This is a genomic window from Mycobacterium sp. AT1 (assembly GCF_002043095.1).
GTDB lineage: Bacteria > Actinomycetota > Actinomycetes > Mycobacteriales > Mycobacteriaceae > Mycobacterium.
Genome location: NZ_MVOC01000072.1, coordinates 1 through 43,321, shown reverse-complemented (window position 1 = coordinate 43,321; position 43,321 = coordinate 1). Strand labels below are relative to the sequence as shown.

The 43,321-nt window shown below is 68.7% G+C and carries 45 protein-coding genes; 11 read left to right on the top strand and 34 right to left on the bottom strand.

The window, feature by feature from the left end:
* Nucleotides 1-16 precede the first annotated feature (16 nt).
* The 4 genes from tpiA to B1790_RS29350 form a co-directional block, all read right to left on the bottom strand.
* Nucleotides 17-802 (bottom strand): triose-phosphate isomerase, encoded by a 786-nt coding sequence (gene tpiA / locus B1790_RS29365; RefSeq protein ID WP_079926806.1) that lies wholly within the window; start codon nucleotides 800-802, stop codon nucleotides 17-19.
* Between the two features lie 10 nt (nucleotides 803-812).
* Nucleotides 813-2,048 (bottom strand): phosphoglycerate kinase, encoded by a 1,236-nt coding sequence (pgk, locus tag B1790_RS29360; RefSeq protein WP_079926805.1) that lies wholly within the window; start codon nucleotides 2,046-2,048, stop codon nucleotides 813-815.
* A 10-nt stretch (nucleotides 2,049-2,058) separates the two neighbouring features.
* Nucleotides 2,059-3,081, bottom strand: coding sequence for a type I glyceraldehyde-3-phosphate dehydrogenase (gene gap, locus B1790_RS29355; protein ID WP_079926804.1), 1,023 nt, complete (start codon nucleotides 3,079-3,081; stop codon nucleotides 2,059-2,061).
* Nucleotides 3,082-3,179: 98 nt separating this feature from the next.
* Entirely contained in the window at nucleotides 3,180-3,890 is a 711-nt protein-coding gene (locus tag B1790_RS29350) for an ABC transporter substrate-binding protein (RefSeq protein WP_079926803.1), read from the bottom strand.
* A 94-nt stretch (nucleotides 3,891-3,984) separates the two neighbouring features.
* Here B1790_RS29350 and B1790_RS29345 point away from each other — a divergent pair, with 94 nt between their 5' ends.
* Complete coding sequence (locus B1790_RS29345; RefSeq protein ID WP_079926802.1) at nucleotides 3,985-5,622, top strand: triacylglycerol lipase; 1,638 nt, start codon at nucleotides 3,985-3,987, stop codon at nucleotides 5,620-5,622.
* On the opposite strand, the gene whiA is transcribed toward B1790_RS29345, so the two are convergent.
* From whiA to B1790_RS29310, 7 genes are all read right to left on the bottom strand, one after another.
* On the bottom strand, nucleotides 5,619-6,596 hold the full coding sequence (whiA, locus tag B1790_RS29340; RefSeq protein WP_079926815.1) for a DNA-binding protein WhiA: 978 nt from the start codon (nucleotides 6,594-6,596) through the stop codon (nucleotides 5,619-5,621). The two genes, B1790_RS29345 and whiA, sit on opposite strands and share 4 nt — an antisense overlap.
* A gap of 13 nt (nucleotides 6,597-6,609) precedes the next feature.
* Nucleotides 6,610-7,611, bottom strand: coding sequence for a uridine diphosphate-N-acetylglucosamine-binding protein YvcK (yvcK, locus tag B1790_RS29335; protein WP_079926801.1), 1,002 nt, complete (start codon nucleotides 7,609-7,611; stop codon nucleotides 6,610-6,612).
* Complete coding sequence (rapZ, locus tag B1790_RS29330; protein WP_079926800.1) at nucleotides 7,608-8,513, bottom strand: RNase adapter RapZ; 906 nt, start codon at nucleotides 8,511-8,513, stop codon at nucleotides 7,608-7,610. The genes yvcK and rapZ overlap by 4 nt, the downstream gene beginning before the upstream one ends.
* Nucleotides 8,510-10,501: an excinuclease ABC subunit UvrC gene (gene uvrC / locus B1790_RS29325; protein ID WP_079926799.1), complete on the bottom strand. Its 1,992-nt coding sequence runs from the start codon at nucleotides 10,499-10,501 to the stop codon at nucleotides 8,510-8,512. The genes rapZ and uvrC overlap by 4 nt, the downstream gene beginning before the upstream one ends.
* A 63-nt stretch (nucleotides 10,502-10,564) precedes the next feature.
* On the bottom strand, nucleotides 10,565-11,872 hold the full coding sequence (gene murD, locus B1790_RS29320) for a UDP-N-acetylmuramoyl-L-alanine--D-glutamate ligase (protein WP_233165373.1): 1,308 nt from the start codon (nucleotides 11,870-11,872) through the stop codon (nucleotides 10,565-10,567).
* Entirely contained in the window at nucleotides 11,869-13,200 is a 1,332-nt protein-coding gene (locus B1790_RS29315) for a hypothetical protein (RefSeq protein WP_079926813.1), read from the bottom strand. Before B1790_RS29315 ends, murD begins: the two co-directional genes overlap by 4 nt.
* Entirely contained in the window at nucleotides 13,197-13,955 is a 759-nt protein-coding gene (locus tag B1790_RS29310) for a hypothetical protein (protein ID WP_142271564.1), read from the bottom strand. Before B1790_RS29310 ends, B1790_RS29315 begins: the two co-directional genes overlap by 4 nt.
* Before the next feature lie 47 nt (nucleotides 13,956-14,002).
* On the opposite strand from B1790_RS29310, the gene B1790_RS29305 reads away from it, so the two are divergent.
* Nucleotides 14,003-14,482, top strand: a complete 480-nt coding sequence (locus tag B1790_RS29305; protein ID WP_079926797.1) for a GNAT family N-acetyltransferase — start codon at nucleotides 14,003-14,005, stop codon at nucleotides 14,480-14,482.
* On the opposite strand, the gene B1790_RS29300 is transcribed toward B1790_RS29305, so the two are convergent.
* From B1790_RS29300 to B1790_RS29275, 6 genes are all read right to left on the bottom strand, one after another.
* Nucleotides 14,457-14,927: a PH domain-containing protein gene (locus B1790_RS29300; protein ID WP_079926796.1), complete on the bottom strand. Its 471-nt coding sequence runs from the start codon at nucleotides 14,925-14,927 to the stop codon at nucleotides 14,457-14,459. The genes B1790_RS29305 and B1790_RS29300 overlap by 26 nt on opposite strands.
* Nucleotides 14,924-15,406 (bottom strand): 6,7-dimethyl-8-ribityllumazine synthase, encoded by a 483-nt coding sequence (gene ribH, locus B1790_RS29295; RefSeq protein WP_079926795.1) that lies wholly within the window; start codon nucleotides 15,404-15,406, stop codon nucleotides 14,924-14,926. Before ribH ends, B1790_RS29300 begins: the two co-directional genes overlap by 4 nt.
* On the bottom strand, nucleotides 15,403-16,695 hold the full coding sequence (locus tag B1790_RS29290) for a bifunctional 3,4-dihydroxy-2-butanone-4-phosphate synthase/GTP cyclohydrolase II (RefSeq protein ID WP_079926794.1): 1,293 nt from the start codon (nucleotides 16,693-16,695) through the stop codon (nucleotides 15,403-15,405). The genes ribH and B1790_RS29290 overlap by 4 nt, the downstream gene beginning before the upstream one ends.
* A 181-nt stretch (nucleotides 16,696-16,876) precedes the next feature.
* Entirely contained in the window at nucleotides 16,877-17,260 is a 384-nt protein-coding gene (locus B1790_RS35945; protein ID WP_079926793.1) for an ANTAR domain-containing protein, read from the bottom strand.
* Between the two features lie 167 nt (nucleotides 17,261-17,427).
* Complete coding sequence (locus B1790_RS29280; protein WP_079926812.1) at nucleotides 17,428-18,036, bottom strand: riboflavin synthase; 609 nt, start codon at nucleotides 18,034-18,036, stop codon at nucleotides 17,428-17,430.
* A 26-nt stretch (nucleotides 18,037-18,062) separates the two neighbouring features.
* The gene (locus B1790_RS29275; protein WP_142271563.1) at nucleotides 18,063-18,551 is read right to left on the bottom strand and encodes a GNAT family N-acetyltransferase; all 489 of its coding nucleotides are present in this window, start codon (nucleotides 18,549-18,551) and stop codon (nucleotides 18,063-18,065) included.
* A gap of 64 nt (nucleotides 18,552-18,615) precedes the next feature.
* On the opposite strand from B1790_RS29275, the gene B1790_RS29270 reads away from it, so the two are divergent.
* Both B1790_RS29270 and B1790_RS29265 read left to right on the top strand, forming a co-directional pair.
* Nucleotides 18,616-19,314, top strand: coding sequence for an LppX_LprAFG lipoprotein (locus tag B1790_RS29270; RefSeq protein WP_079926791.1), 699 nt, complete (start codon nucleotides 18,616-18,618; stop codon nucleotides 19,312-19,314).
* Nucleotides 19,314-20,882, top strand: coding sequence for an MFS transporter (locus B1790_RS29265; RefSeq protein WP_079926790.1), 1,569 nt, complete (start codon nucleotides 19,314-19,316; stop codon nucleotides 20,880-20,882). The genes B1790_RS29270 and B1790_RS29265 overlap by 1 nt, the downstream gene beginning before the upstream one ends.
* A 4-nt stretch (nucleotides 20,883-20,886) precedes the next feature.
* Here the strand turns inward: B1790_RS29265 and B1790_RS34825 are convergent, their stop codons facing one another.
* From B1790_RS34825 to B1790_RS29225, 9 genes are all read right to left on the bottom strand, one after another.
* The gene (locus tag B1790_RS34825; RefSeq protein ID WP_158083892.1) at nucleotides 20,887-21,042 is read right to left on the bottom strand and encodes a hypothetical protein; all 156 of its coding nucleotides are present in this window, start codon (nucleotides 21,040-21,042) and stop codon (nucleotides 20,887-20,889) included.
* A 174-nt stretch (nucleotides 21,043-21,216) separates the two neighbouring features.
* Nucleotides 21,217-22,227, bottom strand: a complete 1,011-nt coding sequence (ribD, locus tag B1790_RS29260) for a bifunctional diaminohydroxyphosphoribosylaminopyrimidine deaminase/5-amino-6-(5-phosphoribosylamino)uracil reductase RibD (RefSeq protein WP_079926789.1) — start codon at nucleotides 22,225-22,227, stop codon at nucleotides 21,217-21,219.
* A gap of 8 nt (nucleotides 22,228-22,235) precedes the next feature.
* On the bottom strand, nucleotides 22,236-22,913 hold the full coding sequence (gene rpe / locus B1790_RS29255) for a ribulose-phosphate 3-epimerase (protein ID WP_079926788.1): 678 nt from the start codon (nucleotides 22,911-22,913) through the stop codon (nucleotides 22,236-22,238).
* Between the two features lie 31 nt (nucleotides 22,914-22,944).
* Nucleotides 22,945-24,333: an RsmB/NOP family class I SAM-dependent RNA methyltransferase gene (locus tag B1790_RS29250; protein WP_198952153.1), complete on the bottom strand. Its 1,389-nt coding sequence runs from the start codon at nucleotides 24,331-24,333 to the stop codon at nucleotides 22,945-22,947.
* Nucleotides 24,330-25,262, bottom strand: a complete 933-nt coding sequence (fmt, locus tag B1790_RS29245) for a methionyl-tRNA formyltransferase (protein ID WP_079926786.1) — start codon at nucleotides 25,260-25,262, stop codon at nucleotides 24,330-24,332. The genes B1790_RS29250 and fmt overlap by 4 nt, the downstream gene beginning before the upstream one ends.
* A 3-nt stretch (nucleotides 25,263-25,265) precedes the next feature.
* The gene (locus B1790_RS29240; protein ID WP_079926785.1) at nucleotides 25,266-25,802 is read right to left on the bottom strand and encodes a LemA family protein; all 537 of its coding nucleotides are present in this window, start codon (nucleotides 25,800-25,802) and stop codon (nucleotides 25,266-25,268) included.
* Nucleotides 25,796-27,607: a DUF2207 domain-containing protein gene (locus B1790_RS29235; RefSeq protein ID WP_079926784.1), complete on the bottom strand. Its 1,812-nt coding sequence runs from the start codon at nucleotides 27,605-27,607 to the stop codon at nucleotides 25,796-25,798. Before B1790_RS29235 ends, B1790_RS29240 begins: the two co-directional genes overlap by 7 nt.
* A gap of 37 nt (nucleotides 27,608-27,644) precedes the next feature.
* Nucleotides 27,645-29,588 (bottom strand): primosomal protein N', encoded by a 1,944-nt coding sequence (locus tag B1790_RS29230; protein WP_079926810.1) that lies wholly within the window; start codon nucleotides 29,586-29,588, stop codon nucleotides 27,645-27,647.
* Nucleotides 29,589-29,638: 50 nt separating this feature from the next.
* Nucleotides 29,639-30,406: a lysoplasmalogenase gene (locus tag B1790_RS29225; protein WP_079926811.1), complete on the bottom strand. Its 768-nt coding sequence runs from the start codon at nucleotides 30,404-30,406 to the stop codon at nucleotides 29,639-29,641.
* Here B1790_RS29225 and B1790_RS29220 point away from each other — a divergent pair.
* The 4 genes from B1790_RS29220 to B1790_RS29205 are packed head-to-tail and all read left to right on the top strand — an operon-like array spanning nucleotide 30,369 to nucleotide 34,159.
* Nucleotides 30,369-31,313 (top strand): alpha/beta hydrolase, encoded by a 945-nt coding sequence (locus B1790_RS29220; RefSeq protein WP_079926783.1) that lies wholly within the window; start codon nucleotides 30,369-30,371, stop codon nucleotides 31,311-31,313. The genes B1790_RS29225 and B1790_RS29220 overlap by 38 nt on opposite strands.
* Nucleotides 31,314-31,318: 5 nt before the next feature.
* Nucleotides 31,319-32,290 carry an alpha/beta hydrolase gene (locus B1790_RS29215; RefSeq protein ID WP_079926782.1) on the top strand — a complete coding sequence of 324 codons (972 nt, stop codon included), beginning with the start codon at nucleotides 31,319-31,321 and terminating at the stop codon, nucleotides 32,288-32,290.
* Nucleotides 32,291-32,297: 7 nt separating this feature from the next.
* Complete coding sequence (locus B1790_RS29210; RefSeq protein WP_142271562.1) at nucleotides 32,298-32,681, top strand: YdeI family protein; 384 nt, start codon at nucleotides 32,298-32,300, stop codon at nucleotides 32,679-32,681.
* The gene (locus B1790_RS29205) at nucleotides 32,678-34,159 is read left to right on the top strand and encodes an NAD(P)/FAD-dependent oxidoreductase (RefSeq protein WP_198952151.1); all 1,482 of its coding nucleotides are present in this window, start codon (nucleotides 32,678-32,680) and stop codon (nucleotides 34,157-34,159) included. Before B1790_RS29210 ends, B1790_RS29205 begins: the two co-directional genes overlap by 4 nt.
* A gap of 15 nt (nucleotides 34,160-34,174) precedes the next feature.
* Here the strand turns inward: B1790_RS29205 and B1790_RS29200 are convergent, their stop codons facing one another.
* Complete coding sequence (locus B1790_RS29200; protein WP_079926780.1) at nucleotides 34,175-34,537, bottom strand: helix-turn-helix domain-containing protein; 363 nt, start codon at nucleotides 34,535-34,537, stop codon at nucleotides 34,175-34,177.
* 94 nt (nucleotides 34,538-34,631) lie between these two features.
* Between B1790_RS29200 and B1790_RS29195 the strand changes: the two genes are divergently transcribed.
* A complete protein-coding gene (locus tag B1790_RS29195; RefSeq protein ID WP_079926779.1) occupies nucleotides 34,632-35,870 on the top strand; it encodes an amidohydrolase family protein in 1,239 nt (412 codons plus the stop codon).
* Entirely contained in the window at nucleotides 35,867-36,709 is an 843-nt protein-coding gene (locus B1790_RS29190; protein ID WP_233165371.1) for an SDR family oxidoreductase, read from the top strand. The genes B1790_RS29195 and B1790_RS29190 overlap by 4 nt, the downstream gene beginning before the upstream one ends.
* On the opposite strand, the gene B1790_RS29185 is transcribed toward B1790_RS29190, so the two are convergent.
* The 7 genes from B1790_RS29185 to mihF all read right to left on the bottom strand — a co-directional run bounded on the left by B1790_RS29185 (nucleotide 36,706) and on the right by mihF (nucleotide 42,470).
* Nucleotides 36,706-37,443, bottom strand: coding sequence for an SDR family NAD(P)-dependent oxidoreductase (locus tag B1790_RS29185; RefSeq protein WP_079926778.1), 738 nt, complete (start codon nucleotides 37,441-37,443; stop codon nucleotides 36,706-36,708). The two genes, B1790_RS29190 and B1790_RS29185, sit on opposite strands and share 4 nt — an antisense overlap.
* Nucleotides 37,444-37,453: 10 nt before the next feature.
* Nucleotides 37,454-38,467 (bottom strand): acetamidase/formamidase family protein, encoded by a 1,014-nt coding sequence (locus B1790_RS29180; protein WP_079926777.1) that lies wholly within the window; start codon nucleotides 38,465-38,467, stop codon nucleotides 37,454-37,456.
* 109 nt (nucleotides 38,468-38,576) lie between these two features.
* Nucleotides 38,577-39,788 carry a methionine adenosyltransferase gene (gene metK / locus B1790_RS29175; RefSeq protein WP_198952152.1) on the bottom strand — a complete coding sequence of 404 codons (1,212 nt, stop codon included), beginning with the start codon at nucleotides 39,786-39,788 and terminating at the stop codon, nucleotides 38,577-38,579.
* Between the two features lie 141 nt (nucleotides 39,789-39,929).
* Entirely contained in the window at nucleotides 39,930-41,186 is a 1,257-nt protein-coding gene (gene coaBC, locus B1790_RS29170; protein ID WP_079926775.1) for a bifunctional phosphopantothenoylcysteine decarboxylase/phosphopantothenate--cysteine ligase CoaBC, read from the bottom strand.
* Nucleotides 41,187-41,200: 14 nt separating this feature from the next.
* On the bottom strand, nucleotides 41,201-41,497 hold the full coding sequence (gene rpoZ / locus B1790_RS29165) for a DNA-directed RNA polymerase subunit omega (RefSeq protein WP_056548269.1): 297 nt from the start codon (nucleotides 41,495-41,497) through the stop codon (nucleotides 41,201-41,203).
* A 50-nt stretch (nucleotides 41,498-41,547) separates the two neighbouring features.
* Nucleotides 41,548-42,117 (bottom strand): guanylate kinase, encoded by a 570-nt coding sequence (gmk, locus tag B1790_RS29160; protein WP_079926807.1) that lies wholly within the window; start codon nucleotides 42,115-42,117, stop codon nucleotides 41,548-41,550.
* Between the two features lie 29 nt (nucleotides 42,118-42,146).
* The gene (mihF, locus tag B1790_RS29155; RefSeq protein ID WP_057165041.1) at nucleotides 42,147-42,470 is read right to left on the bottom strand and encodes an integration host factor, actinobacterial type; all 324 of its coding nucleotides are present in this window, start codon (nucleotides 42,468-42,470) and stop codon (nucleotides 42,147-42,149) included.
* Between the two features lie 555 nt (nucleotides 42,471-43,025).
* On the opposite strand from mihF, the gene B1790_RS29150 reads away from it, so the two are divergent.
* A partial coding sequence (locus B1790_RS29150; RefSeq protein WP_079926774.1) for a hypothetical protein occupies nucleotides 43,026-43,321 on the top strand: 296 nt, incomplete at its 3' end.

The following is a 43,321-nucleotide window of genomic DNA, read 5'->3' as shown; positions in this document are numbered from 1 at the left end:
CACGACCTACCGCCAGTTAGGGCAGGGGTCCGCCGGCGGCGATCGCCGACAGGATCGCGAACTGCTCGCCGTCCAGGGACGCTCCGCCGACGAGGGCGCCGTCGACGTCGGCCTGTCCGACGATCTCACCGACGTTCTTGGCGCTCACCGAACCGCCGTAGAGCACCCGAACGGTGGCCGCAACGTCGACAGACGCCAGTTCGGCCAGTTCGATGCGGATCGCGGCGCAGACTTCCTGCGCGTCGGCGGCACTCGCCACCCGGCCGGTGCCGATCGCCCAGACCGGCTCGTAGGCGATGACGACGTTCGCGATCTGGTCGGCCGAAAGCCCGGCGAGCGATCCGCGCAGCGAGGTGACGCAGTAGGAGACGTGATCTCCCGCCTCACGGATCTCCAGTGCTTCGCCGATGCAGATGATCGGCGTCAACCCGTGCTTGAGCGCCGCGGCGGCCTTGGCGGCGACCAGGGCGTCGTCCTCGGCGTGATAGGTGCGGCGCTCCGAGTGGCCGACCACCGCGAACGTGCACCCGAGCTTCGCAAGGAACGCGCCGCTGATCTCGCCGGTGTAGGCACCCGAGTCGTGCTTGGAGACGTCCTGCGCCCCGTAGGTGAGTCGGAGCTTGTCACCGTCGACGAGGGTCTGCACGCTGCGCAGATCCGTGAACGGCGGAATCACCGTCACGTCGACCTTGTCGAAGTACTTGTCCGGAAGCGAGAAGGCGATCTTCTGCACTAAGGCGATGGCCTCGAAGTGGTTGAGGTTCATCTTCCAGTTGCCTGCGATGAGCGGCTTGCGTGCCATCGGGTGTCTCCTAGTTTTCGAGGATCGAGATGCCGGGCAGCGTCTTGCCCTCGAGGTACTCCAGCGACGCACCGCCACCGGTTGAGATGTGCGAGAAGCCATCCTCGGGCAGGCCGAGCTGGCGCACGGCGGCGGCGGAGTCTCCCCCACCGACGACGCTGAACGCGCCCTTGGCGGTCGCGGCGATGACTGCCTCGGCGACGCCCTTGGTGCCCGCGGCGAACTCCGGGAACTCGAAGACGCCCATCGGTCCGTTCCAGAACACGGTCTTGGCGTTGGACAGCAGTGCGGTGAATCGCTTCACCGACTCGGGCCCGATGTCGAGGCCCATCCGGTCGTCGGCGATGGCGGTCACGGCCACCGTCTCGGCCGGAGAGTCGGCGGAGAACTTCTCCGCGACGACGACGTCCACCGGGAGGTGGATGACGTCGCCGTAGTCCTCGAGCAGCTTCTTGCAGGTGTCGACCATCTCCGGCTGCAGCAGCGAGGTGCCGACCGAAACCCCTTGTGCGGCAAGGAAGGTGAAGCACATGCCGCCGCCGATGACGATGCTGTCGGCCTTGGAGGCCAGGTTCTCGATGACGGCCAGCTTGTCGGAGACCTTCGAGCCGCCGAGCACCACCGCATAGGGGCGCTCGGTCGAGCTGGTGAGCTGCTCGAGCACCTTGACCTCGGTGTCGACCAACAAGCCCGCGTAGTGCGGGAGGATCGTCGCCACGTCGTACACCGACGCCTGCTTGCGATGCACCACGCCGAATCCGTCGGAGACGAACGCACCGGGCGAACCGTCGGCCGCGCTGACCAGTTCGGCCAGCTCCTTGGCCAGTGCCAGCCGCTCGGCGTCGTCCTTGCTGGTCTCACGGGGGTCGAAGCGGATGTTCTCGACCATCAACACGTCACCGTCGGTCAGGCCTTCGGCGCGTGCGAGCGCGTCGGAGCCCACGACGTCGCCGGCCAGCTGAACGTGCCTGCCCAGTTCCGCGCCGAGGGCCGCCGCGACGGGCGCCAGCGAGAACTTGGGGTCGGGTCCGTCCTTCGGCCGTCCGAGGTGAGCGGTGACGACGACCTTGGCTCCGGCATCCGACAACGCCTTCAGCGTCGGGACGGACGCGAGGATGCGACCGGGATCGGTGATCGTCCCCTCGTCGTCGAGCGGAACGTTCAGGTCGGAGCGCACCAACACGCCCCGACCCTCGACCCCCTCGGCCAGCAGATCCGACAGTGACTTGATGGAGGATTCGGCCACGGATTCGGCTCTACAGCGACTTGCCGACCAGCGCGACCAGGTCAACCAGCCGGTTGGAGTAACCCCACTCGTTGTCGTACCACGACACGACCTTGGCCTGGTTGTCGATGACCTTCGTCAGACCCGAATCGAAGATCGAGCTGTGCGGGTCGGTGACGATGTCACTCGAGACGATCGGCGCGTCGTAGTACTTCAGAATGCCCTTCAAGCGGCCCTCGGCCGCGGCCTTCATCGCCGCGTTGATCTCGTCGGCGGTGGCCGACTTGGCCAGCTCGGCGGTGAGGTCGGTGACCGAACCCGTGGGGATCGGCACGCGCAGGGCGTATCCGTCGAGCTTGCCCTTCAGCTCGGGCATGACCAGGCCGATGGCCTTCGCCGCACCGGTGGAGGTCGGGACGATGTTCAGGGCGGCGGCGCGGGCGCGACGCAGGTCGCTGTGCGGTCCGTCCTGAAGGTTCTGGTCCTGGGTGTAGGCGTGAATCGTGGTCATCAGGCCCTTGACGATGCCGAACTCGTCGTGCAGGACCTTGGCCAGCGGGCCGAGGCAGTTCGTCGTGCACGAGGCGTTGGAGATGATGTTTTGGCTGCCGTCGTACTTGTCGTCGTTGACGCCCATCACGATGGTGATGTCGGGGTCGGTCGCCGGCGCGGAGATGATGACCTTCTTGGCTCCGGCGTCGAGGTGACCCTTCGCCTTGGCGGCGTTGGTGAAGATGCCGGTGGACTCGACGACGACGTCGACGCCCAGATCGCCCCACGGAAGTTCGGCCGGACCGGCCTTGACCTCGAGGGCCTTGATCTTGGTGTCGCCGACGACGATGGTGTCGTCACCTTCGAGGCTGACGTCGTAGGGCAGCCGGCCCAGGATCGAGTCGAACTTGAGCAGGTGCGCCAGCGTGGCGTTGTCGGTCAGATCGTTGACGGCGATGATCTCGACGTCGACGTTGTTGCCGAGGGCCTTCTGCGCGTCCAGGGCCCTGAAGAAGTTGCGTCCGATTCGGCCGAAGCCGTTAACGCCTACCCGAACGGTCACTGTCGTGCTCCTTAGATCTCGAAGATGCTTCGGGACGTTGCCCCGTCTCGTGCTCGGGGATCAGCCTAGTGGTGCGCCGCTGGCGACGCGAAGGCTGGTCAGTGGGCGGCCAGACTCTGGTCCCGGTACGGGTTACCGAGCCATTTGCGTCGCAATTCCTGTAACGACCCGGCCGCCTCCAGCCGTTCCTGTGCCGTGGCGATCTGCGCCGCCAGTGCGGTGTCACCCGGGGCGACCGCAATGGCGATCTCCTCGCGGGACAGGCCGCGTTGCACCACGTCGACGTCGGGCAGGGACCTGACGAGTTCCGCCAGCGTGGGCGCAAGGGCCATCATCGCGTCGCAGTCGCCCGCCTCGAGTTCGCTTGCCGCCGAGCGGATGTCGCCGTGAGCGAAGCAACGAACCGCCCCGACTCTGCCTTCGGCGTGCAGCCGTTGCGCAATCGAGTGCCCGGCCGAGCCGCGCAGGACCGCGACGGTGAGCCCGCCAAGGTCGTCGACCGATCTGACCGCGGGATGGCGCGCGGCGTTGACGGCGAGCGCGTGACCGGAGGCCAGATAGGGCGGGGCGAAGGCGACGGTGTTCTGACGGTCGGCCGTGACGGTCACGGCGGCGACGACGCAGTCGTACGCGCCTGCTGCGAGGGATGACAGGAGGTCGTCCACGTCGGGGGCGTCGGTGGCGATCCTCTCGACGGACGACCCGAGGGCGGCGCCCACCGCCGCGGCGAGGTCGACGTCGAAGCCGCCGCCGACCATCCCGGCGAACGGCGGATCGGTGAGGAACGCGCCCACCCGAAGGGTGTCCATCGGCTCACGGTAACTGCGGCGGCCGATTCCACCGAACCGCGGCGGTCGCGGGCGCGGAGCGGCTACGGTCCGTTAGCTCGAGTCGGAGGTTGTGATGTACGAGAGTTCCCGCCGCCCCAGGTCGCGCCGCCCGTCGGGGCGGTTCCCGCGGCTGCGGCTCGCGCTTGCCGCGGTCGTCGTGGCGGGGTTCTCCGTCGGAGCGCTGGGCTGCAGTGGTGTCGCCAAGGCCGACGAGGGGCCGTCCGATTCCGCCGGCCCGGCTTCGTCCCAGCAGAAGGACGAGCCCGACACCGGGTCGCACCCGGAGTCGAAGCCGGGGTCCTCCACGAAACCGCCGTCGAGTCCGGCGAAGCTTCCCGGCACCACACACCCAACCGGCAGTTCCTCCGGCAGCCCGTCCACAGCGGCATCACGTGACGACGAACCCACGACATCGGAGCCGCAGCAGTCCGATCCGGCGCCCGAAGCCACTCCCGCCACCACCGTCGCCGTCCCGCGCGAACCCAACAAGCATGCCCAGCAGCCGAATACGCCCGTGGTGTCGCGATCGGAGGTGTCCCGACCCGCGCCGACGAAATCCGCCCCCGCCCTGCGCAGTGTCCCCTCCCCGGCCGACTCGGTAGCGGCGGCCCCGATCGCACCCGCCCCGCTCGGGGCGCCAAACCCCGCCCCGACGATCAAGCCGCGCGCCGACCTCCAGCTCGCCGGGTTGGCCGTCGACGTCGGAACGGTCACGGTGTCTGCGGTCCACACCGCCGCCACCGTCGTCGCCCATGCCTTTGGCCCCTCCAGCTTCCTCGGCGTGCCCTACCTGTTGGCCATGTCGGTGGCCAACGCCGCGGCCGCCGTCGGCCGGACATTGGTGGGGGCACCGCTGTCACCCCCGGGCGGCCGGTTCACCGTCAACTACGGCCTCGTCGACGGGCTCGCGTTCTTCACGCCCACCAGGCCACCCGCTGGGGCGAACGACCCGTCGATCGAGGTGACGGCGGAGCATCCGCTGCCGGTCATCCTGCTCAACGGGACGACGGGGACCCAGGGCGTCAACTGGTCGGTCGGCGCGCCGGTGCTGGCCAACGCGGGGTACAAGGTCTTCACGTTCAACTACGGCAACACCACCGCCGAGCCGAACTTCCCGATCCAGGCCATGGGCGACATCCGGAAGTCCGGCCTGGAACTCGCCGCGGAGGTGGACAGGGTGCTCGCGGTGACGGGGGCCCCGAAGGTCATCCTTGTCGGGCACTCGCAGGGTGGCGGCATCCTGCCGGTCTACTACGTCAACGAACTCGGCGGAGCCGACAAGGTCTCCCAGGTCATCGGCATCGCCCCTAGCAACCACGGCACCGACTTCAACCAACTGACCGGGTTTCAGTCCATCCCGATCCTTGGCCAGCTGCTCGTCGCCATCTCCGACGCGATCGCACCAGCCCTGTTTCAACAGGGCGTGGGCTCGGCGTTCCAGCACGAGGTCTACGGCAACGGCGACACCCGGCCGGGCGTGCTGTACACGACCATCTCGACGGTCAACGACGAGGTGGTGACGCCCTACACCCAGCAAGCCCTGACCGGACCGAACGTCACGAACGTCGTCCTTCAGCAGCGCTACCCAGGGCTCGTCCTCGGGCACGCCAACATCTACACCAGCCCGCAGGCGATGGCGGCGGTCCTCGACGCGCTCGCAGGCAACCCGGCAGCCAATCCGTTGGCGCACCCGGCAGTCGTCGCCGCCTAGGCGTCGTCGAGTAGATCTGGTGTCACGGCCGACTCCGTGTCGGGGATGCCGTCCTGCTTGGCCTTGCGGTCGGCCATCGACAGCAACCGCCGAATGCGGCCGGCCACGGCATCTTTGGTCATCGGCGGCTCCGCGAGCCGACCCAATTCCTCGAGGGACGCCTGCCGGTGCTCGACCCGCAACCTGCCCGCGTTGGACAGGTGGTCCGGCACCGAGTCGCCGAGAATGTTCAGCGCGCGTTCGACCCGGGCCGCGGCGGCAACGGCCGCGCGCGCCGAGCGCCGCAAGTTGGCGTCGTCGAAGTTGGCGAGGCGGTTCGCGGTCGCCCGCACCTCACGGCGGAGGCGTCGCTCCTCCCAGGTGAGCCTGGTGTCCTGGGCGCCCATCCGCGTCAGCAGCGCACCGATGGCCTCGCCGTCGCGCACCACCACCCGGTCGCTGCCCCGAACTTCACGAGCCTTCGCGCTGACGCCGAGCCGCCGCGCCGCGCCGACGAGGGCCAGTGCCGCCTCCGGACCGGGGCAGCTGATCTCCAACGACGACGAACGGCCCGGCTCGGTGAGCGAGCCGTGCGCCAAAAATGCTCCACGCCAAGCGGCTTCGGCGTCACCGACGCTGCCGCCGACGACCTGTGCAGGCAATCCGCGCACCGGCCGACCCCGCAGATCCAACAGTCCGGTCTGACGCGCCAGCGCCTCCCCGTCCTGCGCCACGCGCACGACGTATCTGGTGCCCTTGCGGATGCCGCTGGCCGTCAGCACGTGCACGACGGCGTTGTAGCCGTAGAGGTCGTGAATGTCCTTGCGCAGGCGTCGCGCGATGACGCCGAGGTCAACCTCGGCCTCCACCACCACGCGGCCCGCCACGATGTGCAGGCCACCGGCGAAGCGCAGAAGGGACGCCACCTCCGCACGTCGCGCGCTCACCGAGTTGATCACCAGTCGGCTGAGCTCGTCCTTGACCTCGGCTGTCATCGCCACGAGATCGTCACCTTTCGTCGACCGACTGAGCGGCGGCAGTCGGAGCCGTCGGCGGCACGGGTGCACTACCGCGCAGCCTCACACGCTCCAGCGCCGCAGCCAACTTGGCCGGATCATGTAATGGTGTACCAGGTCTGGACACGTCAGCAAACTCAACCCGAGCCTCGAGGCTGGCCGCGGTTCGCCGAAGTTGGTCCCGTTCCCGTTCTCCGGGAACGCCTGCCGCGTCGACGACGATGTCGTGCACGGTGAATCCTGGTGCATGCTGCGCCAGTACGTGGATGTGGCGCTCGGCGGAGAAGCCCGCCGTCTCGCCAGGTTCGGCCACCAGGTTCAACACCAGCGCCCGTCGCGCCGTGGTCGCCTGAAGCGCGGCGGCCAACTGCGGCACCAACACGTGGGGAATCACGCTGGTGAACCAGGAACCGGGTCCCAGCACGACGAGGTCGGCGGCCATGATGGCGTCGACGGCCTGCCGGGTGGCTGGCGGGTTGCCGGGATTGAGGCGCACCCGGCGCACCTTGCCCACCGTCGTGGCCACGGCGACCTGACCCCTGATCACCCGGCTCATCCGGGCGTCTGATTCCAGGCCTGCGACGTCGGCCTCGATCTGCAGCGCGACCGGACACATCGGCAGCACCCGGCCCTTGAGGTCGAGGATGCGACCGAGTTCGTCGAGCGCGGCGACCGGGTCGGCGAGGACTTCGTTGAGTCCGGCGAGCAGCAGGTTGCCGATGGGGTGGCCGGCGAGAGCGCCGCTGCCGCCGAACCGGTGCTGCAGGATGGTCGCCCACAGATGGCCGTGCGGAGAGTCGGATGCCAACGCCGCCAACGCCATTCGTAGATCGCCGGGTGGCACGACGTCGAGCTCGCTGCGGAGCCGGCCCGACGAGCCGCCGTCGTCGGCGACCGTCACGACAGCCGTCACGTGCGGCGTCAACCGGCGCAGGGCCGACAGCGTCGCGTACAAACCGTGGCCGCCACCCAGTGCGACGATGCGGGAATTCATTCGCGGCCCAGATCCCGGTGCAGAACCCGCACCGTCAGATCACCGTCGCCACCGAGACGCCCCGCGAGGGCTTCGGCGATGGCGACGCTGCGATGCTTGCCGCCGGTGCAGCCAATCGCGACGGTCATGTAGCGCTTGCCCTCCCTGCGGTATCCGTCGATGACGACGTCCAGAAGCCGATGGTAGGTGTCGATGAAGTCCGTCGCCCCCGGTTGGCCGAGGACGTAGTCGCGCACTGCCGGGTGCTGACCGGTGTGGGGGCGCAACTCGTCGACCCAGTGCGGGTTCGGCAGGAAGCGGACGTCCATGACGGTGTCGGCGTCCATCGGCAAGCCGTACTTGTAGCCGAACGATTCGACGGTCACGTTGGTGTGCGCCACCGTCTCGGCGGCGAACGCGCGCTCGATGGTTTCACGGAGGGCGGGCACAGGAAGGGACGACGTGTCGACCACCAGGTCGGCGGCCGCGCGGATGGGAGCCAGCATGGTGCGCTCCGCGGAAATGCCCTCGGCCAGAGTCTGATTGCCCTGCAGGGGATGGCTGCGACGGTTCTGTTCGTAACGGCGCACCAGGATGTCGTCGGACGCTTCGAGGAACAGCACGCGTGGGGTGATGCCGCGGGTGGCGAGGTCGTGACGCACCCATTCCAGGTCGCCGGTGAATCCACGGGAGCGCACGTCCATCACGACGGCGAGCTGGGTGATGCGCGACCCCGCCGCAAGACCAAGCTCGACCATTCTGGCGATGAGCTCGGGCGGCAGGTTGTCCGCGACGTACCAGCCGAGGTCTTCGAGGACCTTGGCCGCGGTGCCGCGGCCCGCCCCCGACAATCCGGTGACGAGGACGACGTCGATCCCGGCCGCTGGCAGATCGTCGCCGTGGCCTTCGCGCAGATCGGTCATGCGCGATCCGCCTCCAGCTTCTCGCTCGTCGTCATCCCCTGGCCCGTCATCGACACCTCGTCCTTGATCGTAGGCACGCCGAGTGCCTCCAGGACGGCGTTCGCCGTGGCCACTCCGATTCCCGGCACCGCGGTGATCTCTTCGACGGTGGCGTCCTTCAACCGGGCCACCGACCCGAAGTGAGTCACCAACGCCTTTCGCCTGTGCTCCCCCAGTCCCCGGACGGAGTCTAGTGCCGACGCAGTCATCCGCTTCGACCGCTTGCTTCGGTGATAGGTGATCGCGAAGCGGTGCGCCTCGTCACGCACCCGCTGCAGCAGGTAGAGCCCGTCGCTGTTGCGCGGCATGATCACCGGATCGGGCTGCCCCGGCACCCACACTTCCTCCAGCCGCTTGGCCAGTCCGATGACGGCCACGTCGGTGATCCCCAGCTCTTCGAGGACCGCGGCGGCCGCGTTCACCTGGGGCGCGCCGCCGTCGACGACGAACAGGTTGGGCGGGTAGGCGAATCGTCTGGCCTTGCCGTCCTCGACGACTGGCGCCTGGGCGTCGGCCACGTGCCGCGCGAAGCGGCGCCTCGTCACCTCCGCGATGGAGGCGACGTCGTCGGAGCGGCCTTCACCCGCCGCTTCGCGGATGGCGTAGTGCCGGTAGTCCGACTTGCGCGGCAACCCGTCCTCGAAAACGACCAACGACGCCACCACGTCGGTGCCCTGGACGTGGCTGATGTCCACGCATTCGATGCGGAGCGGCGCTTCGGTGAGGCCGAGGAACTCCTGAATGCTTTGCAGCGCTTCAGATCTGGCGTTGAAGTCCCCAGCGCGCTTGAGCTTGTGCTGCGCCAGCTGGTCCTTGGCGTTGCGGTGCACGGTTTCGGCCAGCGCCTTCTTGTCACCACGAACGGGCACCCGCAGCTGCACGTTGGACCCGCGCAGCCCGCTCAGCCAGGCCGCGAGTTCCTCGGCGTTGTCGGGCAGCACCGGCACCAGAACCTGCCGTGGCACCAGATTGGTGGCGTCGTCCGCCGCACCGCCCAGTTCGGCCTGATCGCCGTAGAACTGGGTGAGGAACTGCTCGACGAGGTGTTCCTGCCCCGACTTCCCCGGTTCGCCTGACTTCTCGACGACCCAGCCTCGCTGGCCGCGCACCCGACCACCGCGGACGTGGAACACCTGCACGGCGGCCTCGAGCTCGTCGTCGGCGAACGCGACGACGTCGGCGTCGGTGCCGTCACCGAAGACGACGGTCTGCTTCTCCAGCGCCCGTTTGAGTGCGCCGATGTCGTCCCGCAGCCGGGCGGCCCGTTCGAAGTCGAGCGCTTCCGACGCCGCGTTCATCTGCTGTTCCATGTCGCGGGCCAGGCGGTCGGTCTTGCCTGCCAGGAAGTCGCAGAAGTCGAGCACGATGCGCCGGTGCTCATCGGCGCTGACCCGGCCGACGCACGGCGCCGAGCACTTGTCGATGTATCCCAGCAGGCACGGCCGGCCAATCTGGTTGTGCCGCTTGAACACTCCGTTGGAGCAGGTGCGAGCCGGGAAGACCCGGGTCAGCAGATCGAGGGTTTCCCGGATCGCCCAGGCGTGGGAGTAGGGACCGAAGTAGCGCACGCCCTTGCGGCGTGGACCGCGGTAGACGAACAGCCGCGGGTACTCCTCGTTGAGGGTGACGGCGAGGACGGGGTAGGACTTGTCGTCGCGGTAGCGAATGTTGAATCGAGGGTCGAATTCCTTGATCCAGTTGTATTCGAGCTGCAGCGCCTCGACCTCGGTGCCGACGACGGTCCATTCGACGCTGCCCGCGGTGGTCACCATCTGTCTGGTGCGGGGGGCGAGTCCGGACAGGTCGGCGAAGTAGGAGTTGAGGCGGCTGCGCAGGCTCTTGGCCTTGCCTACGTAGATCACCCGGCCGTGCGGATCGCGAAACCGGTAGACGCCGGGCTCGACGGGTATCGAGCCCGGGGCCGGCCGGTAGGTCGCTGGATCGGGCACGGGTTCCAGATTAGTTCGAGTCCCGACAGCCGAACGCCATCGGACGGGTGGGGCTCGGACCCGTCAGTCCAGTGCGTCGACGAAACCGCAGTACGCGGCGGCCTTCGCCTCGTAGTTGACGTATAGGTCATAACTGGCCGCCCCTGGCGACAGCAGCACGACGTCGACGTCGGGCAACCCCGCCGCCACGCGTACCGCGGTCTCGAGGTCGTCGACCAGGTGGGTCCGGGTCGGGTGGCGGCGCGCGAACTCGACTCCGATGGCCGCCCCGTTGCTCGGCGATTGGATGAGCGACACCCGGCGCTCGCCGCTGCACAGGTATTCGTCGAGCATCTCGTAGTTCAGCTGCCGGTCCATGCCGCCGACGATCAGGGCGACGTGCTCGTCGGGGCTCATCGCGCGCAAGGCGGCGGCGACGCTCTCCCCCGTGGTGGCGAGGGTGTCGTCGATCCACTGCACGCGTCCGGTGGTGCGGACGGTCTGCAACCGATGCGGCAGCCCCTGATAGGTGGACACGGCCGACTCGTACTCCGCTCGGGTCACCGCCCAGCCGAGCACCTCCGAGGCGGCGACGGCGGCCAGCGCCCCGTTGACGAGGTTGTGCTCGTAGTTCATCACCGACTTGGTCGTCGTGCGTTCGACTCGGGCGGGGTCGACGAGCCGCACCTCCGGTTCGATCGGCGTCGCCCCAAGGCGCTCGAGGGTGGCGATCACCTCCGGCGTGGTGACCAACGAACGGGCACCCCGACGGAAGACGTTCGCCTTCGCCAGGTGATAGGAGTCCCGGTCACCGTGCCAATCCAGGTGGTCCTCGTACAGATTCGTGATCACCGCCACGGCAGGTGACGTGGTCAGCAGCGCCGCCTGCTGACTGGAGATCTCGGCGACGACGACCGCACCTTCCCCTGGCGACAGGTCCGAAAGGGGCGTGCCGATGTTCCCGGCGACGACGACGTCGACGCCCGCCCTGGCGAGCAGGTGCCCGAGGAACGACGCCGTGGTGCTCTTGCCCTTGGTGCCGGTGACACCGATGGTGGCCGCGCCGTGCCGGGACATGAACCAGTCGGCGGCACTGGAGATTCGGATCCCGGAGCGACGCAGCTCCTCGAAGATCGGTTGCCGCCACGGCACACCGGGGCTGACGAACACCACGTCGCACGCGCTCAACCGGGCCAAGTGCTCGGGACCGCGGAACACCTCGAGATGCGCAATGCCCTCTGGCTCTTCGAAGGGACGGCGACCCATGTCGTCGACGGCCTCGATGCGGGCGGCGCCTGCCGCGGCGGCCGTTCTCGCCATCGAGACGCCCTCCCGACCGAATCCCCAGATCCCGACGGTCAGCCCGGCGAGGTCGGACACGGCCGGGCTCACGGCAGGTCCAGGGCCGCCGCGTACCTCGCGGGGACGTAGTCGACGCCGATCACGCCGCTCTGCTCGTCGACGGCGACCTTCTCGAGTTCGTCGCGGCGGGAACGGAATTCCTCGACCAGCGGCACGCCGCGCCAGTCGTCGTCGTCGAGAACAGACACCAGGGACTCGGCTGCTTCGTAGTACTCGCCGACGCATTCGAATGGCTTGTGCACGCCGAGTCCGACGATGTCCTCGAAGCCAGGCCGGTTGTCGAGGTCGCCGAACAGGTCGTGACCGAAGATCGCCTCGACCTCGGCGCGGCCCAGCCGGGGCGCCATCAGCGCGTACACGAAGAGGCACTTGGGACAGTGGCCGCACCACGTCGCGCCGCGCCGTCCCGAGTCGATGGCGAACGGTCGGTTGCAGCTGATGAAGTCGCGGAAGTACTGCGGACTGTTCTTGAACCGGTCGGCGATCTCCGATTCCGACAGTGGCCGCAGCAGGGAGAAGTAGCGGTCGGGGTTGAACCCGTACTGGCTCAGCGTGTCTCGCAGCAGCGTCTCGTAGGAGATGCTCTTGGACCACTGGTGGTTGACGTCGCGCCCCAACCAGGTGACGTTGCCGACGTTGGAGGACCGCTCGTTGGACAGAACCACGGGTCCGAGACCGTTGGCGTCGGCGACGATGAGTCCGATGACGCTGTTGATCGCCGTGACCGGGACGTGGCCGTTGTGGGCGCCGCGGGCGTTGGCCTCGATCAGCGCGGGGTCGATGCGCCGCGTCACCCGCAGGCTGTCGAGTCCGCTGATCTCGATGCAGCGGTCGATGGGGTCGAACTTGTTCACGCTGAACAGGGTCGGGTGAAATCCGTGCCCCTTGAGCGCTTCGATGCTGACCACGGAATCCTTGCCGCCGCCAACGGGCACCAACGGTTCGGCGTCGGCGTCCCATGCATCGGGTGTCGGGCCTGCCGCGTCCGCGTCGGGACCGGTGACGGTGGGCGTCAAGGCGTCGGGAAGCGAATTGCGGTAGGCGAACTCGCCGAGCCCGCCGGCGACGAGTTCACTCAGATAGTGACGCTCGAAGTCACGTGTCGGGAAGGCGATTTCGACGACGGGCGGCGCGGCGGCCTTGAAGTAGCTCGGCGAGCAGGTCAGCGCGAGCAGTCGCAGCAACCGGTCGTCGGGGTGGCGCTCACCGAGTGCGGCGCCGAAGTCGACCACCTCGGTGAAGGACACGTCGCCGGAATCCTTGCCTCGCAGCGTGTAGTGCGCACGGAAGACCCCGTCGGCCACGTCGTAGCCGTCGACGCTCATGGCCCGAAACGACGTCGGGTCGAAATCGGTCATGTCCACCTCGCGAACGACGGTGCCGCCTCGACGTCGGCGGGCAGCTGCACCCCGGCGAGTTCGGCGACGGGATGTGTTTCGAATGTCGGTGACACCCACCATGCGCGTACGACGTCGGCAGGCGATTGGGCGGCCCTGGCGATCGGCGCCGTCGCCCCACACGCGGTCAGCTGATCCAGGACCGACGTGGGTTCCGGGTTCTCCACTCCGAGGACGCCGCCTGGCGTTTCCACCACCAGCGCGCCGAGGAGCGGCTCGCCGCCGGACAACGCGTCGGCGTAGCCGCGCCCGTCGAGCCAGCGTTCACGTTGGTCGACCTCGCCTCGGCTGGTCGTCCTGGCCGCCATTCTTCGCCACTGCGGGTCGGACGCGCGGTGGGCGTGCGGCACCGAATCGTCGGCGCAGATTCGCACCGGCGTCGACCGCAGCGGCTGGACCGCGGCGCCGGTCACCACGACCTCGGGTTCATTCTCGGTCTCGACGATCACGACGCTGGCGGCGGTCAACGCGGCGTCGGTGGTCGCGGCGAAGTCCGTCAACGCGACGGTGAGCGCGGCGGGCCCGGGCATGGCGATGCCGAAGAATTCGGCGGGCTCCCGCAGGTACGACCAGATGCCGTCGACGTCGGGCCACCGCCCCTTGGCGATCGGAATCGTGATGGCGGGCAACGTCCCGGGACGCGTGATCAACTGAGTGGCGCGCACGTAGGGGGCGTCGGATTCCGGAGCGGTTACCGACGTGCGAAAATGGGTCACTATCAGCACATTCTAACGTATTGCCCGAAGGAGCCATGCGACGCCGCATGAGTGCCCCCACCGTCACACGGCTCGTCGAAGCGGACTGGCGCGTGTTCGCGACATTGCGTCTGCGCGCGCTGACCGACACCCTCGGCACCGGCGATCGGCAGTACCTCGAGGAACTGGCGTTCACCGCGGCTCAGTGGCGGCGGAGGCTGCGCGCCCACGCCCAGTTCGCGCTGCTCTTCGGGGACGAGCTCGTCGGCCTGATCGGCGCCCAACGACAGAGCCCCGACGTGGTGTACCTGTACTCGCTATGGCTGGAGCCGGGCATGCGGGGCCGCGGGCTGGGACGGGATCTGGTGATTGCGGCGGTCGACTGGGCCAGGGGTCACCGGGCGCGCGTCGTGACGTTGCGCGTCGACGCCGACAACGCCACGGCCCGTGGGGTCTACGAGCAGTTGGGCTTCGGCGTCGTCGAGGGCACCACCGGACCTCGCGAGGCCAGGGCCAACGAGGTCACGATGTCGCTGAGCGTCGGTTGACCTCGGCGCGGTACCGCGCCACCAGGGCCCGCACGGCGTCCATCGCGTCGACCGCGCGTTCCTTGTCGACCGACTGAATCGCCATCAACGGGACGTACTCGTCGTCGGGCAGGTCGACGCGCGCCCAGCGGGCCCCCTTCGGAAACGACACGTCGACGACCTCCGACCACGGAATGAGGCGGTAGCCCAACAGGTTTCGCACCGAAAGACCGTCGGGACCGACCCGGAGCCTCGGCCGGGCGAACATCAGGACCAAACATCCGATGATGACGCCGAGCACTCCGATGGCGACCTGATCGGCCGTGCGGAAGATCACCCCCGATGAACCGACCTTGAGCAGGAACCCCACCGCAATGTGGGCGGCGGCGATCAAGAACGCGGCGCCGTAGGCGAAGTACGGCGTCAGGTGCGGCTTGACCTCGAGGTCGTAGGCCGGGGTGGTCACGGCTTCTTGCGCAGCTCGCGCAGCACCAGCGCCGTCGACAGGGCCGCGGCGGCAGCCTGGGCGCCCTTGTCCTCCGCGGAGCCGGGCAGCCCGGCCCGGTCGAGGGCCTGTTGCTCGTCGTTGGTGGTGAGGACGCCGTTGGCAACGGGGGTTCCCTCGTCGAGTGACACCCGCGTCAACCCCGCCGTCACGGCGTCGCAGACGTAGTCGAAGTGCGGGGTCTGGCCACGGATGACGACGCCGAGCGCCACGACGGCGTCATGCGTCTTCGCCAATTGCTGCGCCACGACCGGTATCTCGATCGCGCCGAGGACCCTCACCACGTCGGGGTCGGTCACGCCGGAGGCGGCAGCGGTGCGACGGGCACCCTCAAGCAAGGCGTCGCAGATGGTGGTGTGCCAGGTGCTGGCCACGATCGCCAACCTCAGTCCGCCGGCGTCGACGGCGGGCATGTCGGGAACGCCTGCGCCACCACTCACTGGGCGGATCCCGCATCGGTCGCCGCGGGCAGCGGGTACACGGCGTCGTCGTAGTCGTCCAGACCCGTCAGGTCGTGACCCATGCGGTCGCGCTTGGTCATCAGGTAGCGGATGTTCTCCGAGTTGGCGCGCACCGGCAACGGCACCCGTTCGATGATGTGCAGCCCGTAGCCGTCCAGACCCACGCGCTTGGCCGGGTTGTTCGTCAACAGCCGCATCGACTGAACCCCGAGGTCCACCAGAATCTGGGCGCCGATGCCGTAATCCCTGGCGTCGGCGGGCAACCCGAGCTTGAGATTCGCGTCGACGGTGTCCTCGCCGGCGTCCTGGAGTTGGTAGGCCTGCAACTTGTGCAGCAGTCCGATCCCGCGGCCCTCGTGCCCACGCATGTAGAGCACCACGCCACGGCCCTCGCGGGCGACCATCGCCATCGCGGCGTCCAGCTGTGGGCCGCAGTCGCAGCGTCGCGAACCGAACACGTCGCCGGTCAAACACTCGGAGTGCACGCGCACGAGAACGTCGTGCCCATCGTGATCGGAGCTGCCACCCGTGATGTCGCCGCGGACCAACGCGACGTGCTCGACGTCGTCGTAGATGCTGGTGTACCCCACCGCGCGGAACTCACCGTGGCGGGTCGGAATGCGCGCCTCGGCGATTCGCTCGATGTGCTTTTCGTGCTTGCGTCGCCACTCGATGAGGTCGGCGATCGAGATGAGCGCCAGATCGTGGTCGTCGGCGAAGACGCGCAGCTCGTCGGTCTGGGCCATCTCGCCCTCGTCCTTCTGGCTGACGATTTCGCAGATGGCGCCCGCGGGCTGCAGACCGGCAAGCATGGCCAGGTCTACCGCGGCCTCGGTGTGGCCGGGGCGGCGCAGGACGCCGCCCTCCTTGGCACGCAACGGCACCACGTGCCCTGGCCTGGTGAAGTCGCCGGCGACGGCGGCCGGGTCGGCCAGCAGACGCATCGTCGTGGCGCGATCCGACGCCGAGATCCCGGTGCCGACGCCGAGCTTGGCGTCGACGGTCACCGTGTAGGCGGTGCCGTGCTTGTCCTGGTTGACCGCGTACATCGGCAGCAGGCCGAGTCGGTCGCACACCTCGCCGGAGAGCGGAACGCACAGGTAGCCGGAGGTGTACCGGACCATGAACGCGACGAGTTCGGGGGTCGCCTTCTCGGCGGCGAAGATCAGATCGCCTTCGTTCTCGCGGTCCTCGTCATCGATGACGACGACGGCCTTGCCCGCGGCGATGTCGGCTATCGCCCGCTCGACGGAATCCAGCCTCGTCATCCTTGCCACCCTTGCCGTTCCGAATCGGAACCATCGTGCAACGCGTCATGCAACGTCGGTCAGTGCCCTTCAGTATGAACCAACCGCGGGCAGCGCTTATTGCCTGCTCCCGCTGGCGGCTCTGAGCAGGGCCGACATTCCGATCAGCGGTGGTGGAAAGCCGCCGTCGGCGATGAGGTTCCTATCCCGGCGGCGGCCCGAGTTCCGTCATCGGGACGCCGGTCTTGGTTTGGCCGTCGAGCTGGCGTTCGGCGCTGTGCTTGATTCGCTGGTTGGCGGTGTCGATCAGGCTGCCGAGCGCCAGCTGACGCATCGGGCCCTTGGTTCGGGACAACTCGACCAGGTCCTTCATCACCTGTTCGGCGACGAGGTTCAGCTTCACGTTGTGGTCCTGGGACTGTTTGCGCAGCACGTCGAAGGCTGCGTCGGCGTCCACGCCGTAGACCAGCATCAGCATGCCCTTGGCCTGCTCGATGACGGCGCGACGCGCTGTGATCGCCTGAAGTGCCTCGGTGATTCGTTGCTCGTCGCTGCCGAACTCGCTGGTCGTCGCGTCGTCGTGCATCTCCCACTCCGGTCAGAGGCGTCGTCGGCAGCATCCGGCAACGCGGACCGGCCGAAGTTGGCAGTGTTTACCCGCTATTCGACGCCGGCATGCCCGCGGATCGTTCTTACTGAACGAAGTGTTCGACATCTGGGCGTTCGGGCACGTGGCGCGCTCGAACCGAGGGGCTAACCGGTGGACTGATCCCGGTGGGACAGCAGCCGCTCGACGTACTTCGCGATCACGTCGACCTCGAGGTTGACCGCCGTCCCCACCTCGGCCCGTCCGAGGGTGGTCAGTTGCAGGGTGGTCGGTATCAGCGACACCTCGAACCAGTCCGCGCCGAGTCCCGACACGGTGAGGGAGATGCCGTCGACGGTTATCGACCCCTTCTCCACCACGTACTTGGAGATCGCGTCGGGCAGCGAGATGCGGACCACTTCCCAGTGCTCGGACGGCGTTCTGGTGAGCACCCGACCGGTACCGTCGACGTGGCCCTGCACGATGTGGCCACCGAGCCTGCTGTTGACCGCGGCGGCACGTTCGAGGTTGACCTGGCTGCCCACCGCCACGCCCTGCAGGCTGGACCGGTTCAACGTCTCCGCCATGACGTCGGCGGTGAACGATCCGTCGGGCAACAGGTCGACGACGGTGAGGCAGACGCCGTTGACGGCGATCGAGTCGCCGTGACCGGCGTCGGTGGTGACGAGCGGGCCGCGGATGACGAATCGAGCGGCGTCGGCGAGGTCTTCCTTGCCGACGACCTCGCCCAATTCTTCGACGATGCCGGTGAACATGCGCACCACGCTAGTCGCAGCCACGGTCAGAGCTGCTTCTCCCCGAAGTACGTGGCCACCGGATTGTCGTTGAAGTTGCCCACCGCGTGATAACCCTCACGCTCGTAGAACCCTTGCGCGTGAGCTTGCCGAGGGCCGGTGTCGAGCCGGGCGATCGAGTACCCGAGTTCTCGCGCGGCGTCTTCCAAGGCGCGCAACAACTCTCGCGCCACTCCCTGCCCTCGGGCCGCCGGGACGACGTACATCCGCTTGATCTCGCACGCTCCGTCCGGCAACCGCTTGAGCCCACCACCGCACACCGCGACGTCACCGCGACAGCCGACGAGGAACACCCCGTCGGGCGGTCCCAGCTCGGCAGGTCCGGCCTTCGGCATGTCGGGTGAGTCGAGGTCAAGACCACCGGAACCTCCGACGTCCCAGTACAGCTCGCGCATCTCGGCGAGCATCGCGGCGACCAGCGCGGCAGCGTCACCGACGTCGGAGGGCACTGCGCGAAAGACCAGATGAGTTGCCATCTTCACCCTTCTACCCCGTGCCCGCGGACGAGGTCCATTCGCTTAGACCCTCTACGATGCTTTCATGCAGACGCGCCATCGCATTGCCGTCCTCGTGTCCATCTTCGCTGCGCTCGTGCTCGTCGCGGGTTGCAGCTCGTCGCCGGAGAAGTCCAACGCCCCACTTCCCGACGCGGCGTCGCTACTCAAGGACTCCAACCAGACCACCAGCGCGCAGACGAGCGTCCACCTCGAACTCGTGGTGACCGGCAAGATCAAGGAACTGCCCATCGAGACCCTGACCGGTGACCTGACCAACGTCCCCGTCGTGGCGGCGCAGGGCAAGGCCAGCATCATCGCCTTCGGCCAGACCTTCAAGGACGTCGACTTCGTCGTCGCCGACGGCGACCTCTACGGCGCACTCACGCCAGGCAGCTTCACCAACTTCGGGCCCGCATCCGAGATCTACGACGTGTCCAAGATCCTGAACCCCAAGGTCGGTCTGGCCAACGTGCTCGCCAACTTCGCCGATCCGAAGGCCGAGGGCCGCGAGACGATCAACGGCGTGAACACCGTAAAGGTGACCGGCAAGGTCAACGCCGCAGCCGTCAACGGGCTGGCCAACCTCGGCGCCTCAGGCGACGTGCCGGCGACCGCGTGGATCACCGAAGACGGCGACCACGCCCTGATCCGGGCCAAGCTGGACCCCAGTGAGGGCAACAGCGTTCAGATGACACTGAGCGACTGGGGCAAGACCGTCACCGTCACCAAGCCCGCCGCGTAATGGCTCGCGTGACGTCCAAGCCCGGGGGCACTGCCACGCCCAAGGCGACCAACCGGCGGATCGCGATCAGCGCGGGCGGGCTCGCCGTCCTGCTCGGCGCCCTCGACACGTATGTCGTCATCACGATCATCAACGACATCATGCGGGACATCGGAATCTCGCTGAATCAAATTCAGCGCGTCACCCCGATCATCACCATGTACCTGCTCGGGTACATCGCGGCGATGCCGCTGCTGGGACGGGCGTCGGACCGCTTCGGCCGCAAGCTGGTGCTGCAGGTCAGCCTGGCGGGCTTCGCGGTCGGGTCGGTGGTCACCGCGCTGTCGGACGACCTGTTCACCATCGTCATCGGTCGTTTCATCCAGGGCACCGCCAGCGGTGCACTGCTGCCGGTGACGCTCGCGCTGGCGGCCGACCTGTGGGCCGCGAAGGGGCGGGCGTCGGTGCTCGGCGGCATCGGCGCGGCACAGGAGCTCGGCGCCGTCTTGGGTCCGCTCTACGGCGTCGCGGTGGTGTGGGCACTGACCTCGTGGCGTGACGTGTTCTGGATCAACGTGCCGCTCGCGATCATCGCGATGGTGATGATCCACTTCAGCCTGCCGTCGAGGGACCCGGACGAGCCGCGCGAGAAGGTCGACGTCGTCGGCGGCGGGCTGCTGGCCGTCGCCCTCGGCTTGATGGTCTTCGGCATGTACAACCCGTCACCCGACGGCAAGCAGGTCTTCCCCAGTTGGGGGCTGCCCGTCCTCGGCGTGGCGCTGGCGGTGGCGATCGCCTTCTTCGTCTGGGAGAAGGTCGCCAAGACCCGGCTCATCGATCCGACCGGCGTGAAGTTCCGGCCGTTCCTCGCCGCCCTCGGTGCCTCGCTGTGCACCGGTGCGGCCTTGATGGTCACTCTGGTCAACGTCGAGCTGTTCGGGCAGGGCGTGCTCGGCAAGGAGCAGAACGAAACCGTCCTGCTGCTGCTGTGGTTCCTTGGCGCACTGCCCGTCGGTGCCGTTCTCGGCGGCTGGATCGCCACCCGCATCGGCGACCGCATCGTCGCGTTCGTCGGACTGTTGATCGCGGCGTTCGGCTACTGGCTGGTGTCCCACTGGACCGTGGACGTGCTGTCGGCGCGCCATGACCTGGTGCTGTTCACACTGCCCGCGTTCGACACCGACCTGATTCTCGCCGGCTTGGGCCTCGGCCTGGTGATCGGGCCGTTGACGTCGGCCACCCTGCGCACCGTGCCCGCCTCCCAGCACGGCATCGCGTCCGCAGGGGTGGTCGTGTCCCGGATGATCGGCATGCTCATCGGATTGGCTTCGCTCAGCGCGTGGGGGTTGTACAAGTTCAACCAGTACCTCGCCGAGATGCCGAAGCCCAAGGGCAGCAACTTGATGGAGATCGGCGCGCAGCTCGCCGCCAACGTGCGCAACGCCTACACGATGCAGTACGGGCAGATCTTCTTCATCACCATGGTGGTGTGCTTGGTGGGTGCGTTCCTGGGCCTGCTGATCGCGGGCAAGCACGAGCACGCCGAGGATCTCGACACGTCGACCGACAGCGTCGGCGCGCAGCGCTAGCGCCTCAGCAGCGCTCGACGCCGGGGCTGATCAGTTTCAGTTCGGTTCCGGCGTCGGCTTCTTGGGCGTGCAGCACCGCGCGCAGCGGGCGGCACACCGCGTCGACGATGGTGGTCGGGTCGACGGGGCGAAAGCTGAGCCAGTCCTGCAGTGCAGTCATGCTCTTCGTCCTTTGAGAGATGGTCCTTCGTTCCTGGGTCCAATTTTACGGACGCCACTGACACCAACCGGGTCCCCGTGGGGCGGTTGAGGTCTCAAAGAGGTAACGAGTGTCCGAACGGAGAAAATTCCCACGTGACGCGAGTCACATTGGCCGCCAAGCGAATTGCAGGTCTCACGCCGACGAGGCCGGCACCAGGCTCATCCGCAGGTCGGGTCCGAGCCGAAGGATGCCGTCGTAGCGCCATCGTTGGGCCGCCACGATGCTCGCCACACCGACGTCGTCGACCGCGGTGATGGGTCCACCCAGCAAAATCGGCGCGACATAGGCCAGGATGCGGTCGACGACGCCGGCCCGCAGGAATGCTCCCGCCAGGGTGGGTCCGCCCTCCAGCAGCACGGCGGTTCGGTCCGACAACGCCCGAATGACCTCGTGCGGGTCGCGGGTGCGGATCACCATCGTCCGCGAGTCGTCGTTGAGAACCCTGGCGTCCGGCGAGATGTCCCGCTCGCCGACCACCACCCGCAGGGGCTGCCGGTCGGCCAGCGACCCGTCGGGCAGCCGCGCCGTCAAGGTCGGATCGTCGACGAAGACCGTGCCCGTCCCGACGACGATCGCGTCGGCGACCGCACGGAGCCGGTGCACGTCGGCACGGGCCGCCTCGCTGGTGATCCACTGACTGCTGCCGTCGGCGGCGGCGCTGCGCCCGTCGACGCTCGAGGCGAACTTCCACGTGACGTGGGGCCGCCCGGTGCGCTGCCGGTGCAGCCATTCCCGAAGGCTGCCGCCGGCGACGTCCTCGGCAAGCACCCCGACCTCGACCGAGATCCCGGCGTTCGTCAGCCTTTTCGCCCCGCCCGCGGCAACCGGATTCGGATCCGCGACGGCGTACACCACCGTCGCCACGCCTGCGGCGACGAGCGCATCCACGCAGGGCGGCGTTCGGCCGTGGTGGTTGCACGGTTCGAGGGTGACCACCGCCGTGCCGCCGAGCGCTCGCTCCCCCGCCCGGCGCAGCGCGACGACCTCCGCGTGCGGCCCACCGGCCGGTTGCGTCGCACCGACACCCGCGATGTGACCGTCGCGGTCGAGGATCACCGCGCCGACGGGTGGATTCGGATAGGTCGTGCCCTTGACGCCGTCGGCCTGGGCGATGGCCGACCGCATGGCGTCGTCGTAGTTCATCGGGGCGGTCAGGCCAGCAGATGTTTGGACGCCACGGCGGCCTGACGCCGGAGATTCTCGACGGCCTGCCCGGGGTCGGCAGCGCCGAACACCGCCGAGCCGGCCACGAAGCAGTCGACGCCCGCCTCGGCCGCCGCCTCGATGGTGTCGGCGTTGATCCCGCCGTCGATCTCCACGACGATGGTGAGCTCTCCCGCGTCGACCAGTCGCCTCACCGCGGCGACCTTCGACAGCACCTCGGGCATGAACTTCTGGCCGCCGAATCCGGGTTCGACGGACATCACCAGCAGGGTGTCGAACTGGCGGAGGATCTCGAGGTACGGCTCGATCGGGGTGCCGGGCTTGACGCTCAGCCCGGCCTTGGCGCCAGCCGCCCTGATGTCGCGGGCCACGGCGACCGGGTCGTCGGTTGCCTCGGCGTGGAAGGTCACGTTGTAGGCGCCGGCCTCGGCGTACGGCGGTGCCCACCGCGCGGGGTCGTCGATCATCAGGTGGCAGTCCATCGGGATGTCGGTGGCCTTCAGCAGGCTCTCCACGACGGGCATGCCGAGCGTCAGATTCGGCACGAAGTGGTTGTCCATCACGTCGACGTGCAGCCAGTCGGAGCCGGGTACCTTCGCGGTCTCGTCGGCGAGGCGCGCGAAGTCGGCGGCGAGGATCGACGGCGCGATCATGGGTTTGGGCATGGCGGCAAGCTTAGGGCTCCTTGGGTTCACGTCATCGCTGCACGCGCAACGCGGCCGCGAACATGGCGTCCGTCCCGTGCCGATGCGGCCACAGCTGCACGTACGGCCCCGGCCCGAGGTCGGGCATCGGCTCCCTACCCGCGTCGAACAACGGCCGGGCGTCGAGAGCCGTCACTGGCTGGCGGCGCAGGGCGTCGGCCACCACGCCGACGGTCTCCGCGAGATGCGGCGAACACGTCGCGTACAGCACCACGCCCCCGTCGCGGGTCAGCGCGATGGCGGCGGCGAGCAGCTGCTTCTGCAGTTTGGCCAGGGCGGGGACGTCACCGGGCTGACGACGCCACCGCGCCTCGGGTCGGCGCCGCAACGCGCCAAGGCCCGTGCACGGCGCGTCGACAAGCACCCGGTCGAAGGACTCGGCGGGCAGCCCGGTCTCGCGTCCGTCGACCCTGAGCACCTCGACGTCCAGGCCACGTAGGGTCTGCTCGACCAGCTCGGCACGGTGTGGTGTCGGCTCGACGGCCGTCACGCGGGCCCCCGTCCCTGCGGCGACGGCGGCCAGGATCGAGGCCTTGCCGCCGGGGCCTGCGCACAAGTCGAGCCAACGCTCGTCGGTGCCCTCGACGGGTGCCAGGGTCAGTGCCCGGGCGACGAGCTGGCTGCCCTCGTCCTGGACCTGGGCTTGCCCGTCGCGCATCGCGTCGAGCTGCCCGGGGTCGCCTCCCGACAGGTACACCGCGTACGGCGAGTAGCGGCCGACCTCGCCGTCGACGGCCAGGGCAAGATCCTGCGCCGTCACGACGCCGGGCCTGGCAGCCAGGTGCACCAGCGGTCGGTCGTCGTCACTGGCGAGCAACGCCCGCAGTTCGCCCGCGTCGGCACCGAGTGCGTCGGCGAACGACTGCGCGATCCAGCGCGGGTGCGCGTGGGTGAAGGCGATGTTGCCGACCGGATCGGTGTCGGCGGACGGTGCCAGTTCGGCGACCCAGGACGCTTCGTCGCGGGAGGCGATCGTCCGCAGCGTGCCGTTGACGAAACCCGCACGGGCCGTGTCGAATTCGATGGCGGCCTGTTCGACGGTGGTGTCGACGGCGGCGTGGGCGTCGACGCGGGTGCGCAGCAGCTGATAGGTGCCGAGCCGCAACAGGTCGAGCAGAGCGGGGTCGATGCGTTCGAGCGGACGGTTGGCCGCGTGCACGATGACGGCGTCGAGCAGGCCCAGTGCGCGGCAGGCGCCGTAGGCGAGTTCGGTGGCGAAGGCGGCGTCGCGCCCCGAGACGTGCCGTTCGCGGAGCAGCGTTGGCAGCACCAGGTTGGCGTAGGCGTCGCGTTCCGAGACGGCCCGCAGCACGTCGAAGGCGGCCTGGCGCGCGGGGTCGAGCGGCTTGCGCGCGCGGCGCTTGCCCTGGGGCCGGGTCACTGGGCGCACGCGTTCTCGTCGAGGCGGGCTCCCCTGGCCCAGTCGGCGGCCTTCATCGGCTTCTTACCGGGCGGTTGGATCTCACCGAGCAGCACCGGGGCCGACGACGTTCCCACGTGAACTCCTTGGCGGTCGACGCGAATCCTGCCGGGAGGCAACGGGTCCTGCTCGTCTTGTTCGAGGTTCACCGGACCCACCTTGATCCGGAGGTCTCCGATCATGGTCCACGCACCGGGGTTGGGGGTCACCGCGCGAATCCTACGGTCGACGACTTGGGCGGGCAGGTCCCATCGCACCCGGGCCTCCTCGACGGTGATCTTCGGTGCGACCGTCACGCCGTCGGCCGGTTGCGGGACCGCCGTGAGCGAACCGTCGGCGATGCCGTCCATCGTCCGCTCCAGCAGCATCGCCCCCGAGATCGACAGGCGCTCGAGGAGGTCACCTGCGGTGTCGGTGGGGCGGACGGTCTCGGTCACCACGCCGAACACCGGACCGGAGTCGAGGCTCGGCTCGATGAGGAATGTGGTGGCACCGGTCACCTCGTCGCCGGCGGCGATCGCGGCCTGCACGGGCGCGGCGCCCCGCCATGCGGGGAGCAACGAGAAGTGCAGGTTGACCCAGCCGAGCCGAGGAACTCCGAGCAGTCCGTCCCGCAGCAGTGCCCCGTAGGCGACCACGGCGCAGCAGTCGGGGGCCAAGTCGCGCAGTTCGGCGACGAACTCCTCGTCGTTGGGCCGCGACGGACGCAACACCGGGATGCCGGCGTCGAGAGCGAACCGAGCCACCGGTGACGGTGCCGGCTTGCCACGCCGACCCGAGGCGGCGTCGGGTCGCGTCAGCACGGCGACCACCTCGTGGAGTGGGGAGTCGACGAGACGCCGCAGTGAAGGAAGAGCGGGTTCTGGGGTGCCCGCGAAGATGATTCGCAATTCTCAACCGTTGATTTGGTAGTACTCGCGTTCGGAGACCCCGGCCAGGGGGGCGACGAACATCCACGGGATCGTGGTGAGGGATTTGTTCAGCGTGGCGACCGCGTCGTTGTAGTACTGGCGGGCGAACGCAAGCTTGTTCTCGGTGTCGGCGAGGTTCTCCTGAAGGTTCAGGAAGTTGTTCGAGGAGTTGAGCTGCGGGTAGCTCTGGCCGAGCGCGAGAAGTGGTCGCAGCGCGGTGTCCAACTCGCGCTCCGCGGCGCTACGGTCGGCGACCGACGTGCCCGCGGTCGCGGTGGTCAGGGCGGCGCGCGCATCGGTGACGTGGTCGAGCACGCCCTTCTCGTGGGCGGCGAAGGTCTGCACCGTGTGCACCAGGCTGGGGATCAGCGACGCCCGGCGGGTCAGCTCGACGTCGACGCCGGCCAGCGCCTCCGAGACGCGGACGTCTGCCGAACGAATCTTGTTGTAGCCCAGCACGAAGCCAGCCAGGACCAGTACGAGAAGCACCACGACCAGTATCAGTGTCGAACTCACCACGAGCCTCCTCCTCCCCCGCCGCCGCCTCCGCCGCCACCGCCGCTGGAGCTGCTGCTGCTGCTGCTCGAGGAGGAGGACGACGACTGCGACGCCGTATAGGCGCCGATGGACGACGACAACGCCGACTCGAAGCTGTCGAAGTCCGGGCCACCGGAGTGGCCGCTCACCCCGTAGCCGCCCGACGTCGTCGACGACGGGTACCAGTCTGGCTGCGGTGCAACGGTTCCCACGGTGTCGCTGTACTTCTTGGCCCAGAGGGCCGCGGCACCGCCCGCGATGGCGAACGGGACGTAGGCCGTGTAGAGGTCCTTGCGCGCCGCGAAGTCGAATCGCGTCTCGGCCGAATCGGTGGACAGCAGACGGTGGAATCCGCCTGCCTGCGACCACAATTGGCGCCCCGCGGCGGTCCGACGCATGCCGACGCCGCTGGCCCAGGAGCGCCGGGAGAACAGGAAGAACGCGATGAACGGCAGTCCCCACATGGTGGCCGGGAAGCCCCAGCGGAAGAAGCCGCAGACGGCCAGGATGACGGACAGCCCGTTGGCCGAGCGCACCCACAGCTCCTTGCGACGCGTGACCATCAGCTTCTCGTCCAGCGCCCACTCCCGAACCGCCGCGGTCATGTCTGTCTTCGCCTTGGTAAGCCTCTTGCCTGCGGTGACCGTCTTCTTGGCCTCGAACTCCTTGCCGGGACCCATCACCTTGAGCGCCGCCCCGACGGCGATCGCGACGGAGTCGACGTCCGCCCACGCCGAGGCTTCGGCGGTGCCCCGCACGTTCCACTGCTTGTCGTTGACCTGCTCGAGCTCGACGAGCTTGCGCTCGGCGAGATGGAAGAGGGTGGCTGTCAGCCCGTTCGTGGGCACCTCTTCGGTGCGGATGTACTCGGTCTGCACGGGGCCGAGCCCGGGGGGCGGCGCGTATTGCACGGGGAAGCCGGGGTCCGGCTCGACGGTGGTGCGGTACCAGAGGTAGGCCATCAGCGCGCCGGCGACCGAGAGCCCGAGGACCCAGGCCACGCCGCCGATCGACCGGCCGAGAACCCGGTCCCACTCGTAGGACCACGGCAGGCTGGTGCGCGGCGGGGTCGGCACGTCGACGCCGGCACGCAGGGTGACCGGCGTGCGGGGCGCGAGGTTCGCGGCGCTGAGCTCGATCGTGCTGCCCGACACCGTGAGCCCGTCGCACGGGCGTCCGGTGCCGAAACCGACGGAGCATTCGGCACCGGTGACGTCCGCGGGCATCGTCACGCGGACGCGCACCCGGTCGATCTCGTTGTTCCACGACGGGGCGATGACGTTCCAGAAGAACGCCGACGTCGAGTCGGGGTCCCCGACGACTTTGGCGAAGCTGCGGTTCTCGCCGACGGCGCCAGGGTCGAGGACGCCGGCGATCGAGTACCGGAGTTCGTAGACGTGGGTCCCCGGTGACAGCGTGCTGTCGGCGTCACCGATCTTCGCGACGCGGAACCTGTCCCCGGACTCCCACAGCAGCTGATACGGCACGGGCTCGCCGTCCATGAGGATGGAGGTGACGGTGGGTTCCTGGCGCACGCGCGGGCTGTTCGGGTTGGCGACGTCCCAGTAGCGGAAGAGGCCGTGCCGTCCCGAGGGGAACTCCCCGCGAATGGTTTCGACGGCGTTGAGCCGGCCGTCGGCGGCGACGGTGAAGTCGGCCCGGTAGTCGCTGATCACGACCGGATCGTCGGCCGCCACCGAGGCGCCGACACTCCCGAACACCAAGGGCCAGAGCAGTCCGGCGGCAATCAAGATCACCAGGACGAGCCAGCCGAAGATCCGCTTCATTGCACCTCCCCCTGCTAGCCCGCCCGTTGGGTCGGACTCACCCTATGTGCAACGGGTCGATCTGCACACGAACGGGCGGTTGGTCGTGGCGGGCGCTGAAGACGCCGGTGGCGCGGCGAAGCGCCGAGGCCAGTTCGAGGCCGGTGTCGCGGGGAACCCGGACCAGCATGCGGGCCACCTCGGCGTCGCGGTCGGTCCCCGGCAGCGCGCGGGCCCCCGGCGGAAGGTCAACGGGACCGAGGACCTCGGAGCTCTCGGGCAGGCGGGCCGCCTCGAGCAGCGCCGCCACGGCCGCCGGCGGACCGTCGACCGCGGCCATGTGCGATGCGGGCGGCAAGCCGACCTCGGCCCTGGCGGCGAGCTCAGATTCGGCGTGGCCGACGGGATCCCAGCGGATCAGCGCCTGCACGGTCGGGATCGCGGACTCGGCGACCACGGCAACCACTCCGCCGTCGCCGCGCCGCCGCACCAGGGCCGCGGCCGCCATCCACCGGCGCAACGCGTCCTCGGATGCGCGCAGGTCCTGACGCCCGAGCAGCGCCCAGCCGTCGAGGAGCAACGCCGCGCCGTAGCCGCCGATCGCGGCGGGCTCGGCCCCTGGGGTGGCCACGACCAGCGACGGTGTGGCCGGTACTTCGGCGACCATCGCGTCGCCGCCCGAGGTGACCACCGTGGTACCGGGAAAGGCGCGGCCCAGTTCCTCCGCCGTCCGTCGGGCTCCGACGACGACGGCCCGCACGGCGTCGGAACCGCAGCGCACGCAGCGCAGGGCCGGTTCGATGCGACCGCACCACCGGCAGACGGCCCCCGCCGCGCGGTCCGGCAACGACATGGGCCCGGTGCAGTGCCTACACCTGGCGATGGTTCGACACTTCCCGCAGGCCAGCGCCGGGACGTAGCCACGCCGGGGCACCTGCACCAGGACGGGATGTCCCGACCGAAGCGCCGCCCGGGCCGCGTCGAGCGCCATCGTCGGCAACCGTGCGGTGTGCGCGGCGGCGTCACGTTCCTGGGTGAAACCGCTGTCGTCGAGCGCGATCACCCGCGGGGTCCGCGTCCGCACCGTCGGTCGGGTGGCCACCAGATCGTGGGCCCAGCGGCTGGCGACCAGCGCCTGCGCCTCGGCCGTCCTTGCGTAGCCGGCGATCAACGCGGCGCAGCGCAGCTGGTGGGCGCGCAGCATTGCGACCTCGCGCGCGTGCGGGTACGGCGACCGCGGCTCGGCCAATGTGTCGTCGCCGTCGTCCCAGACCATCACCAGCCCGAGGTCGGCGACGGGCGCGAACACCGCGCTGCGGGTGCCGATGACGAACCTGGCGTGCCCCCGCAGCACCGACAACCATCGGCGATACCGCTGCGACGGCCCGAGCCCCGCCGACAGGGCGACCGTCGCGCCCTCACCGACGTGCCGGACCGCGGCCGCGTACAGCGCGTCGACGTCGCGCTGGTCGGGGACGACGGCCAGCACCGAACGGCCGGACTGCACGACCACCGCCGCGGCCTCGGCGAGCCGGTCGGTCCACGGCTCGCCAGGCAACGCCTGCCACACCGCGCGGGCGGCCCGACCCTCGGCGAGCGCGTCGAGGAACTGCGTGCCTCCGTGGTAGTCGCCCCACGCCGACGGGTCGACGGTCGACGGGGTCGCCTGGGGAGCGTCGGGGACGGGCTGCTTCTCCACGGTTGCGTGCCGCGGTGGCACCGCAAGACGCAGGACGTCGGGCCTGGTTCCGGCGTAGCGGGCGGCGACCGCGTCGACCAGGCGCCGAACCTCGGGTGTCAGGACCCGCTCGCTGGACACCACCCGATCCAGCCAGCCCAGCTTGCCGTCGTGGTCGGTCTCGGATCGCCGTTCGAGGATGAACGCGTCCACCAGCCTGCCGTGGAAGCGCACCTTGACCCGCACCCCCGGCTGCGCGTCGTCGGATTGCTCGGCGCTGACGAGGTAGTCGAAGTCCCGGTCCAGATGTGGCACCGACAGCATCGGGAGCACCCTGGCGATGGGCTCGTGCTCGGCCGCCTGCCTGATGTCGGTCACTCGGGTTGTGTAACAGACGGTCCCGACTCGGACCGACCGCGGCCGAAGAACAACCCGGCGGTTATCAACAGCAGCGACGCCGCATACGCCCACCAGATCGGCACCGCCAACGCCTCGGAACCCAGGACGAAGCGCCCGATCCCGATCATCCCGTCGGACACCGCGAAGCACACCGCGCCCAGCGCGGTCCACGGCGTCGGCAGGTCGGCCAGCAGAGCAGCGCACACCATCGCGGCGAGCACCACCATGTAGAGGACCACCGGGATCGCCATGCCCTCGACGATCAGCCGGGGCCAGAACCAGACCAGCAGCGTCACACACGCCACGCAGACGACGACGGCGGTCGCAACCCTGGCCGGAACCCTGGCGGCCAGCGGCACCAGGGCCGCCAGGAAGCAGAGGTGCGCGACGAGAAACGCGCCGAGTCCCAGTACGAACGACGGCTCCCACCACGGCATCGCGAGGAAGAAGTCCCCCGCGGCCGAGAACACCAGCGCAGGCACCAACCAACGGCGTTCACGTCGGACGGGATGGCTAAGGGCGGCCGCCGCGAGCAGCACCGCAGCCAGCGCCTTCGCGGCGGGTTGGGCGCCGAACTGGCCCGTCAGCTCAGCGCCCACAGGCGAGTGAAGCGCCACAACGACGAGGAAGACGCCATACCCGGCGCCGACGACCGCCGCTGCGCCCCACAGCGTTCGCGTTGGGCGCGATGCGTACGGTGAGCCGATGCCCGAATCAGCCGACAAACCGCCTCTGGACGCCATCCTGCAGAAGGTACTGGAAGCGGTTCCCTTCCAGTTGACGACCGAGGGTGGACCCGAGGCGGCCCGCGCGCGGTTCCGCGACCTGCCGCGGCAACCGGTGCACCAGGAGCTGCGCGTCGAGGACCGCACGGTCGACGGTCCCGGCGGGCCGATCCCGATCCGGCTGTACTGGCCGCCCGAGGCCGACGCCGGTCCCGTGCCGGTGGTGATGTTCTTCCACGGCGGCGGCTGGGTTGTCGGCGACCTGGACAGCTACGACAACGACGCCCGCCGACACGCGGTGGGTTCGGGCGCGCTGGTGGTGTCGGTGGAGTACCGCCTGGCACCGGAGCATCCGTACCCCGCAGCGGTCGACGACGTATGGGCCGCGACCCAATGGGTCGCCGCGAACGCCGCCGATCTCGGGGCGGACCCGACGCGGTTGGCGGTCGCGGGCGACTCGGCAGGCGGCAACCTCGCGGCGGTGGTGGCCCAGGTGGCCCGCGACTCGGACGGACCGCCGATCGCCTTCCAGCTGCTGTGGTACCCGGCGACGACCTGGGACACCACCCTGCCGTCGTTCACCGAGAACGCCGACGCACCCATCCTCGCGGTGGACGCGGTCGCCGAGTTGTCCCGCTGGTACGCGAAGGGCCAGGACCTGAGGAACCCACCCGCGACGTTGGTGCCCGGCAGGGCGACGGACTTCGCCAACCTGGCACCCGCATACATAGCGGTGGCGGGCCACGATCCGCTGCGCGACGACGGCATCAGGTACGGCGAGCTGCTGAGCGCCGCCGGTGTCCCCGTCGAGGTACACAACGCCGAGACGCTGGTGCACGGCTATCTGGGCTATGCCGGGGTGGTGCCCGCCGCCACCGACGCCGTCGAACGTGGGTTGTCAGCGCTTCGTCGCGCGCTAGCCTGAGGCACATGACGGAGACCACGTCCGAACGGCCCGGCATCGACCCGATTCTCAAGATGCTCCTCGACGCGGTACCGCTCGAGTTCACCGTCGACGACGGTGTCGAGGTGGCCCGCGAGCGATTCCGCGCGGTCACGCCGCCCGCGGAGATGTTGCCGGACATGCGAATCGAGGAGCGGACGGTCGGCTACGGCGAGCTCGTCGACGTTCCCGTCCGCATCTACTGGCCGCCCGTCGAGGCCCACACCGACCTCCCCGTGGTGGTGTTCTACCACGGGGGTGGCTGGGCGATCGGCGACCTCGACACCCACGACCACGTGGCACGGGCGCATGCGATCGGCACCGAGGCGATCGTGGTGTCGGTCGACTACCGCCTGGCTCCGGAGCATCCCTTCCCCGCCGGCGTCGACGACGCCTGGGCTGCGCTGCAGTGGGTCGCCGAGCACGCGGTGGAACTGGGCGGGGATCCGACCCGGATCGCCGTCGCGGGCGACTCCGCCGGTGGCAACCTGGCGGCGGTGATGGCGTTGCGGGCCAGGGACGCCGGCGGCCCCCCGCTGGTGTTCCAGTTGCTCTGGTATCCGGTGGCCGTTGGGAATCTCTCGGCGCCGTCGTTCACCGAGAACGCCGACGCCCCGATCCTGAACGCGGACGTGATGACGGCCTTCCTGACCTGGTACCTGCCCGGTCTGGACATGGCCGATTCCACCACCCTCCCGACCGACGTCGCCCCGGCCAACGCGGAAACGCTGGCCGGCTTGGCGCCCGCCTTCGTCGGCACCGCGGAGCACGACCCGCTGCGCGACGACGGCGGTAAGTACGCTGAATTGCTGGCCGCCGCAGGCGTTCCCGTGCAGTTGAGCAACGAGCCGACGATGGTGCACGGCTACGTCAGCCTGGCCATGGCGTCGCCCGCTGCCACCGAGGCCACCAATCGTGGGCTGGCCGCGCTCAGGGCGGCGCTGCACCCCGGCGGGTGACGGTCCGATGACTGACCGCGAGGTGCTGGACGTCCGGGCCCCCGAACACTGGGAGCAGTGGCTCGACGCGAACCACGACACCGCCTCCGACGTGTGGGTTCGCCTGTTCAACAAGGCAGCCGGTGACGTACCCCTCGGCTACGGCGAGGCCGTCGAGATCGCCCTGTGCTTCGGGTGGATCGACAGTCTTGCCCGCGGGTATGACGACGTGTCGCGGATTCAGCGGTTCAGCCCGCGCAAACCCAAGAGCGCGTGGTCGAAGTCCAACGTCGAACGGGTGGCCCGGCTGATCGAATCGGGTCGGATGAGACCGCAGGGTCTTCGGCACGTCGACGCCGCCAAGGCCGAGGGACGTTGGCCGCCAGTCCAAGCCGACGGAGGCACCCCGTGAGCGCACCCGACTTTCACACGATCATCGTCGGTGCCGGGTTCTCCGGCATCGGTGCGGCGATCCAGCTCGACAAGGCCGGCCTCGGCGACTACCTCATCGTCGAGGCGGGTGAGGAGCCAGGCGGAACCTGGTACTGGAACACCTATCCCGGCATCGCCGTGGACATTCCGTCGTTCTCCTATCAGTTCTCCTTCGCGCAGAGCGCGGACTGGTCACGCACCTACGCCAAGGGCGCCGAACTCAAGCGTTACGCGCAGCGGTGCGTCGACGAGTACGGATTGCGCCGCAAGATCCGGTTCGACACAAAGGTGGCAGCCGCGTCGTTCGAGGACGAAACTGATTGCTGGCGTGTCGAGTTGGACGACGGCGACACCCTGACGGCCCGCTTCCTCGTCAACGCCAGCGGCGTGTTGAGCGTGCCGAAGCTGCCCGACATCGACGGCGTGGACGGTTTCGCCGGCATCACGATGCACACCGCGCGATGGGATCACTCCCAGGTCCTCACCGGCAAGCGCGTGGCGATCATCGGCACTGGCGCCTCGGCCGTTCAGGTGATTCCGGAGATCGCCCCAATCGTCGAGCAGCTCAGTGTCTTTCAGCGCACGCCGATCTGGTGCATGCCGAAGCTGGACGTGCCGCTGCCCGCCGCCGCCCGCTGGGCGATGCGCATTCCGGGTGGCAAGGTGCTCCAGCGCGTGCTGAGCCAGGCCTACGTCGAGCTGACGTTCACCATCTCGGCGCAGTACTACACCGTGTTTCCGCTGGCCAATCGCGCCGAGAAGATGGGAAGGGCGTTCCTGAAGCGGGAGGTGCACGATCCTCGGGTGCGCGACAAGCTCACGCCGCGCTATGCCGTCGGGTGCAAGCGCCCCGGATTCCACAACACCTACCTGGCGACGTACAACCGCGACAACGTCGAGCTGGTCACCGAACCGATCGAGAAGGTCACCGCGTCGGGAGTCGTCACCGCCGACGGCGCCGAGCGCGAGGTCGACGTGCTGATCCTGGCCACCGGTTTCAAGGTGATGGACGTCGACAGCATTCCCACGTTTCCGGTCACCGGGCCGGGCGGTCGGTCGCTGGCCCAGTTCTGGTCGGAGCGACGCCTGCAGGCCTACGAGGGCGTGAGCATCCCCAACTTTCCGAACTTCTTCACCGTGATGGGCCCCTACGGCTACGTCGGCTCGTCGTACTTCGCCCTCATCGAGACGCAGACCCACCACATCGTGCGGTGCCTCGCGCAGGCGTCACGCGAGGCGGCCACCCGCGTCGAGGTGTCGGGTGCAGCCAACGACCGCTTCTTCGCCGAGATGATGCGCAAGCGGCACCGGCAGATCTTCTGGCAGGACAGCTGCTCCCTGGCGAACAGCTACTACTTCGACAAGAACGGCGACGTGCCGCTTCGGCCCACCACCACCGCCGAAGCGATTTGGCGCAGCCGTCGCTTCCCGCTGACCGACTACGAGTTCAGCCGCTGATCGGCTCCGCGGGCATCACGACCGTGCACCCGGAGGGATCGGTCGGCCGTCGTCGTCGACGGGGGCACCTGCCCACACCCGCAACGCATCCATCGCGGGACCGAGTGCACTGCCCCGTTCGGAGAGTCGGTAGGTCACGCTGACCGGTGGCCCCGGTTCGACCTCCCGCTCGACCAGGCCAATTGTCCGCAGTTCGGTGAGGCGTTCGCTCAGAACGCGTTTCGACAGGGCGGGCAGCGCCGCATGAAGTTCGCCAAATCTGGCCTGCCGCTGTAGCAGCAGGTCGATGATCAGGCCCGTCCACCGCTTGCCGAGCACACCGAAGATCTCCTCGGTATACGAACAGGCGCGCAGCGGAGGTAGCCCCGTCTCGGTCATCCCCTCAGTCTACGAACGGGTCGACAAAAGACCTACTAGGTAATAATTTGTAACTAGATTACTCAACGGGACGACTTACCGAGGAGGTACGCGGATGACCGACGAACCCGAAACGGACACCACCGCTCAGACGTACGACCTGGTGATCCACCGCGCGCACGTCTTCGACGGCCACCGCGACCGCACGGGATTGCACGACGTGGCCATCCACGGCGACACGATCGCCGCCATCTCGACCGAGCCACTCCGCGGGCAGGCCGAGGTCGACGCCGCGCAAGGCTGGCTGATGCCGGGCCTGATCGACACGCACGTGCACGTCTACGACGTGGGTGCCGTGCGGGACGCAGAATCGATGCGGGCGTTCGAGGACGACGAACTCCCCGGTCTGCTCGACCACTTCCTGCACCACGGCGTCACCACGATCAAGTCGGTGGGCGATCCGACCTCGGCCATCTTGGCTACCCGCGCGAGGATCGCGGCGGGCGAACTACGGGGTCCGCGGCTCCTGGCAACGGGCTGCGGGGTGACGGGGCGCGACGGACATCCCGCCGCCACCGTGTTCGCCGACAACCCCTGGGCCAGAGAACGTTTCACCGCAGAAGTCGACGACGCCCATCAGATGCGGGACCTCGTGCACGAACTGGCGGACAAGGGTGTCGACGCCATCAAGCTCCTGTCCGAAGGCGCCTGCGACTGCCGCGACACACGACCCTACGTGTGGCAGAACCCTGCGTTCCCCGATGCCGTCGACCTGATCCGCCTGCCCCGCGGATTGCTCGCGGCCGGCGTCGACGCGGCGCATGAGGTCGGCCTTCGAGTCACCGTGCACACCACCCAGCAGGATGCGGCGCGCGAAGCGGTCGACGCCGGCGCCGACGGTCTCGAGCACGGGGTCACCGTCGAGCCGCTCACCGACGACTCGCTGGTCGAATCGATGGTTGAGCGCGACGTCACCTATACACCGACCCTCTGGGTTCACGACGCGATACATCCGCACGCCCGTGGCAACGTCAAGAAGGTGGCCGACGCCGGCGTGAGCATTGCGCTGGGCAGCGACACCTTCACGGGCAGGGGGCTATTCGGAGCCAACACGGTCGAGGAAGCCGAACTCGTGGTCGCCGCCGGGCTGACGCCGATTCAGACACTGCGGACGGCCACCAGCGCCGCGGCGCGGAAATGCGGGCGTCCCGACCTCGGGACGGTCGTACCGGGCGCACGGGCCGACCTCGTCCTGCTCGCCGCCGATCCGACGGCCGACATCGGCAACCTTCGCCGCCTCCGCATGACGATCCTGGGCGGCGTCGTCGTCTCTGAAGGCGACGTCCGCCAGTGAGGACGTGGTTCATCACCGGCATCAGCAGCGGCTTCGGCCGCGAGATGACCGAACAGCTGCTGACGGCAGGCGATCGTGTCGCAGGAACCGTCCGGACGCCTTCTGCGGTCGCCGATCTTACGGCGCGGCACGGTGATCGCTTGTGGCTCGGGGTACTCGACATGACCGACGTCGCCGCGATCAAGACGACCGTCGACGCAGCCTGGGCAGCGGTTGGCCGCGTCGACGTGGTGGTCAGCAATGCCGGCTACGGACTACTGGGGGCCGCCGAAGAGGTCACCGATGACCAGATCCGCCACCAGGTCGACACGAATCTCCTGGGGCCGATCCACCTCCTGCGAGCCGCGCTACCGCGCCTGCGCGCGCAAGGCGGTGGCAGAATCCTCCAAATATCAAGTCTCGGAGGCCAAGTCGCCATCCCCGGCAGTTCGCTCTACCACGCGACCAAGTGGGGGGTCGAAGGGTTCGTGGAGACCGTCGCGCAGGAGGTAGCCGTGTTCGGGATCGGCTGCACCATCGTCGAACCCGGCAGCGCGCGCACCGGCTTCCGCCACCGCAGCGCTGTCGTGGGACACCGCGTCGCGGACTACGACGCGTCACCCTCCCGCCGCCTCAACGACATCGTCGACGACACCTCCCAGCTCCCCATCGGGGACCCAGCGAAGATCGTCGCGGCCGTCATCGCCTCGGTCGACCGCGAACCCGCCCCACTACGCCTGGCCCTGGGTAGCGACAGCTACGAGCAGATCACCAAATCGCTGACCGGCCGCCTCGTCCAACTGGAGGCGCAGCGCGAACTGGCTCTCTCCACCGACTTCGAGGAGTCGACCGACCGCTAGAACTGCACGCCGCGCGTCAGTGCGCCGTCGACGACGAGGTTGGTGCCCGTGACGAAGCTGGCTGCCGAACTGCTAAGGAAGACAACGGCATTGGCGACCTCCTGCGGGGTCGCCATCCGGCCCGTCGGATTGAGCGCGAGGGCCGTCGCGAAGAGCTCGGGATCGTTCTCCTCGATCGACGGCCACACGCCGCCGGGAAAGTACGTGTTGCCGGGGCTGACCGTGTTGGCCCGCACTCCCTTGCCTGCGAGGTTGAACGCGAGGCCCTGCGTGTAGTGGATGATGGCGGCCTTCATCGTGCCGTAGGGGCCCGAGGCGAAGTCGATTTCGCGCCCGGAGACACTCGAGATCGTCACGATCGAACCCGCGTCGGCAGAGAGTAGATGCGGCAGTGCCGCTTCCACCAGGCCGATGGTGCCCATCAGGTCGACGTCGAAGCTGGTGCGCCAGTTCTCCGGACTGTCGGCGATGGCGAGCGCGCTGACGTTGGCCACCACGCCGTCGATCCCGCCGAGGGCAGCGGCGCTGTCGTCCACCCACGCCTTCAGCGCTGCGGCGTCGCCCACGTCCACCGCCGTGCCGATCGCCGACTCGGCGCCCGCCCCCGCTTCGACAGTCCGGGCGCAGTACGCCACGGCCGCACCCTCGGCCAGCAGTCCGTCGACCACCGCCCTGCCGATACCCCTGGTGCCTCCCGTGACGAGGAAGCGCTTGCCTGTCAGTCCGAGTTCCATGGATGTCCCCTCAGTAAGAGATCGAGCCCAGAGACTTTGCAGCCCTGCGCATTTCGTCGTGGATGCCGCCGAAGGCGGGGGCGATCGGCAGCAGTCGCTTGTCGACCTTGGTCACTGCGCTGTAGTTGGTGTCGACCACGTTCGCGATCGGCACCTCCGAGATCTGACTCAGCAACTGGTAGGCGTCTAGACGGTCGAGGCCGTACAGCTCGCCGAGCCAACCGACCATTTCGACCTGGCCCGCCCGCCAGGCCTCCTCGAGTGGGCGTCCGGAGCCGATGCACATCAGGTGGGTGTCGGTCTCGACTCGCGGCCAGGCCGGCCCGCCGCCCTTGATCAGGTCGACGATGGCGGTCACGTGCATCGCGCCCTCCACCGCGGTCCCGCACGACTCGCCTTCACCCTGCCGGTAGTGCCCGTCACCGATGGAGAACAACGCCCCGTCGACGTTGACCCTCAGATAACACGTTGCGCCGGCGGCCATTTCGGGGCTGTCCATGTTGCCGCCGAAGTAGTCGGGCACCAGCGACGTCCGCACCTCACGCCGCGCCGGCGCGACGCCGACCGTGCCGAGCATCGGGTTCGAGGGCAGGCGCAGCTGAAAGTCACTCGCCAGCGCCGAGAACCCGAGCGTCTCGGTGCCCGCGTCATAGTCGTAGATGTACGTGCGCTCGTCCAACGGGTCCTGCAGCGTCGGGCTGGCCGGAATGCTGGTCAGGCCACCGAAGAACGGAATCAGGGTCGACGCGCCCCAGGTGCGGGCGGGCGTCAGGTCGACCAGGTGCACCGCCAGGGTGTCCCCAGGCGCGGCGCCCTCGATCCAGAACGGCCCCGTCTGGGGGTTGAGGTCCTCGGTGTCCAGTGCCGTGGTGGCGACGTCGTCCCTGCTGGTGATGCGGCCGCCGTACGCGTCCTCGGTCCACAGGGTCAGCGCGGTCCCCGGCTTGATCCGCATCACCGGCGCGGCGCCGCCGAAGGTGTAGGCGAGCTGGTCGACGGTTGGCACGAAGGTGACGTGATCCATCAGGCCATCCTGCTGGATTGCGTCGCCTCGCGCCCACCCGACCCGCGCGACCAGACGCAAAGGGCCCTGAATCGCGAGGATTCAGGGCCCTTTGTGTCTGTTCGGCAGGCTAAACGGAAGCCTTGAGCTCCTCGACCTTGTCCGTCCGCTCCCACGGCAGGTCGACGTCGGTGCGGCCGAAGTGACCGTAGGCCGCCGTCGGCGCGTAGATGGGGCGCAGCAGGTCCAGGTCGCGGACGATCGCACCGGGGCGCAGATCGAAGACCGAGGTGATGGCCTTCTCGATGCGGGCCGGGTCGACGGTCTCGGAGCCGAACGTCTCGACGAAGAGACCGACGGGGGCGGCCTTGCCGATCGCGTAGGCGACCTGAACCTCGACGCGCTCGGCCAGGCCGGCCGCGACGACGTTCTTGGCCACCCAGCGCATCGCGTACGCCGCGGAACGGTCCACCTTCGACGGATCCTTGCCGGAGAACGCGCCGCCACCGTGGCGGGCCCAGCCGCCGTAGGTGTCGACGATGATCTTGCGTCCGGTCAGACCCGCGTCGCCCATCGGGCCGCCGAGCACGAACTTGCCGGTCGGGTTGACCAGCAGCCGGTAGTCGGAGGTGTCCATCGTGTCGTGGTTCAGGTCGGCCAGGACGGTGTTGACGACCTTCTCGCGGATGTCCGGGGTCAGGCCACCCTCGAGGTCGACGCCGTCGGCGTGCTGGGTGGACAGCACGACGGTGTCCAGCCGGACCGGCGTGTTGCCGTCGTACTGCACGGTGACCTGGGTCTTGCCGTCGGGCCGCAGGTAGTCGAGCACGCCGCTCTTGCGGACCTCGGTGAGCCTGCGGGCGAGGCGGTGCGCGATCGCAATCGGCAGCGGCATCAGCTCGGGCGTGTCCCTGATGGCGTAGCCGAACATGAGTCCCTGGTCGCCGGCGCCCTGGGCGTCCAGCGGGTCGCCCGCGCCTTCGACGCGCGCCTCGTGCGCGGTGTCGACGCCCATCGCGATGTCGGGCGACTGCGCGCCGATTCCGATGTTCACGCCACAGGTCTCGCCGTCGAAGCCCTTGTCGGACGAGTCGTAACCGATCTCGAGGATTCGCTCACGGACCGTCTTCGGGATGTCGGCGAACGCTTCCTTGGCCGTCGTGGTGACCTCACCGACGACGTGCACCTGACCGGTGGTCACCAGGGTCTCCACCGCGACCCGCGACTTCGGATCCTGCGCCAGCAGTGCGTCGAGCACCGAGTCGCTGATGGCGTCGCAGATCTTGTCGGGGTGCCCCTCTGTTACCGACTCACTGGTAAACAGCCGACCTTTGCTCACGATGTCATCCCCTTCTAAAGCTTAGTTGTGCGAATCATATCGATACCCGATGTCGCCGCCGGGGCGGCTCCGTGCCTTGCTGCAGCCAAGCGTGCGTCCCGGCGGGCCGCAACCCTTACGCGCAGGGTGTTGCTGTCGAGCCCGTCACTCCGCACGGCTTCCAAGGAACGCAGCGATCGCGTCCACGATACGGCTAGACATCAACGTCTTCGAACCGTGCTCCAGCGCGACGTCGTTGCCGTCAGCCGCCAGGAGCCACCCGTCGTTGTTGTCGACCTCGAATGCCTTGCCCTCGCCGACGGCGTTGACGACGAGGAGGTCACAGCCCTTGCGCTGCAATTTCGCGCGCGCATGGAACAGCACGTCGCCGTTGGCGTCACCCGTCTCGGCGGCGAATCCGACGATGGCGCGCATGTTGGGCAGCTGACCGTCGGCACGGGCTCTGACGGTGCCCGCGAGCACGTCCTCGGTCCTGGTGAGTTCGATGGAGGGTGCCGACGCGGCGTTCGGGTCGTGGGACTTCTTGATCTTGCTGGTCGCGACGTGGGTGGGCCGGAAGTCGGCGACGGCCGCGGCCATCACGAGGACGTGGGCGTCGGGTGCGTGCTTGGACACCGCGTCCTGCAGTTGGTGGGCCGAACCGATGTGTACGACGTTGACGCCCGCGGGGTCGGCGAGCCCGGCGGTGTTGCCCGCGATCAGGGTGACGTCGGCACCGCGCTGAGCGGCTACCCGAGCCACGGCGTAGCCCTGCTTGCCCGAGCTCCGGTTGCCGATGAACCGCACCGGGTCGAGGGGTTCACGGGTGCCGCCCGCGGTGACGAGCACCTTCACCCCCGACAGATCGAAGGGCAGCGCGTCGGGCCGATCGAGCAGCAGTTGGGCCAAAGTGGTGATCTCCTCCGGCTCGGGGAGGCGGCCTGCGCCGCTGTCGGAGCCGGTGAGTCGGCCGGACGCCGGTTCGAGGACCACGTTCCCGCGGCGGCGCAAGGTCTCGACGTTCTGAACCGTCGCCGGATGGAACCACATCTCGGTGTGCATCGCGGGGGCGAAGACCACGGGACATCGCGCGGTCAGCAGCGTTGCGGTGAGGAGGTCGTCGGCGCGTCCCGAGACCGCACGGGCCAGCAGATCCGCGGTCGCCGGTGCGACGACCACCAGGTCAGCCTCCTGGCCGATGCGGACGTGCGGAACTTGGTCGACGTCTTCGAAGACGCCCGTCCGGACCGGTTGGCCGGAGAGCGCTTCGAAGGTGGCGGCACCGACGAAACGCAGGGCAGATTCGGTGGGAACCACCCGAACGGAGTGCCCTGCTTCGGCGAGCTGACGGACCACCGTGCACGCCTTGTAGGCGGCAATGCCGCCTGCGACGCCCACGACGACCCGTTTGCGCTCGGTCATGTCGAAGCCGGGTCTTAGTGTTCGCCCTCGGTGTGCTCGAGGAGGTCACCGTGAATCTCGCGCATCGCGATCGACAGCGGCTTCTCCTGCAGGCCCGGCTCGACGAGCGGACCGACGTATTCGAGGATGCCGTCGCCCAACTGGTTGTAGTAATCGTTGATCTGGCGCGCTCGCTTGGCGGCGTAGATCACCAGCGCGTATTTGCTGGACGCGCGGGACAGCAACTCGTCGATCGGCGGGTTGGTGATGCCCAGCGGCGTGTCATAGGCGTTGGCGGCGTCGGAGTCGAAGCTCTCGACAGGGGTTGTCACGAAGTTATCTCCTGGCGTTTTCGCTGGGGGCCGAGCTGTCTGCTGATCGGTCACGCCGGATCCGGCGTGTGGCCCATCAGCAAGGATACCAATTCTGAACAGGCAAATTCCAATTGCTCGTTGACGACGACCACGTCGAACTCATCTTGGGCGGCGAGTTCGTCCCGTGCGGTGGCGAGTCTGCGCTCTCTCACCTCGGGGCTTTCGGTGCCGCGGCCTACCAGTCGGGACTCCAGCGCCTCCCAACTTGGGGGGGCCAGGAACACCGACAGGGCCTCCGGCATGGCGGCCTTTACGGCCTGGGCGCCTGCGAGGTCGACCTCGATCAGGACGGGACGTCCAGCTCGGGCGGCCGCTCGGACGGGTTCTGCGGGCGTTCCGGATCGGTGCAGCCCGCGGTGAATCTCGGCCCACTCCAGAAGCGCACCGTCGTCGATCAACTGCTGAAAATGCTGGGCGGTGAGGAACCTGTAATCGATTCCGTCGACTTCGCCGGGCCGTGGCGACCTGGTGGTCGCCGAAACGCTGAAGTACAGGTCCGGCACCCGCTCTCGCAGGCACCGAACCACCGTCGACTTGCCGACGGCCGAAGGACCGGACAGCACCACGACTCGACTCATCGCAACCGCCGACCGGTCCTTCGCCGGCACTAATCTGCCGTGAAGTCGAACTTTTCCAGCAGGGCCTTGCGCTGACGATCGCCCAGACCGCGCAAACGGCGGGTGGGTGCGATCTCGAGCTCGGTCATGATTTCCTGTGCCTTGACCTTGCCAACCTTCGGCAACGCTTCGAGCAACGCGGAAACCTTCATCTTGCCCAAGACCTCGTCGCTCTCAGCGTCCTTGAGGACCTGCTTGAGGTTGGTGCCGCCACGCTTGAGTCGATCCTTCAATTCAGCTCGCGCTCGACGTGCGGCGGCAGCCTTCTCCAACGCTGCCGCGCGCTGTTCGTCGGTCAACTGGGGAAGGGCCACGGGTTCCTCCGTCTCTCGCCATCTTTGAACTGGCCATCATCATCTTGTGTCTTGACTGGTTGGAGAACCAGCCAGCGACGACGACCGTACCCACGGCCGCTGACGAAAGCTAACCCCACCCCCCGCTTTCCGGGGTCAAAAGCGCAGCGTGTAGGGCCATCCGCCCAAAATCGCGATCCTCTTGGGCTAGCTCGGGCAGAGCTAGCTGAAAACGCCGTCGTGCCTGCATAGGGGGGGTTTTCAGCGGTTCACCGGCCCCGTCGATCGGGGTACGGCGACGACGTGTCGGCCGAGACGTCATCTGGGGCGGTCCGATTACTGAGAATTTCCCTGGTCATCGCATGTCGGGCGTGTCGGCGACGCCCTAGCCGATGAGCGAAGCGCCTCGTTCGTCACACGGGTTGCGTCAGTCACGTACGCAACAGAGGTTCAACCGTTACCGGACGCACAGCGGGCGCAAATCGTCCCCAGGGCGGGCGCCCATGTGGGCTCCCTAACGTCGCGTCGGCGTGGCGAATTCGCCTCGTGGAGACGACTGAGAGTGGAGAGAATCTGATGACCTTCAAACGGGCCCTGTACGCGTCGACGCTGGCCGCCGGAGTCGGACTGAGCGGGCTGTTGGGCGTCGGCCTCGGCACGGCGTCAGCCGATCCTGGCCAGTGCAACACGCCGGGCCAGCCGCCCTGCGGGCAAGACCAGCACGACAACTGGCGCCCGAACGACAACCGGGGTCCCAACGACAACCGGGGGCCCGTCGACTGGCAGCACCGCGGCGTCGACCAAGGCCGTCAGGACCATCAACCGTTCAACTGGAATGGCCAGCAGGTCACCCCGTTGCCGGCCGGCAACGG

Coding starts and splice junctions, on each gene's coding strand:
- tpiA (WP_079926806.1), bottom strand. CDS start 802: ATGGCACGCAAGCCGCTCATCGCAGGCAACTGGAAGATGAACCTCAAC.
- B1790_RS29350 (WP_079926803.1), bottom strand. CDS start 3,890: ATGGACACCCTTCGGGTGGGCGCGTTCCTCACCGATCCGCCGTTCGCC.
- B1790_RS29345 (WP_079926802.1), top strand. CDS start 3,985: ATGTACGAGAGTTCCCGCCGCCCCAGGTCGCGCCGCCCGTCGGGGCGG.
- whiA (WP_079926815.1), bottom strand. CDS start 6,596: ATGACAGCCGAGGTCAAGGACGAGCTCAGCCGACTGGTGATCAACTCG.
- yvcK (WP_079926801.1), bottom strand. CDS start 7,611: ATGAATTCCCGCATCGTCGCACTGGGTGGCGGCCACGGTTTGTACGCG.
- rapZ (WP_079926800.1), bottom strand. CDS start 8,513: ATGACCGATCTGCGCGAAGGCCACGGCGACGATCTGCCAGCGGCCGGG.
- B1790_RS29315 (WP_079926813.1), bottom strand. CDS start 13,200: ATGACCGATTTCGACCCGACGTCGTTTCGGGCCATGAGCGTCGACGGC.
- B1790_RS29305 (WP_079926797.1), top strand. CDS start 14,003: ATGAGTGCCCCCACCGTCACACGGCTCGTCGAAGCGGACTGGCGCGTG.
- B1790_RS29290 (WP_079926794.1), bottom strand. CDS start 16,695: ATGACGAGGCTGGATTCCGTCGAGCGGGCGATAGCCGACATCGCCGCG.
- B1790_RS35945 (WP_079926793.1), bottom strand. CDS start 17,260: ATGCACGACGACGCGACGACCAGCGAGTTCGGCAGCGACGAGCAACGA.
- B1790_RS29280 (WP_079926812.1), bottom strand. CDS start 18,036: ATGTTCACCGGCATCGTCGAAGAATTGGGCGAGGTCGTCGGCAAGGAA.
- B1790_RS29275 (WP_142271563.1), bottom strand. CDS start 18,551: ATGGCAACTCATCTGGTCTTTCGCGCAGTGCCCTCCGACGTCGGTGAC.
- B1790_RS29270 (WP_079926791.1), top strand. CDS start 18,616: ATGCAGACGCGCCATCGCATTGCCGTCCTCGTGTCCATCTTCGCTGCG.
- B1790_RS29265 (WP_079926790.1), top strand. CDS start 19,314: ATGGCTCGCGTGACGTCCAAGCCCGGGGGCACTGCCACGCCCAAGGCG.
- B1790_RS34825 (WP_158083892.1), bottom strand. CDS start 21,042: ATGACTGCACTGCAGGACTGGCTCAGCTTTCGCCCCGTCGACCCGACC.
- ribD (WP_079926789.1), bottom strand. CDS start 22,227: ATGAACTACGACGACGCCATGCGGTCGGCCATCGCCCAGGCCGACGGC.
- rpe (WP_079926788.1), bottom strand. CDS start 22,913: ATGCCCAAACCCATGATCGCGCCGTCGATCCTCGCCGCCGACTTCGCG.
- B1790_RS29235 (WP_079926784.1), bottom strand. CDS start 27,607: ATGAAGCGGATCTTCGGCTGGCTCGTCCTGGTGATCTTGATTGCCGCC.
- B1790_RS29230 (WP_079926810.1), bottom strand. CDS start 29,588: ATGCTGTCGGTGCCACATCTGGACCGGGACTTCGACTACCTCGTCAGC.
- B1790_RS29220 (WP_079926783.1), top strand. CDS start 30,369: ATGCCCGAATCAGCCGACAAACCGCCTCTGGACGCCATCCTGCAGAAG.
- B1790_RS29225 (WP_079926811.1), bottom strand. CDS start 30,406: ATGGCGTCCAGAGGCGGTTTGTCGGCTGATTCGGGCATCGGCTCACCG.
- B1790_RS29215 (WP_079926782.1), top strand. CDS start 31,319: ATGACGGAGACCACGTCCGAACGGCCCGGCATCGACCCGATTCTCAAG.
- B1790_RS29210 (WP_142271562.1), top strand. CDS start 32,298: ATGACTGACCGCGAGGTGCTGGACGTCCGGGCCCCCGAACACTGGGAG.
- B1790_RS29200 (WP_079926780.1), bottom strand. CDS start 34,537: ATGACCGAGACGGGGCTACCTCCGCTGCGCGCCTGTTCGTATACCGAG.
- B1790_RS29195 (WP_079926779.1), top strand. CDS start 34,632: ATGACCGACGAACCCGAAACGGACACCACCGCTCAGACGTACGACCTG.
- B1790_RS29185 (WP_079926778.1), bottom strand. CDS start 37,443: ATGGAACTCGGACTGACAGGCAAGCGCTTCCTCGTCACGGGAGGCACC.
- B1790_RS29180 (WP_079926777.1), bottom strand. CDS start 38,467: ATGGATCACGTCACCTTCGTGCCAACCGTCGACCAGCTCGCCTACACC.
- coaBC (WP_079926775.1), bottom strand. CDS start 41,186: ATGACCGAGCGCAAACGGGTCGTCGTGGGCGTCGCAGGCGGCATTGCC.
- gmk (WP_079926807.1), bottom strand. CDS start 42,117: ATGAGTCGAGTCGTGGTGCTGTCCGGTCCTTCGGCCGTCGGCAAGTCG.